Annotated in this window: 53 protein-coding genes (2 of these 53 running past the window's edge); 21 read left to right on the top strand and 32 right to left on the bottom strand. The window is 68.8% G+C overall.

Annotated elements, in window-relative coordinates:
* Positions 1–300, bottom strand: partial view of a GTP pyrophosphokinase family protein gene (locus QMA07_RS08375; RefSeq protein ID WP_290161120.1) — the 5' portion only. 399 nt of this gene lie to the left of the window's left edge; only the first 300 of its 699 coding nucleotides appear in the window; it begins with the start codon at positions 298–300; the stop codon falls past the left edge of the window.
* Between QMA07_RS08375 and QMA07_RS08380 the strand changes: the two genes are divergently transcribed.
* Complete coding sequence (locus tag QMA07_RS08380; protein WP_290161121.1) at positions 299–508, top strand: hypothetical protein; 210 nt, start codon at positions 299–301, stop codon at positions 506–508. The genes QMA07_RS08375 and QMA07_RS08380 overlap by 2 nt on opposite strands.
* Here the strand turns inward: QMA07_RS08380 and QMA07_RS08385 are convergent.
* Complete coding sequence (locus QMA07_RS08385) at positions 499–1,569, bottom strand: VanZ family protein (protein ID WP_290161122.1); 1,071 nt, start codon at positions 1,567–1,569, stop codon at positions 499–501. The genes QMA07_RS08380 and QMA07_RS08385 overlap by 10 nt on opposite strands.
* 101 nt (positions 1,570–1,670) lie before the next feature.
* Between QMA07_RS08385 and QMA07_RS08390 the strand changes: the two genes are divergently transcribed.
* Positions 1,671–3,758 carry an APC family permease gene (locus tag QMA07_RS08390; RefSeq protein ID WP_290161123.1) on the top strand — a complete coding sequence of 696 codons (2,088 nt, stop codon included), beginning with the start codon at positions 1,671–1,673 and terminating at the stop codon, positions 3,756–3,758.
* Positions 3,759–3,946: 188 nt separating this feature from the next.
* On the opposite strand, the gene QMA07_RS08395 is transcribed toward QMA07_RS08390, so the two are convergent.
* A complete protein-coding gene (locus tag QMA07_RS08395; RefSeq protein WP_290161124.1) occupies positions 3,947–5,353 on the bottom strand; it encodes a PLP-dependent aminotransferase family protein in 1,407 nt (468 codons plus the stop codon).
* On the opposite strand from QMA07_RS08395, the gene QMA07_RS08400 reads away from it, so the two are divergent.
* From QMA07_RS08400 to QMA07_RS08410, 3 genes are read left to right on the top strand one after another with little or no spacing between them, the layout of a single operon-like run.
* A complete protein-coding gene (locus tag QMA07_RS08400) occupies positions 5,352–6,287 on the top strand; it encodes a DMT family transporter (protein ID WP_290161125.1) in 936 nt (311 codons plus the stop codon). The two genes, QMA07_RS08395 and QMA07_RS08400, sit on opposite strands and share 2 nt — an antisense overlap.
* A 13-nt stretch (positions 6,288–6,300) precedes the next feature.
* The gene (locus QMA07_RS08405) at positions 6,301–6,912 is read left to right on the top strand and encodes an FMN-binding negative transcriptional regulator (protein WP_290161126.1); all 612 of its coding nucleotides are present in this window, start codon (positions 6,301–6,303) and stop codon (positions 6,910–6,912) included.
* Positions 6,913–6,921: 9 nt separating this feature from the next.
* Positions 6,922–7,527 carry a GNAT family protein gene (locus QMA07_RS08410; protein ID WP_290161127.1) on the top strand — a complete coding sequence of 202 codons (606 nt, stop codon included), beginning with the start codon at positions 6,922–6,924 and terminating at the stop codon, positions 7,525–7,527.
* On the opposite strand, the gene QMA07_RS08415 is transcribed toward QMA07_RS08410, so the two are convergent.
* The 5 genes from QMA07_RS08415 to QMA07_RS08435 all read right to left on the bottom strand — a co-directional run bounded on the left by QMA07_RS08415 (position 7,514) and on the right by QMA07_RS08435 (position 12,104).
* Positions 7,514–8,215, bottom strand: coding sequence for a GntR family transcriptional regulator (locus QMA07_RS08415; RefSeq protein WP_290161128.1), 702 nt, complete (start codon positions 8,213–8,215; stop codon positions 7,514–7,516). The two genes, QMA07_RS08410 and QMA07_RS08415, sit on opposite strands and share 14 nt — an antisense overlap.
* 1 nt (position 8,216) lies before the next feature.
* Positions 8,217–8,948, bottom strand: a complete 732-nt coding sequence (locus QMA07_RS08420) for a GntR family transcriptional regulator (RefSeq protein WP_290161129.1) — start codon at positions 8,946–8,948, stop codon at positions 8,217–8,219.
* 214 nt (positions 8,949–9,162) lie between these two features.
* Positions 9,163–10,341: an SLC13 family permease gene (locus QMA07_RS08425; protein WP_290161130.1), complete on the bottom strand. Its 1,179-nt coding sequence runs from the start codon at positions 10,339–10,341 to the stop codon at positions 9,163–9,165.
* Positions 10,342–10,374: 33 nt separating this feature from the next.
* Positions 10,375–10,731 (bottom strand): YciI family protein, encoded by a 357-nt coding sequence (locus QMA07_RS08430; protein WP_290161131.1) that lies wholly within the window; start codon positions 10,729–10,731, stop codon positions 10,375–10,377.
* Positions 10,728–12,104: a sigma-70 family RNA polymerase sigma factor gene (locus QMA07_RS08435; protein ID WP_356762552.1), complete on the bottom strand. Its 1,377-nt coding sequence runs from the start codon at positions 12,102–12,104 to the stop codon at positions 10,728–10,730. The genes QMA07_RS08430 and QMA07_RS08435 overlap by 4 nt, the downstream gene beginning before the upstream one ends.
* A 477-nt stretch (positions 12,105–12,581) precedes the next feature.
* On the opposite strand from QMA07_RS08435, the gene QMA07_RS08440 reads away from it, so the two are divergent.
* The 6 genes from QMA07_RS08440 to QMA07_RS08465 are packed head-to-tail and all read left to right on the top strand — an operon-like array spanning position 12,582 to position 20,326.
* The gene (locus tag QMA07_RS08440; protein ID WP_056276367.1) at positions 12,582–12,671 is read left to right on the top strand and encodes a potassium-transporting ATPase subunit F; all 90 of its coding nucleotides are present in this window, start codon (positions 12,582–12,584) and stop codon (positions 12,669–12,671) included.
* Positions 12,671–14,356: a potassium-transporting ATPase subunit KdpA gene (gene kdpA / locus QMA07_RS08445; protein ID WP_290161132.1), complete on the top strand. Its 1,686-nt coding sequence runs from the start codon at positions 12,671–12,673 to the stop codon at positions 14,354–14,356. The genes QMA07_RS08440 and kdpA overlap by 1 nt, the downstream gene beginning before the upstream one ends.
* A gap of 1 nt (position 14,357) precedes the next feature.
* On the top strand, positions 14,358–16,496 hold the full coding sequence (gene kdpB, locus QMA07_RS08450; RefSeq protein WP_290161133.1) for a potassium-transporting ATPase subunit KdpB: 2,139 nt from the start codon (positions 14,358–14,360) through the stop codon (positions 16,494–16,496).
* 25 nt (positions 16,497–16,521) lie between these two features.
* The gene (kdpC, locus tag QMA07_RS08455; protein ID WP_290161134.1) at positions 16,522–17,121 is read left to right on the top strand and encodes a potassium-transporting ATPase subunit KdpC; all 600 of its coding nucleotides are present in this window, start codon (positions 16,522–16,524) and stop codon (positions 17,119–17,121) included.
* Between the two features lie 14 nt (positions 17,122–17,135).
* Positions 17,136–19,658: an ATP-binding protein gene (locus QMA07_RS08460; RefSeq protein WP_290161178.1), complete on the top strand. Its 2,523-nt coding sequence runs from the start codon at positions 17,136–17,138 to the stop codon at positions 19,656–19,658.
* A complete protein-coding gene (locus QMA07_RS08465; RefSeq protein WP_290161135.1) occupies positions 19,655–20,326 on the top strand; it encodes a response regulator in 672 nt (223 codons plus the stop codon). Before QMA07_RS08460 ends, QMA07_RS08465 begins: the two co-directional genes overlap by 4 nt.
* Positions 20,327–20,332: 6 nt before the next feature.
* Here the strand turns inward: QMA07_RS08465 and QMA07_RS08470 are convergent, their stop codons facing one another.
* From QMA07_RS08470 to QMA07_RS08480, 3 genes are all read right to left on the bottom strand, one after another.
* Positions 20,333–20,605 carry a DUF1905 domain-containing protein gene (locus QMA07_RS08470; protein WP_290161136.1) on the bottom strand — a complete coding sequence of 91 codons (273 nt, stop codon included), beginning with the start codon at positions 20,603–20,605 and terminating at the stop codon, positions 20,333–20,335.
* 31 nt (positions 20,606–20,636) lie between these two features.
* On the bottom strand, positions 20,637–21,431 hold the full coding sequence (locus QMA07_RS08475; RefSeq protein ID WP_290161137.1) for a tryptophan-rich sensory protein: 795 nt from the start codon (positions 21,429–21,431) through the stop codon (positions 20,637–20,639).
* A 100-nt stretch (positions 21,432–21,531) separates the two neighbouring features.
* Positions 21,532–22,095, bottom strand: coding sequence for a TetR/AcrR family transcriptional regulator (locus QMA07_RS08480; protein ID WP_290161138.1), 564 nt, complete (start codon positions 22,093–22,095; stop codon positions 21,532–21,534).
* 96 nt (positions 22,096–22,191) lie between these two features.
* Between QMA07_RS08480 and QMA07_RS08485 the strand changes: the two genes are divergently transcribed.
* The gene (locus QMA07_RS08485) at positions 22,192–23,034 is read left to right on the top strand and encodes an alpha/beta hydrolase (RefSeq protein ID WP_290161139.1); all 843 of its coding nucleotides are present in this window, start codon (positions 22,192–22,194) and stop codon (positions 23,032–23,034) included.
* Positions 23,035–23,096: 62 nt separating this feature from the next.
* Here QMA07_RS08485 and QMA07_RS08490 read toward each other — a convergent pair whose 3' ends face one another.
* The 5 genes from QMA07_RS08490 to QMA07_RS08510 form a co-directional block, all read right to left on the bottom strand.
* Complete coding sequence (locus QMA07_RS08490; protein WP_290161140.1) at positions 23,097–25,865, bottom strand: glycosyl hydrolase 53 family protein; 2,769 nt, start codon at positions 25,863–25,865, stop codon at positions 23,097–23,099.
* Positions 25,866–25,894: 29 nt separating this feature from the next.
* On the bottom strand, positions 25,895–26,806 hold the full coding sequence (locus QMA07_RS08495; RefSeq protein WP_140035885.1) for an ABC transporter permease subunit: 912 nt from the start codon (positions 26,804–26,806) through the stop codon (positions 25,895–25,897).
* Positions 26,806–28,428, bottom strand: a complete 1,623-nt coding sequence (locus QMA07_RS08500) for an ABC transporter permease subunit (RefSeq protein WP_290161141.1) — start codon at positions 28,426–28,428, stop codon at positions 26,806–26,808. The genes QMA07_RS08495 and QMA07_RS08500 overlap by 1 nt, the downstream gene beginning before the upstream one ends.
* A 64-nt stretch (positions 28,429–28,492) precedes the next feature.
* Positions 28,493–29,719, bottom strand: coding sequence for an extracellular solute-binding protein (locus QMA07_RS08505; RefSeq protein WP_290161142.1), 1,227 nt, complete (start codon positions 29,717–29,719; stop codon positions 28,493–28,495).
* A gap of 96 nt (positions 29,720–29,815) precedes the next feature.
* Positions 29,816–31,822, bottom strand: coding sequence for a beta-galactosidase (locus tag QMA07_RS08510; protein WP_290161143.1), 2,007 nt, complete (start codon positions 31,820–31,822; stop codon positions 29,816–29,818).
* Positions 31,823–32,036: 214 nt separating this feature from the next.
* On the opposite strand from QMA07_RS08510, the gene QMA07_RS08515 reads away from it, so the two are divergent.
* Entirely contained in the window at positions 32,037–33,044 is a 1,008-nt protein-coding gene (locus QMA07_RS08515; RefSeq protein ID WP_290161144.1) for a LacI family DNA-binding transcriptional regulator, read from the top strand.
* A gap of 65 nt (positions 33,045–33,109) precedes the next feature.
* A complete protein-coding gene (locus QMA07_RS08520; protein WP_290161145.1) occupies positions 33,110–33,520 on the top strand; it encodes a hypothetical protein in 411 nt (136 codons plus the stop codon).
* Between the two features lie 52 nt (positions 33,521–33,572).
* Here QMA07_RS08520 and QMA07_RS08525 read toward each other — a convergent pair whose 3' ends face one another.
* The gene (locus tag QMA07_RS08525; RefSeq protein WP_290161146.1) at positions 33,573–34,394 is read right to left on the bottom strand and encodes an SDR family NAD(P)-dependent oxidoreductase; all 822 of its coding nucleotides are present in this window, start codon (positions 34,392–34,394) and stop codon (positions 33,573–33,575) included.
* Positions 34,395–34,453: 59 nt separating this feature from the next.
* Here QMA07_RS08525 and QMA07_RS08530 point away from each other — a divergent pair, with 59 nt between their 5' ends.
* Positions 34,454–35,002 (top strand): TetR/AcrR family transcriptional regulator, encoded by a 549-nt coding sequence (locus QMA07_RS08530; protein WP_290161147.1) that lies wholly within the window; start codon positions 34,454–34,456, stop codon positions 35,000–35,002.
* A 21-nt stretch (positions 35,003–35,023) separates the two neighbouring features.
* Here QMA07_RS08530 and QMA07_RS08535 read toward each other — a convergent pair whose 3' ends face one another.
* The 9 genes from QMA07_RS08535 to QMA07_RS08575 form a co-directional block, all read right to left on the bottom strand.
* Positions 35,024–35,980, bottom strand: coding sequence for a siderophore-interacting protein (locus QMA07_RS08535; RefSeq protein WP_290161148.1), 957 nt, complete (start codon positions 35,978–35,980; stop codon positions 35,024–35,026).
* A complete protein-coding gene (locus tag QMA07_RS08540) occupies positions 35,970–36,770 on the bottom strand; it encodes an ABC transporter ATP-binding protein (protein WP_290161149.1) in 801 nt (266 codons plus the stop codon). The genes QMA07_RS08535 and QMA07_RS08540 overlap by 11 nt, the downstream gene beginning before the upstream one ends.
* Positions 36,767–37,840: an iron chelate uptake ABC transporter family permease subunit gene (locus tag QMA07_RS08545; RefSeq protein ID WP_290161179.1), complete on the bottom strand. Its 1,074-nt coding sequence runs from the start codon at positions 37,838–37,840 to the stop codon at positions 36,767–36,769. The genes QMA07_RS08540 and QMA07_RS08545 overlap by 4 nt, the downstream gene beginning before the upstream one ends.
* Before the next feature lie 5 nt (positions 37,841–37,845).
* On the bottom strand, positions 37,846–38,868 hold the full coding sequence (locus QMA07_RS08550) for an iron ABC transporter permease (RefSeq protein WP_290161180.1): 1,023 nt from the start codon (positions 38,866–38,868) through the stop codon (positions 37,846–37,848).
* A gap of 53 nt (positions 38,869–38,921) precedes the next feature.
* Positions 38,922–39,956 carry an iron-siderophore ABC transporter substrate-binding protein gene (locus QMA07_RS08555; RefSeq protein WP_290161150.1) on the bottom strand — a complete coding sequence of 345 codons (1,035 nt, stop codon included), beginning with the start codon at positions 39,954–39,956 and terminating at the stop codon, positions 38,922–38,924.
* Between the two features lie 380 nt (positions 39,957–40,336).
* Positions 40,337–40,540, bottom strand: coding sequence for a cold-shock protein (locus QMA07_RS08560; protein WP_042538190.1), 204 nt, complete (start codon positions 40,538–40,540; stop codon positions 40,337–40,339).
* Positions 40,541–40,617: 77 nt separating this feature from the next.
* Positions 40,618–43,503 (bottom strand): AAA family ATPase, encoded by a 2,886-nt coding sequence (locus QMA07_RS08565; RefSeq protein WP_290161151.1) that lies wholly within the window; start codon positions 43,501–43,503, stop codon positions 40,618–40,620.
* A 68-nt stretch (positions 43,504–43,571) separates the two neighbouring features.
* Positions 43,572–43,937 (bottom strand): hypothetical protein, encoded by a 366-nt coding sequence (locus QMA07_RS08570; RefSeq protein WP_290161152.1) that lies wholly within the window; start codon positions 43,935–43,937, stop codon positions 43,572–43,574.
* 183 nt (positions 43,938–44,120) lie between these two features.
* On the bottom strand, positions 44,121–44,576 hold the full coding sequence (locus tag QMA07_RS08575) for an SRPBCC family protein (protein WP_290161153.1): 456 nt from the start codon (positions 44,574–44,576) through the stop codon (positions 44,121–44,123).
* 121 nt (positions 44,577–44,697) lie between these two features.
* On the opposite strand from QMA07_RS08575, the gene QMA07_RS08580 reads away from it, so the two are divergent.
* Complete coding sequence (locus tag QMA07_RS08580) at positions 44,698–45,732, top strand: FUSC family protein (protein WP_290161154.1); 1,035 nt, start codon at positions 44,698–44,700, stop codon at positions 45,730–45,732.
* Between the two features lie 111 nt (positions 45,733–45,843).
* Here QMA07_RS08580 and QMA07_RS08585 read toward each other — a convergent pair whose 3' ends face one another.
* The gene (locus tag QMA07_RS08585) at positions 45,844–46,032 is read right to left on the bottom strand and encodes a hypothetical protein (RefSeq protein WP_290161155.1); all 189 of its coding nucleotides are present in this window, start codon (positions 46,030–46,032) and stop codon (positions 45,844–45,846) included.
* Positions 46,033–46,136: 104 nt separating this feature from the next.
* Between QMA07_RS08585 and QMA07_RS08590 the strand changes: the two genes are divergently transcribed.
* The 3 genes from QMA07_RS08590 (at position 46,137) to QMA07_RS08600 (ending at position 50,196) form a co-directional block, all read left to right on the top strand.
* Entirely contained in the window at positions 46,137–46,805 is a 669-nt protein-coding gene (locus tag QMA07_RS08590; RefSeq protein WP_290161156.1) for a DNA alkylation repair protein, read from the top strand.
* A gap of 34 nt (positions 46,806–46,839) precedes the next feature.
* Positions 46,840–47,553, top strand: a complete 714-nt coding sequence (deoD, locus tag QMA07_RS08595) for a purine-nucleoside phosphorylase (protein ID WP_290161157.1) — start codon at positions 46,840–46,842, stop codon at positions 47,551–47,553.
* 129 nt (positions 47,554–47,682) lie between these two features.
* Entirely contained in the window at positions 47,683–50,196 is a 2,514-nt protein-coding gene (locus QMA07_RS08600) for a DEAD/DEAH box helicase (RefSeq protein WP_290161158.1), read from the top strand.
* Here QMA07_RS08600 and QMA07_RS08605 read toward each other — a convergent pair.
* From QMA07_RS08605 to QMA07_RS08620, 4 genes are read right to left on the bottom strand one after another with little or no spacing between them, the layout of a single operon-like run.
* Entirely contained in the window at positions 50,168–51,259 is a 1,092-nt protein-coding gene (locus QMA07_RS08605) for an acyltransferase family protein (RefSeq protein ID WP_290161159.1), read from the bottom strand. The genes QMA07_RS08600 and QMA07_RS08605 overlap by 29 nt on opposite strands.
* Positions 51,256–52,212 carry a D-alanine--D-alanine ligase gene (locus QMA07_RS08610; RefSeq protein WP_290161160.1) on the bottom strand — a complete coding sequence of 319 codons (957 nt, stop codon included), beginning with the start codon at positions 52,210–52,212 and terminating at the stop codon, positions 51,256–51,258. Before QMA07_RS08610 ends, QMA07_RS08605 begins: the two co-directional genes overlap by 4 nt.
* Positions 52,209–53,345: an alanine racemase gene (alr, locus tag QMA07_RS08615; protein ID WP_290161161.1), complete on the bottom strand. Its 1,137-nt coding sequence runs from the start codon at positions 53,343–53,345 to the stop codon at positions 52,209–52,211. The genes QMA07_RS08610 and alr overlap by 4 nt, the downstream gene beginning before the upstream one ends.
* Complete coding sequence (locus QMA07_RS08620; protein ID WP_290161162.1) at positions 53,342–53,950, bottom strand: M15 family metallopeptidase; 609 nt, start codon at positions 53,948–53,950, stop codon at positions 53,342–53,344. Before QMA07_RS08620 ends, alr begins: the two co-directional genes overlap by 4 nt.
* A 102-nt stretch (positions 53,951–54,052) precedes the next feature.
* Between QMA07_RS08620 and QMA07_RS08625 the strand changes: the two genes are divergently transcribed.
* Entirely contained in the window at positions 54,053–54,724 is a 672-nt protein-coding gene (locus tag QMA07_RS08625) for a response regulator transcription factor (protein ID WP_290161163.1), read from the top strand.
* A 28-nt stretch (positions 54,725–54,752) separates the two neighbouring features.
* On the top strand, positions 54,753–55,916 hold the full coding sequence (locus tag QMA07_RS08630) for a HAMP domain-containing sensor histidine kinase (RefSeq protein WP_290161181.1): 1,164 nt from the start codon (positions 54,753–54,755) through the stop codon (positions 55,914–55,916).
* A 144-nt stretch (positions 55,917–56,060) separates the two neighbouring features.
* Here QMA07_RS08630 and QMA07_RS08635 read toward each other — a convergent pair whose 3' ends face one another.
* On the bottom strand, positions 56,061–56,636 hold the 3' portion of the coding sequence (locus QMA07_RS08635) for an NAD(P)H-dependent oxidoreductase (protein ID WP_290161164.1). Its footprint extends 78 nt past the window's final position; only the last 576 of its 654 coding nucleotides appear in the window; its start codon lies beyond the right edge, outside the window; its stop codon occupies positions 56,061–56,063.

A 56,636-nucleotide genomic window follows, 5' to 3' on the forward strand; every position in this document is an offset into this window, starting at 1 on the left:
GCTGCAGGTGACCCGCACGCCGGCGATGTCGGTGATCTCCGAGCGGATGCGCTCGAAGTCCGGCTCGGCGATGCCCTTCCGGGCGATCTTCTCGACGATGCTGTCGGGAGTCTTCAACCGGCTCTTGACGTGCTCGATCGGGTTGTAGGCGTGATGATGCGTGAACTCGTCGCGCAGGATGCCGATCTTCGTCTCGACCTCCCGCATGCCGAACTCGTATTCGCGCAGGAAGCGCTGGAACTCGTCGCGGAGCTCCCGAGTCTGCTGGATCGCGTCATCGGTGACCTGGAGGGACGTCATGCCTTCGACGTTATCCGTCCGTGATCGGAAGTGGCTGTGCATCGTCGATGGAGTCGAGAACCTTGACGATGTCGGAGTCGTGATCGAGGGGCGCACGAAGTATCCGGCCGAGCGCGACTACGTGAACCTCTGGATCGTGCGATTGGATGCGGAGGGTCGGGCGACGGCCTTCACCGAGTGGTACATGCCCCGCCCCCATCAGGACTGACGGAGACCGGCATCCGCCCTGGCATCGACGAGGTGCTGACCCGACAGGACGCCAGGAAGCCCGCGTCCGAGCCGGGTGGTGAACAGCATCACGATCGCGACGAGGACCAGGAGCGATGAGGCCGCACCGAAGAGACCGCCCAGCAGGGCGAGCGCGCTGAGACCGCCGATCCCGCCTGCCCATCGCAGGATGCGCGCGAGAGGCAGCGGCAGGCGCGACCCGGTGTATCGAAGCTGCACCGCGATGTCGCCGATCGATCGTCCGCCCACCAGGATCAGAATCAGGAACAGGGCGGAGGGGACGACCGTGCCCACCGTCGATGCGAGGGAGCCGTCGATCACCGCAGCCCGATCCACGACGACGAACTCCAGCCAGACCTGCACGGTCACGCCGGCACCGGTGCTCAGGAAGCCGTAGGCAAGCGCGTCGCACACCATGGCGAGCGCTCGGCGCCCGCGGGTGACGGGGCGTGGAAGGTCGGCGTCGGCGCTCGTCTTCGAACCGCGGCGTGACCTCGGGACCACGAGCGCCAGCACGCATCCGAGGACAGCACCGAGGGTGTTGGTCATGAGGTCGCCGACATCGAAGAAGCGATACGCGCACGGGTAGAGGCCCCAGACGCCGGTGAGCTGCGTCGTCTCGACGAGTAAGGACAGACCGAGCCCCGAGACGAGAGCGACGGCGATCCCCCGCCCCGCGAGCACGCGGACGAACACACCGAGCGGGAGGAACAGCAGCACGTTGAATGCGAGCTGGAGCAGAGCGGGATGCCGCAGCGGGTTGCCCGGCGCAGCGAACGCCTTCTGCACGTCGCGCACGACGGACATCGGGTCGGTGATCGCTCCGACGCAGCGGATGGCGTCGGGGTCGGGCAGCGGCAGCAGCGTGTAGGTCCAGATCGCCCAGAAGTAGATGAGGGCGGACAGCCACAGCAGCGTGCGGCCGAGACCGAGGCGGCCACGGCGGCGGTAGCTGATCGCGACGAAGGGCACGAAGAGCAGGATGCCGAAGGCCACTCCTATAGCGATCGCGATGAACCCGAGCAGCACCTGATCTTCCACAGTGTGCCACTGTATCCGGGGCCGTGAGGATTCCGTTAGGGACGCACGAGCGCCCGTAGGGATTCCGTGAGGAACCCGTGAGGGAGGCGATCGAGAGCGTAGTGTCGCCCGACGTGTCAGAAGAAACCCGCGGCAACACAGACGCTCCTCCTCGCGTGAAGCGCATCCTGATCGGCGACCCGCTGACGAGCGCGCAGGTCGACGATCAGCTGCTGCCGAAGAAGATGGCGCTGCCGATCTTCGCGTCGGATGCGCTGAGCTCGGTCGCCTATGCACCGCAGGAGCTCGTGATGATCCTGCTCATCGGCGGACTGACCTTCCTGTCGTTCACGCCGATCGTCGCGGTGGCCGTCGTGGTGCTGCTGATCGTCGTGGTGCTCAGCTACCGCCAGCTCATCAAGGCCTACCCGTCAGGCGGCGGCGACTACGAGGTCGCCTCGAAGAACCTCGGCGAGATCCCCGGGGTCATCGTCGCCGCCGCACTGCTGGTCGACTACGTGCTGACGGTCGCCGTGTCGGTGGCATCCGGTGTCGACAACATCATCTCGGCCGTGCCGGGGCTCGACCCCGCGCGGGTCGAGCTCGCGGTCGGATTCGTGATCCTCATCATCATCGTGAACCTGCGTGGAGTGCGCGAGGCGTCGCTCGTGTTCGCGATCCCGACGTACGTGTTCATCGGGTCGGTCGGCTTCATGATCGTGACGGGGCTCTTCCGCACGTTCCTCGGCGATGCGCCGGTGGCGTCGAGCGCCGAGTTCGCCGTGCACTCAGAGGACCTCGGCCAGGCCGCGGTCATCCTCCTCATCCTGCGCGCGTTCTCGAGCGGATGCTCGGCCCTCACCGGCGTCGAGGCGGTGTCGAACGGCGTGCCCGCCTTCCGCACGCCGAAGGTGCGCAACGCGCAGACCACGCTCGTGCTGATGGGCTCGATCGCCGCCTGCCTGTTCGCGGGTCTCACCGCGCTCGCGCTGATCACCGGCGTCCACTACGCCGAGAACCCGTGCGACCTGATCGGGTTCGACTGCTCGAACCCGCAGCCGAGCCTGATGGCGCAGATCGCCTCGGCGACGTTCGGCGGCGGCAGCATCCTGTTCTTCATCATCCAGGCCGCGACCGCGTGCGTGCTGCTGCTCGCGGCGAACACGGCGTTCAACGGGTTCCCTCTGCTCGGCTCGGTGCTCGCCCGTGACGGCTATGCGCCCAAGTCGCTGAACACCCGCGGTGACCGCCTGGTGTTCTCGAACGGCATGATCGTGCTCGGCATCGCGGCGATCGCCGTGCTCGTGATCTTCCAGGCGAAGCTCACCACGCTGATCCAGCTGTACATCATCGGTGTCTTCGTGTCGTTCTCGCTCGGGCAGATCGGCATGGTGCGTCATTGGAGGCGCATCCTGCGCGGACCGGCCGAGAAGACGCCAGGATCGGGAATCGACGGCGCCTCGGCATCCGATCGCCGCTCGGCCCGGATCGGGCTGATCATCAACTCGGTGGGCGCCGCGATGACCGTCGCCGTGCTGCTGATCGTGACGATCACGAAGTTCACGCACGGCGCGTACCTCGTGTTCTTCGCGATCCCGGTGCTGGCGTTCCTGATGATGGGCGTGAAGCGGTACTACCGCGACGTCGAGCACGAGATCGCGATAGACGACACGACGAAGTTCGGCGCGACGGGCGACCTGGCGATCGTGCTCGTCAACCGCCTGCAGAAGCCCGTCATCAAGGCCATCGACTATGCGATCGCCGCCAAGCACGGCAAGACGCTGGCCGTGCACGTCGCCGTGGCATCCGACGATGCCGCGCAGCTGCAGAAGGAATGGGCCGACCATCTCGTGCCGATCCCCCTGGTGATCGTCGAGTCGCCGTTCCGGTCGTTCGCGCAGCCGGTGACGCAGTTCATCACGCAGTACCGCGAGAAGCACGGGTCATCCGTGGTCACGGTCTACCTGCCGCAGTACATCGTGGGGCACTGGTGGGAGACGTTCCTGCACAACCGGCGCTCGCGTCGCCTGGCGAACCAGCTGATGCTCGTGCACGGAGTGTCGATCACCCTCGTGCCATGGCTGCTCGACTCGTCGGAGCTCATCTACGGCCGGCGCTCACGGCCGCTGCCGGGGCAGGAGCGCGCAGGGCGCCCGGTCGTCGTGAGCGGGCGTCGCGCGCACCGACCCGAGGGCCCGCCCGAGGACTGAGGCTGGATCGCCCGCCCTTCCGACGAGACCCCCCTTTTCGCCCGAGACCCACCTTTTCGCACGAGACCCACCTTTTCGCACGAGACCCACGCGCACGCGGTGGGTCTCGTGCAGCGATGTCGGCCTCGACGAGGCGGGGCTTCGACGAGGCGGCTGCTCGACGAGGTGGCTGCTCGATGGGGCCGCCGTCAGGATGCCGCCAGCACGCCGCCGAGGATCTCTGCCGCCTCACCGAACCTCGACGGGTCGGCGTGGGCGTAGTTGAGGCGCACATAGGAGCCGGAAGGCTCGGCCGGGAACCACTCCGCCCCGGGCGAGATGACGAGTCCGCGGGACTCGCACTCCCGGACGACCGCATCGACGTCGGTTCCGTCGGGAAGACGTGCCCACAGGTTGAGACCGCCGGCGGGAACCACGTCGACGGCCGCGGTCGGAGCGTGCTCGGCGAGGCTCGAGAGCAGCAGATCACGTCGCACCCTCAGCTGGTCGCGGAACCCACGCAGGTGGCTCTTCCATGCGGGCTGGGTCACGACGTCGAGCGCGGCCGCCTGCAGCACCCCGCTCACGTACATCGACTCGGCTGCACGGTCGGCGAGGATGCGCTCGCGCGCCGGCCCCCGGGCGATCACCGCGGCGATCCGCAGCGCCGGTGACACGCTCTTGGTCAGCGAACGGAGATAGACGACATGGCCGTCGTCGTCGCGCGCGGCGATCGGCGAGGGATCGCCGTCGATCGCCAGGTCGTGCGCCCAGTCGTCTTCGATCAGGAAGGCCCCGTGTCGGCGCACGCTCTCGAGAACCGCGAGGCCCGTCGCCGCGGGCCACCGGACACCGGACGGGTTCGCGAACGTCGGCTGCGCATAGAACGCGCGAGCCCCGGTCTCGACGAAGGCGCGCTCGACGGCCTCCGGATCGGGGCCGTGCGGACCCGAGGGGATCGGCACCAGGGCGACCCCTGCCTGCTCGGCGGCGAGCAACGCGCCCCAGTAGGTGGGCGACTCGATCAGCAACGGCTGACCTGCGCCGACCACGGCTCGGAAGATCGAGCTCAGGCCGCTCTGACTGCCTGCGATCACGAGGGCGTCCCTGGCGGATGCCGGTGCGACGTCTGCCGGAGCGGATGCGGCGAGCTCGGCGGCGAACCATGCCTGCAGTTCGGGCAGCCCGGCGGCCGGCGAGCGCGTGAGCGCCGAGACGGTGCGTGCCGCACGGGTGATCGCCTGGCGGACGAGCCGTTCAGGAAGCAGCTCGACGGCGGGGTACCCCGAGTGCATGCCGATCGCATCGGGGGCGACGGTGCGCTGCGTCGAGGTGAGGCCGGCGAGTCGGGCGGGAGGCGCGCCGAGGGCGGATGTCTGCCAGCCGTAGTCCGCGGCGCGGGGCGGTCGCTGCGCCCGCACGAACGTTCCCGCCCCCGGTCTCGACTCGACCAGGCCGAGTCGCGCGAGACGCCCCATCGCCTTCTGCACGGTGACGGGACTCGCCCCGTACTCGGAGACGAGGGCCCGATTCGACGGCACGCGGGCGCCCGGCGGGGCCGATGCGATCCACCGACGGAGTCCGGCCACGATCCGGTCACTGCTATCCTGACTCATGAAAGAAAAGAGTAGCGTTATCGCACACGCTCCGGCACCGCTATTCTCGCGCGCCGGACTCTGGTGGGGTCTCCTCGGCGTCACCGCCTTCTCGTTCACCCTCCCGTTCACCCGCGTCGCGGTCGGCGGCCTCTCGCCCCTGTTCATCGGATCCGGTCGCGCGGTCGTCGCAGCAGCACTTGCCGCCCTGGCGCTGGCGGTGACGCGCCAGCATCCGCCCACCAGGGCGCAGTGGTGGCGACTCGCGATCGTCGCCGCGGGCGTGGTCGCGGGATTCCCCCTGCTGACGTCGTTCGCGATGACCGCTGCACCCGCGAGCCACGGCGCGGTCGTGATCGGCCTGCTGCCGGCCGCGACCGCCGTGATGGTGGTGCTGCGCACTAGCGAGCGACCCGGACGGGCTTTCTGGTGGTTCGCTGCCCTGGGTGCCGCCGCGGCCGTCGTCTTCGCGTCGATGCAGAACGGCGGCCTCGGTGAACTCCACTGGGCAGATCTGCTGCTGTTCGGGGCGGTGCTCGCTGCGGCCATCGGCTACGCCGAGGGCGGGCTGCTCGCGCGGGAGATCGGATCGTGGCAGACCGTGTCGTGGGCGCTGGTGCTCGCGGCACCGCTGATGCTCGTGCTGACTCTGGCATCGGCGCTCGCCGACCCGCCCACCGCATCGCCGGTGCAGTGGCTCGCCTTCGCCTACCTCGCCGTGGTCAGCATGTTCCTCGGGTTCTTCGCCTGGTATCGCGGGCTCGCGATCGGGCCCATGGCCCACGTCAGCCAGATCCAGCTGGTTCAGCCCGTGATGAGCATCGCCTGGGCCGCGCTGCTTCTTCACGAGCAGATCGGCTGGCCCACCGCACTCGGCGGCATAGCCGTCATCCTGTGCGCCGCGCTCGCGGTGCGCACCCGACTGAACCGTCCCCGAACCGCCACAACCCCCTGAAAGAGGATCTCTCATGCGCCACACACCCCGCTACCTGATGACCGACCCACTCGAGGTGAAGCGCCTCATCCGCGGCAACCCGTGGGCCACGTTCGTGTCGCCCGCGAGCACCGGACTGGTCGCGTCGCACTATCCCGCGTTGCTGATCGAAGACGAGCACGAGATCGTGATCGCGAGTCACTTCGGCCGCCCCGACGAGCAGCTGCACGAGCTGGGCGACCACGAGATCCTCGTGATCATCCAGGGCCCCCACGACTACGTGTCGCCCAGCCTCTACGCGCCGGGCGAGCTGGTGCCGACCTGGAACCACGTCACCGCCCACCTCTACGGCACACCCGAGATCCTCGGCGAGGAGGAGAACTACGCCATGCTCGCGCTACTGACCGACCACTTCGAGAGCGGAACGCCGCATGGCCGCAGCCTGTCGGAGGATGAGGCCGGCACGCGCCGAGCGGCGAAGGGCACTGTGGGTCTGAGAATGCGCGTCGACCGCTTCGATGCGCGCGCCAAGCTGAGCCAGAACAAGTCTCCCGAGGTGCGAGACAACATCACCGGGCGGTTCGACGAGACGAACGCGGCGCTCGCAGCCGAGATGCGGCGCGTATCCGGCGACTCGTCTCAATAGGCTGTGTCGATGACAGAATCGCCGCACGCCGACGTCTGGCCCGTCCGCACCGAGCGGCTGCAGATCCGGCCGATGACCGCATCCGACGTCGACGCGATGTGGCAGTGGCGGCGCCTGCCCGAGGTGAACCGCTGGCTCGGGCTGGCTCCTGAGTCGATCGAGGCGTTCCGTGAGCGATACCTCGACCCCGAGCGGCTCGCCTCGATGCACATCGTCGAGCTGCTTCCCGCTGGCGACGATGCGGCACCCGAGCCGATCGGCGACATCATGATCAGGATCGGCGACGGGTGGGCGCAGCTCGAGGTCGCCGACGAGGCGAAGGGCGTCGAGGCCGAGCTCGGCTGGGTGCTCGATCCGGAACACACCGGCCGCGGCTATGCGACCGAGTCGATCCGCGCGGTGATCGACGTCTGCTTCGGGCCCCTGGGGCTGCGCCGGGTGCACGCCGGCTGCTTCGCCGACAACGAGCCGTCATGGCGCCTCATGGAGCGACTCGGCATGCGTCGAGAGGAGTTCAGCCGCAAGACCGCTCTGCACCGGTCGGGCGAGTGGCTCGACGGCCTGAACTACGGCATCCTCGCCGAGGAGTGGACGCCGACGGTCAGAGGTCTGTGACTCCGTCGACCACGAAGGTGTAGAGGTCTCTCACCAGGTCGGTCGCCTCGAGACGGTCGCGGTCGCGCGCCGCGGCGACGAGCGCGTCGACGACCGATCGCAGCATCGCGGGGTTGCGAGGTCGGCTGAGCGAGCGGATGCCGAGCACCAGCGCGGGTCTCTTCGACGCGTGCAGGGTGCTCAGGTATCGATTGCGCGAGAACACCGCGAGCAGATCGAGCAGCTCCCACAGCCCCTCTGCTCCGACGACCTGGTCGTTGTCGTCGGTCTCCCAGAGCTCTCTGACGGTCGCCGCGCATGCGGCGAACTCGGCTATCTGCGCGTCGGTGGCCTGCGCGATGCCGAGGTCGGCCGCCGCGATCGACAGCCCGGAGCACTCGGCGGCGACGGCGACGAACCACGCGGGGGTCGGCGTCACGACGACCGACGCCCTGTTGAGCCGGTGGTCGATCAGGTGCATCGCCTCGAGCGCGCCGAGGGCCGAGCGCACGGTGCCGGCGGCGACGTTGAGGCGCTGCACGAGAGCGGTGACCGACAGGGGGTCGCCGGGGGCGAGTTCGCCCGACTCGATCGAGTGCGCGAGAGAGTCGACGACGGCATCCGCTCTCGAAGTGAAGAGAGGCAGTGGCTGCTCGACCCCTCCCAGCAGTCGCGTGGAGTTCAGCTTGTCGATCCGCCGGTCGGGCATGTCATTCCCCGGGTGATCGGCCGATGCGTGTCGGATCGCCGGAGGCGGACGCTGCGAGCGCCGCCGCCGCTCGGAGCGGCTCGATCGTCGATCTCAGGAACAGAGGTTCGATGACCTCGCGCACCCCGACGCCATCTCGTCGCTCGAGCAGCGCGCGCAGCTGTTCGAGACCCGTGCGCATGAAGTCGACGAGCTCAGGGGCGACCGGCTGCGCGGGCACGGTTCTGGTCAGATGCAGAACGAGTTGCCCGTCGAGGATGTCGATCATCGTCTGGTTGTGGGCGCTCAGCACGATCTCACCCCACAGCGCGTACCAGAGGCCGAGCCCTTCGCGGGTGGAGGCTCCGGCGAGGCCGGCGGCGAGCAGTCCGTCGATGCGCGCCTGCAGCGACGCGACCTGCTCGTCGGTGTAGGTCGGCACGGCTGTGACCGCGCAGTAGCCGATCAACGCGACGGCGGTCTCGACCCGCTCGGCCTGGGCGGCGAGATCGACCGGGGCGACGCGAGTGAACCGGTTGGTGCTGACCTCGATGAGCCCGAGGTCGGCGAGGCGGTTCAGCGCCTCGCGGATGGGCGTGCGGGAGACGCCGTATTCGGCCTGCAGATCCTGGTCGCGGATCTCTTCGAGGGGCTGCATGCGGCCCGAGATGATCTCTTCGGCGAGCGTGGCGAAGACCTGGTCGCGGATCAGCTGCCGCGGCCGAATCGGCAGAGATGCGCTGATGTCGCCCACGGGCACACTTTATGCCGGTGTCGGGCCCTCGCACCATACATCAGGCACTGAAGTTTCACCGGATCCGACGATATATGCGTAGCGTGGAGGCGTAGGGCAGCGACCCTCACCCGGCAGACACTCCCCATGTCAAGCCGCGGACCTCCCCCCAGATCCCGTGACGCGAGTCGCTGCCCTTTTCCCTGCCCTGGGGCCGGAATCACGATGCACGGTCTCAGCCGGCCATGACCGCCAGCACGAGCGTCGCGACGAGCACCGTCGGCACCGCGACGATCGCGCCCCAGAGCATCAGACTGCCCCAGCGGATCTCGACGCCCAGCGACACCACCCTGTGGTGCCAGAGCAGCGTGGCGAGCGATGCCCACGGTGTGATCAGCGGGCCGAGGTTCACTCCGATCAGCAGCGCCATGAGCGCGACCGGATCGCCGGCGGTGGGTTCGAGGATCAGATAGGCGGGCAGGTTGTTCACGCCGTTCGCGGCGAGCGCGCCCGCTGCAGAGAGACGCAGCAGCTCTGCGGGCGCGTGCCCGCTGGTCGCGAGGACCGACAGGAAGTCCAGGATGCCGTTCGCGTGGGCGGTCTCGACCACGACGAACAGGGCCGCCGCCAGGCCGATCGCCTGCCACGGCACGAGCGAGAGGCGCAGCACATGACCACGCCGGATGCCGAACACGACGATGAGCACGAGCGCCGCGACCGTCGCAGGGATCCAGACGTCATGGGTCAGTGCGAGCAGCGGCATCAGGAGCAGCAGGATGCCGGAGGCCGCCCAGAAGAGCACCCGGTCGGACGGGTCACCGCCTGTCGGAGTGCGATAACCGCCGAAGAGCGTTCGCCGGTGTCGCAGTGTGAGGATCACGACGGGCACGAGCACCCCGACGAGCGTCGGCGCCCAGCTCAGCGCGAGGAACGCGAGAGGGTCGTCACCGATCGACCGCGCCGCGAGCAGGTTGGTGAGGTTCGACACGGGCAGGGCGAGGGATGCCGTGTTCGCCAGCCACACCGTGACGAGGGCGAACGGCAGCGGAGGGATGCCGACGCTCTGCGCGAGCACGACCACGACCGGCGTCACGATCACCGCCGTGGTGTCGAGCGACAGGAACACCGTGCTGATGACGGCCAGCACCACGACGGACAGCCAGAGCAGGATGACCCGCCCGTGACCCCAGCGGGCGAGGCGCTGCGCGACGACGTCGAACACCGCGGCATCTCGGGCAAGCTCCGCGACGATCGTGATCGCGATGACGAACCCGAGCACCGGGGCGATGCGGGCACCGAGCGCCCCGGCATCCGCGGGTGGGAGCACCCCCGTGACGATGCAGACGAGTGCCACGGCGCTGAGCACCAGGACGATGATCGTCCCTGCTCCCAGCCGCCGTCGCGTCGCACTCACTCGCTGAGTGTAGATCCGGTCAGCCCGCGACGCTCAGTCCTCCTCCCAGGGGAGCTTCACCACGGGCAGGATGTACACCCGCCCCATCACCGCGCTCGGATGCTTCGCCATGAAGCTCGCAGCCTCGTCCATCGACTCGGCTGTGACGATGTCGTAGCCCGCGAACCACTCCTTGAACTCGGGGAACGGGCCGTCGGTGACGAGCACCTTGCCGTCTCGCACCGCCACGGACTTCGCCTCTTCGGGGCCGGCCACGGGTGCGCCGTCGCCCAGTCGTCCGGCCGCATCGCCCTCTTGCGCCCACTCACCGAGCAGACGCTGGTCGGCATCGCGCGGCATCGTCTCGCCGGTCGGGTCGGTCATATGGATCACGAGGTACTTGTTGCTCATCTGCTCTCTCCATTCGGTGTGTGCCCGAGCGCGTCTCGGCGCCGGGTCAGGTGTGCGATCTCGGCGTCGTTGCTCGCCAACGAGATCGCTCGGTCGTAGGCGTCCACGGCATCCGCTGGTCTGCCCGCTGCGCGCAGCAGCTCGGCCCGCGTCACATGCAAGCCGTGAAAGTCCGCCAGTTCATCGCGCAGCGACTCGACGATGACCATCGCCTGCTGCGGTGAGTCCCGCTCGGCGATCGCCACAGCTCTGCCGAGAGTGACGACCGGACTCGGGTCGACGCGCTCCAGCTGCTCGTAGAGCTCGACGATGCGTTGCCAGTCGGTGTGCTCCGCATCCACTGCGGCCGCGTGCACCGCGTTGATCTGGGCGAGCAGCGTGTAGCGACCCGGCGCCGAGCCGCGCAGTCGGTCGAGAAGTGACAGGCCTTCGTCGATCAGCTCACGATTCCACAGCCCGCGGTCCTGCTCATCGAGCCGCACCAGCTCGCCGTCAGCCGTGATCCGGGCCGGAGAGCGCGCCTCGCTGAGCAGCATCAGTGCCAGGATCCCCGCGACCTCTGCGTCGTCGGGCAGCAGCTCTCTCACGAGTCTGGTGAGCCGGATCGCCTCGGTGGTCAGCTCGGTGCGGATCGCCGGCGTCTCTGAGCCGGATGCGAAGTAGCCCTCGTTGAACACGAGATAGAGCACTGCCAGCACCCCGTCGATGCGCACGCGCAGATCTTCAGGCGCGGGCACCTGATAGGGGATCTGCGCGGTCTTGATCTTCGACTTCGCCCGCGTGATGCGCTGCCGCACAGCGGATTCCTGCATCAGGAAGGCTCGCGCGATCTCCTCGACCGTGAGGCCGGCGACCACGCGCAGAGTCAGAGCGACGCGCCCTTCGAGCGACAGCGCCGGATGGCAGCACGTGAAGAGCAGGCGCAGCCGATCATCGTCGATGGCGCCGGTCGGCTCGGGAGGTTCGGGATCGTGCAGCATCAGTGCCTCCCGCTGCTTCGCGTCGCGCGACGACTCCCGACGCAGCCGATCGATGGCCTTGCGATAGGCGGTGGTGGTGATCCATCCGCCCGGATTCGGTGGCACGCCCTCGGCCGGCCAGCGCTCGACAGCGGAGGCGAACGCCTCGGCCGCCATCTCTTCGGCGAGCCCGAGATCACCGCAGCGCCGAGTCAGCCCGGCGACGATCCGCGCCCACTCCTCGCGATAGACCTGGGCGACGCGCGCATCGACATCACCGGTTCGCGCCCGCCCGGCATCCGACGTCATCGCGTCATCCCGCACCGCGACCCCTGGATGGCGTCCCCTCGCGTCATGCGTGTTCTCTCCATCCGTTCGGACGAGCGGCACCTGCAGCGAACCGACCGTCACCACGATCATTCCCCTTCGAGGGGTCGACGAGAAGACCCGCCCGCCCAGACGCGGCGAGCGCGAGCCCACAGCGACGGCCGCCTGGTCAAGCGGGGATGCTCGAGCGCGACGCGGCGCCGCTCGATGGTCTGCTCTGCCTCCTCGGCCTCCAGCCGGTAGAGAACACTCGCCATCATCGGATCGTTGTACACGTCGTCACCGCGCCTCTCGTCTGCGAGACCACCCGAAGCGGTCGCCTCCTACCTGCGCCACGAACGACGACGGCGGGATGCGACAACGAGGCGCGAAAAAGTCCGCACGACCTCGGAGCGTGAGCAACGCGCATGCATCCCGCACGCCCCCGTAGGCAAAGCGTGAGGATCGCGATATTCCGGTCTGCACGGGAGTTGTATCGAGTCTCGTGCTCGACATCATCTACATCGCGCTGACTCTCGCGCTGTTCGCCCTCGTCTCTCTGGTCGCGAAGGGGGTGGAGCGACTGTGATCGTCTTCGAGATCATCGCCGCCGCCCTCGCCGTGGCCGCCGTCGTCTACCTCGTGGTGGCTCTCGTCGCTCCGGAGAAGTTCTGATGGGCGCCGGTTCCGAACTCTGGTTCGGCATCCTGCAGGCCGCCGTGCTCATCGTCGCCCTCGTGCTGCTCTACCGCCCCGTGGGCGACTACATGGCCCACGTATTCAGCACACCTCGTGACCTGAAGGCCGAGCGGGGCATCTTCCGCCTGATCGGCGTCGACCCGGCATCCGAGCAGACCTGGCGGGCGTACGCACGCAGTGTCCTCGCGTTCTCGGTCGTCGGCCTGCTGCTGGTCTACGGGCTGCAGCGTCTGCAGGGCTTCCTGCCCGAGTCGCTCGGTCTCCCCGCGGTGCCTGAGGGGCTCGCGTTCAACACCGCCGCGTCTTTCGTGGCGAACACCAACTGGCAGTCGTATTCGCCCGAGCAGACCCTGGGCTACACCGTGCAGCTCGCGAGCCTCACGGTGCAGAACTTCGTCTCGGCCGCCGTCGGCCTGGCCGTCGCGGTCGCTCTGATCCGCGGCCTCTCGCGCCGCGGCTCGACCACGATCGGCAACTTCTGGGTCGACCTGATCCGCGGACTCGGACGCATCCTGCTGCCGATCGCTCTGATCGCCGCCATCGCGCTGATCGCGGGCGGCGTGGTGCAGAACTTCGCCGGCTTCACCGATGTGACCACTGTCTCCGGGGGCACGCAGACCATCCCCGGTGGGCCGGTCGCCTCACAGGAGGCCATCAAGCTGCTCGGCACCAACGGCGGCGGGTTCTACAACGCCAACTCGGCGCATCCGTTCGAGAACCCGACGGGGTGGACCAGCCTGCTGCAGATCCTGCTGATCCTCGTGATCCCGTTCTCGCTCCCGCGCACCTTCGGCCGCATGATCGGCGACAACCGCCAGGGCTACGCGATCGCCGCCGTGATGGGCACGATCTTCCTGATCTCGACCTTCGCGCTCTCGGCCCTCGAGCTCGCCGGCCGCGGTTCGGCACCCGAACTCGCGGGCGCCGCCATGGAGGGCAAAGAGGTGCGCTTCGGCATCCTCGGATCCACGCTCTTCGGCAGCGCCAGCACCCTCACTTCGACCGGCGCCGTCAACTCGATGCACGACTCGTACACGGCGCTCGGCGGCATGATGCCGATGCTCAACATGATGCTCGGCGAGGTCGCCCCCGGCGGCGTCGGCTCTGGTCTGTACGGCATGCTCGTGCTCGCGATCATCGCGGTGTTCGTCGGCGGACTGCTCGTCGGCCGCACCCCCGAGTACCTCGGCAAGCGCATCGGCCCGAAAGAGATCAAGCTCGCGAGCCTCTACATCCTCGTGACGCCCACCCTCGTGCTGATCGGCACGGCACTGAGCTTCGCGATCCCCGGCATCCGTGCGGATGTCGAGGCGACCAGCATCCTGAATCCCGGCGTGCACGGCATGAGCGAGGTGCTCTACGCCTTCACCTCGGCATCGAACAACAACGGCTCCGCCTTCGCCGGCCTCACCGCGAACACCCCGTGGTTCAACACCGCACTGGGCATCGCGATGCTGCTCGGGCGGTTCCTGCCGATCGTGCTCGTGCTGGCCCTCGCCGGATCCTTCGCCGCGCAGCAGCGCGTGCCGGAGAACACCGGAACCCTGCCGACGCACCGACCGCAGTTCGTCGGCCTGCTCACCGCCGTCACGGTCATCATCACGGCACTCACCTACTTCCCCGTGCTCGCACTGGGACCCCTCGCTGAAGGACTCGTCTGACATGACCATCATCACCACACCATCGGAGCAGCAGGATGCTGCGGCATCCACCCCCGCCGAACCTCCCCGCGCGTTCGGCTGGGCTCAGCTGACCCAGGCTCTGCCGGGCGCGCTGCGCAAGCTCAACCCCGCGTCCCTCGTGCGCAATCCTGTGATGCTGCTCGTCTGGGTAGGCGCCGCGTTCACGACCGTGCTCGCGATCGCCGAGCCGTTCCTGGGTGGGCCGGCCGACTCGGGCGGAACCCCGGTGCCCGCGCCGTTCACCTGGGGCATCGCGATCTGGCTGTGGCTGACCGTGCTGTTCGCCAACGTCGCAGAGTCCGTGGCCGAAGGCCGCGGCAAGGCGCAGGCCGCGAGCCTGCGCAAGACCCGCACCAGCACGATGGCGCGCAAGGTCGTCCGCTACGACGCCGGCGCGGATGCCACGGCAGAGCGCTCCGAGACGGTCGACGTCTCGTCTGTCGAGCTGCAGCGCGACGACATCGTGATCGTCACGGCGGGCGAGCTGATCCCCGGCGACGGTGACATCATCGCCGGCATCGCCACCGTCGACGAGTCGGCCATCACGGGCGAGAGCGCCCCGGTCGTCCGCGAATCCGGCGGCGACCGCAGCGCCGTCACCGGTGGCACCCGTGTGCTCTCGGACCGCATCGTCGTGCGCATCACCTCGAAGCCCGGCGAGACGTTCGTCGACCGCATGATCGCGCTCGTCGAGGGCGCCAGTCGCCAGCGGACGCCCAACGAGATCGCGCTCAACATCCTGCTCGCGAGCCTGTCGATCGTGTTCGTCGTCGTGGTGCTGGCGCTCAACCCGATCGCGTCGTACGCGGCCTCGCCCGTCAGCATCCCGGTACTCATCGCCCTGCTCGTCTGCCTGATCCCCACCACGATCGGCGCCCTGCTCTCGGCCATCGGCATCGCCGGCATGGACCGTCTCGTGCAGCGCAACGTACTCGCGATGTCGGGCCGTGCCGTCGAGGCCGCGGGTGACGTGACGACCCTGCTGCTCGACAAGACCGGAACCATCACCTACGGCAACCGCCGCGCTCACGAGGTGCTGCCGCTCGCAGGGGTCGACGCAGACGAACTGCTGCGCGTCGCCGCGCTGTCGTCGCTCGCCGACCCCACACCCGAAGGCGCGTCGATCGTCGAGTTGGCGGCCGCCCACGGCATCCGGATCGACAAGCCGGCGGATGCCGTGGTCGTGCCCTTCACCGCACAGACCCGCATGTCGGGTCTCGACCTCGCGGACGGCACGCAGATCCGCAAGGGCGCCGGCTCGGCGGTGAGCGCATGGATGGGGCTCGACACGGATGCTGAGCTGACCGACCTCACCGACCGCGTCGCGTCGAGCGGCGGCACCCCCTTGGTCGTCGCCGTGAAGCCTGCCGAGGGCGCCGGCGAAGTGCTCGGCGTCGTGCACCTCAAGGACATCGTGAAGGACGGCCTGCGCGAGCGGTTCGAAGAGCTGCGCAGCATGGGCATCCGTACGGTCATGATCACGGGCGACAACCCGCTGACCGCCGCCGCGATCGCGAAGGAGGCCGGGGTCGACGACTTCCTCGCCGAGGCGACTCCGGAGCAGAAGCTCGAGCTGATCAAGCGCGAGCAGGAGGGCGGCCGACTCGTCGCCATGACCGGCGACGGCACGAACGACGCCCCGGCGCTCGCCCAGGCCGACGTCGGCGTCGCGATGAACACCGGCACGTCGGCCGCGAAGGAGGCCGGCAACATGGTCGACCTCGATTCGGATCCGACCAAGCTCATCGACATCGTGCGCATCGGCAAGCAGCTGCTCATCACCCGAGGAGCCCTCACGACGTTCTCGCTCGCGAACGACATCGCCAAGTACTTCGCCATCATCCCGGCGATGTTCATGGGCGTCTTCCCCGGGCTCGCGGCGCTCAACATCATGCAGCTGCACTCGCCGGCATCCGCCGTCACCAGCGCAATCATCTTCAACGCGATCGTGATCGTCTTCCTGATTCCGCTCGCTCTTCGCGGCGTGAAGTACCGGCCGGCGAGCGCCTCGCAGATCCTGCAGCGCAACCTGCTCGTCTACGGCCTCGGCGGAGTGATCGCGCCGTTCATCGGCATCAAGCTGATCGACCTCGTCATCACCCTCATCCCCGGCTTCTGACGATTCAGACCCTGAAAGGCATCCCATGTCCTCCACCCGCACCACGGCCCGCACCGCCGGCGTCGCCATCCGCGCGATGCTCGTACTCACCCTCATACTCGGCGTCGGGTACACGCTCGTCGTCACCGGCATCGGGCAGCTGCTGCTTCCGTGGCAGGCGAACGGCTCGCCGCTCGCCGACGACAAGGGCAGCTCGCTGATCGGTCAGTCCTTCACGGATGCCGACGGCGCGGCGCTTCCCGAGTACTTCCAGTCGCGACCCTCTGCCGCGGGTGACGGCTACGACGGAACCAGCTCGGGCGGCAGCAACCTCGGGCCGGAGAACGCCGATCTCGTCGCGTCGATCGCCGAGCGCCAGGCGGCCATCGCCGAGCGCGAGGGTGTGAGCGTCAGCGATGTGCCGGCCGACGCGGTGACGGCATCCGGCTCGGGCCTCGACCCGCACATCAGCATCGCCTACGCCCTGCTGCAGGTGCCGCGGGTGGCCGCCGAGCGCGGTCTGCCCGAGCAGCAGGTGCACGACCTGGTGGAGTCTAGGATTCAAGGGCGGGATCTGGGATTCCTCGGCGAAGAACGCATCAACGTCGCCGAACTCAATCTCGCGCTCGATGAGCAGGAGGGCTGATGACGCCAGAGCGGATGCCGCGGCGCGGCCGACTCCGCGTGCTGCTCGGCGCCGCGCCCGGTGTCGGCAAGACCTACGAGATGCTCGTCGAAGGTCGCCGACTGCTCGATGAGGGCCGCGACATCGTGATCGCGATCGTCGAGACGCATGAGCGCGCAGCGACGGCGGCGCAGACCATCGGCATCCCCGAGGTTCCCCGTCGCACCGATCTGCATCGAGGCGTGCCGCTGAGCGAGATGGACCTGGAGGCGGTGCTCGCGCGTCGCCCCGAGATCGCCCTCGTCGACGAGCTCGCCCACACCAACACCCCCGGTTCACGGAACACGAAGCGCTGGCAGGACGTCGACGCGCTGCTCGATGCCGGCATCGACGTCGTCACCACGGTGAACGTGCAGCACATCGAATCGCTGAACGCGGTGGTCGAGAAGATCACCGGGATCGCGCAGCAGGAGACGATCCCGGATGCCGTGGTGCGCGCCGCCGACGAGATCGAGGTCGTCGACCTCGCCCCGCAGTCGCTGCGTGACCGACTGTCGGCAGGTCTCGTGTATCCGGCCGAGCGCATCGATGCCGCGCTGTCGAACTACTTCCGCCTCGGCAACCTCACCGCGCTGCGCGAGCTCGCACTGCTGTGGCTCGCCGACGAGGTCGACAGCGCGTTGCGCAGCTATCGCGCCGACCATGGCATCGAGGGCACCTGGCAAGCGCGGGAGCGCGTGGTCGTCGCCCTCACCGGCGGCCCCGAGGGCGAGACCCTGCTGCGCCGAGGCGCCAGGATCGCCGCCCGCTCGGCCGGCGGGGAACTGCTCGCCGTGCACATCGCCGCGCAAGACGGCCTCCGAGACGAGACCCCCGGCGCCTTGGCCGCTCAGCGCTCGCTGGTCGAGTCTCTCGGCGGCAGCTTCCACCAGATCATCGGCGACGACATCCCCGGCACACTCGTCGAGTTCGCGCACGGGGCCGATGCCACGCAGCTCGTCATCGGCGTCAGCCGACGCGGACGACTTGCGGCTGCTCTGACCGGTCCGGGCATCGGATCGGAGGTCATCCGCCGCTCCGGCGACATCGACGTGCACATCGTGACGCACGCAGCCGCGGGCGGACGCGCCGCACTCCCCCGCATCACCGGCGGAGCCCTCGGCTGGCGTCGTCAGCTGCTCGGCTTCGTGATCGCGCTCGTCATCGGACCGCTCCTCTCCTGGGCGATGTTCGCCTACCGCAGCCCGGAGTCGATCACGGTCGAGGTGCTGGCGTTCCAGCTGCTCGTGGTGGTCGTCGCCCTGGTGGGCGGTCTTCGACCTGCCGTCTTCGCAGCCGTCCTGTCGGGCATCACGCTGGACTTCCTGTTCGTCTCGCCGATCTTCACCATCACGATCGCGCATCCGCTGCACGTGCTCGCCCTCGCGCTGTACGTCGTGATCGCCGTTCTCGTCAGCATCATCGTCGACCAGGCCGCCCGGCGAGCCCGCACCGCCCAGCGCGCCGCCGCCGAGGCCGAGCTGCTGGCCGCCGTCGCCGGCAATGTGCTCCGCGGAGACAACGCCGTGCTCGCCATGGTCAGCCGCACTCGTGAGGCGTTCGGCCTCACCGGCGTGCGCTTGCTCACCGCCGACGGCGAGGTGCTGGCGAGCGACGGCGAACCGGTGCCCGACGGCAGAGCCACCTCGATTCCCGTCGGGGCAGGCGGGTCGGCACCCGCCGTGCTCGAACTGCACGGAGAACCGCTCGACACCCCCGCCCGGCGTCTGCTCGACGCGATCGTCGCCCAACTCGCCGCCGCGATCGAGCATACCGATCTGCGCGCCACCGCCCGCGAGGTCGCTGCTCTCGCCGAGACCGACCAGGTGCGCAGCGCCCTGCTCTCGGCGGTCAGCCACGACCTGCGTCGCCCCCTCGCCTCGGCCGTCGCGGCGATCGGTGGACTCCGCGGGGCGCACGGCCTGTCGGCATCCGATCGTGAAGAGCTGCTCGCCACGGCGGATGAGAGCCTCGCCACCCTGTCGTCGCTCGTGACCGATCTGCTCGATGTCAGCCGCGTGCAGGCCGGCGTTCTCGCCGTCTCGAACATGCGACTCGACGTCGCGGGTCCCGTGCTCGCGGCCGTCGACGAACTCGCTCTCGGTCCCGACGACGTGGAGCTGGCGTTGGATGCCGACCTGCCGGCCGTGGCGGCCGATCCGGTACTGCTGCAGCGGGTGCTCGTGAACGTCATCGCGAACGCGCACCGGCACGCTCCGACCGACAGTCGCGTGATCGTGTCGACGAGCACCATCGGCGACCACGCCGAGATCCGCATCGTCGACCGGGGCAAGGGTGTGCCGGCCGAGAATCACGACCGCATCTTCCAGCCGTTCCAGCGTCTCGGCGACACCGACAACACCGCCGGCCTCGGCCTCGGCCTCGCGCTGTCGCGCGGGTTCACCGAGGGCATGGGCGGTACCCTGACACCCGAGGACACCCCGGGTGGTGGACTCACCATGGTCATCTCACTGCCGCTGGCAGGAGAACACGATCTCACGCAGGAGGAGACGGAGTGAAGCTCCTCATCGCCGATGACGACCCGCAGATGGTGCGGGCGTTGCGCATCACCCTCGCCGCCCACGGCTACGAGGTGGTCGTGGCCGCCGACGGTGCCGCAGCCGTCGCCGCCGCCGCGCAGACGCACCCCGACATCATCATGCTCGACCTCGGCATGCCGCGGCTCGACGGCATCGAGGTGATCCAGGCGCTGCGCGGGTGGACGGCCGTGCCGATCATCGTCGTCTCGGGTCGCACCGGGTCGGCCGACAAGGTCGAGGCGCTGGATGCCGGAGCCGACGACTTCGTCACCAAGCCGTTCCAGGTCGACGAGCTGCTCGCGCGGCTGCGGGCGCTGTCGCGTCGATCGGTGCCAGCCGGCGGCGAGTCGACCGTCGGATTCGGTGACGTCGTGGTCGACCTCGCGACGAAGACGGTGACGCGAGCGGGTTCCCGGGTGCACCTCACCCCCACCGAATGGCGCATGCTCGAGCATCTCGCCCGGCATCCCGGTGCCCTGGTGACCCGGCAGGATCTGCTGAAGGAGATCTGGGGCAGCGAGCAGGTCTCCGACTCGGGCTACCTGCGGCTCTACATGTCGCAGCTGCGCAAGAAGCTCGAGGCCGAGCCCAGCGCCCCCGCGCATCTGCTCACCGAGTCGGGGATGGGCTACCGGCTCGTGCTCTGAGCCGGTCTAGCGGCGGGTGATCGTGACCTCGACGGTGTCGCCGATGTCCTTGCCCAGCGACTTCCGCACCTTCGCGTTCAGCGACACCATGTGTGCACCCGTACCGGTCACCATCGCGCCGACGTTCTCGAGCTTCACATCGTCTATCAGCGCGTCGACCCTGACCGTCTTGCCCGTGCCGAAGAACTCGGCGGAGCCGGGTATCTCGACGCAACTCCACGTCTCGCCCTTGACCTCGACACCGATCGTCGTGTGAAAGCTCAGCTGATCTGCACTCATGGGAACAGGCTATTCGGGACCGAGCGCTGCGTCAGAGGGCGACGTCGGCGCGCGGGCGGCGCAGCACTCCCCAGACACCCGCGGCGACGAGGGCGACCGCGACGATGATCGCGGCGATCGCGGTGACGGTGCTCTCGGGCTCGCCGGTGAGGCGTCCGACCGCCAGCCAGCCGAGACCCCACGCAGTCGCGAGGGCCGGGGCGATGCGCCGGGTGACGAGGGCACTCGCCACGCCGATCACGAGCACGACCGCGAGCACGGCGACCGCCCAGATCTCGGCCTGGTCTGCCCACGCTGCCGGGGCGATCTGTGTGAACCAGGCCGTCGTGTTGGCCACGGTCGCGATCGTGACCCAGCCGAAGTGCAGGCCGTTCGCTCCATCGACCACGATGCGCTCGGGCCAGGTGCGGGCTCGGCTGCGGCCGAGGATCACGATGACCCGGGCGAGGGTGGCGAGCAGCAGCGCGATCACGAGCACCGTCAGCGGAAGCGACAGGAACTGCGCCGTCACGAGCCAGAGGCCGTTCAGGATCATCGACGCGGCGATCCATCCGCCGACCGCTCGCTGTCGTTCGTCCGCGCGCTGCGCCGGAAGCGCCTGCCACACCGTGTAGGCGATCAGACCGAGGTAGATCAGCGACCAGATCGAGAAGGCGGGGCCGGCCGGGGCGAGATACGACCCCTGGGCCGACAGCGCCCCGTCCTGCAGTGCGCTCACCGAGGTTCCCCCGAAGGCGCCGGATCCGACAGCCGCGGCTATCAGCATGAAGGTCGCCGAAGCGATGATGATCGTCTGGCGACCGATGTCCTGCATCCGGGATTCCATGCTCGCACCATACGCGCGCGAGGGCGGGAACGCACGAGCCTTGACACCGGCACCCGAAAACGCTAGCCAGGCTAGCTAAATCCACCGGGCGGCACTGAGATCAGGCAGCGACCGCCGCGTCGATCAGCACCTCGGCTGCATTGCGCGCCTGCACGGCCACCTGCGGATCCGCGGCGATGGCCGCGGTGCTCTGCGCACCCTCGGCCAGGATCGACAGCTGCGCGGCGAGGGCTGCCGGCGCCCCCGCCTCGACCACGAGCCCCGCCATGTACTCCTGGAACGACGCCTTGTGGTCGCGCACGATCTTCGCCACCTCGGGGTTGGTGCCGCCGAGCTCGCCGAATGCGTTGATGAAGGCGCAGCCACGGAAGTCGTCGGTGCAGAACCAGTCCTCGAGATACCCGTAGACGGCCAGCAGTCGGTCGCGCGGGTCCGCCCCGGCTTCCGCCACCGCCCCCGTCAGACCGGACTCCCACTCCCCGTGCTTGCGGGCGAGGACCGCCGTGACGATGTCGGTCTTCGACGGGAACAGCGCATAGAGGCGCCGCAGCGACACCCCGGCGGCGGCCCTCAGCTCGTCCATGCCGACAGCCGCGTACCCCTTGCGGTAGTAGAGCTCGTCCGCAGCCGCAAGGATCTGTTCACGCACCGTTTGCTCCGTCATGTTCTCAGTGTACTTGACGTGAGAACGAGCGTTCTCTACAGTGGACGACATCAGCCGAGAACGACCGTTCTCACCAGACCGAAAAGGATCAGGATCATGGGTTACATCACCGTCGGAAACGAGAACAGCACCCCGATCGAGCTCTACTACGAAGACCAGGGATCGGGCCAGCCCGTCGTCCTGATCCACGGGTACCCGCTGAACGGACACAGCTGGGAGCGCCAGACCCGCGAGCTGCTCGCGCAGGGCTACCGCGTCATCACCTACGACCGCCGCGGATTCGGCCAGTCGTCGAAGGTCGGCACCGGATACGACTACGACACGTTCGCCGCCGACCTCGACACGGTGCTCGAGACCCTCGACCTGCGCGACGTCGTGCTCGTCGGCTTCTCGATGGGCACGGGCGAGCTCGCCCGCTACGTCGCGAAGTACGGCCACGACCGGGTCACCAAGCTCGCGTTCCTCGCCTCGCTCGAGCCTTTCCTCGTGCAGCGTGACGACAACCCCGAGGGCGTGCCTCAGGACGTCTTCGACGGCATCGAGGCTGCAGCCAAGGGCGACCGCTACGCCTGGTTTACCGACTTCTACAACAACTTCTACAACCTCGACGAGAACCTCGGCAGCCGCATCAGCCAGCAGGTCGTCGACGCCAACTGGAACCTCTCGGTCACCAGCGCTCCGGTCGCGGCCTACGCCGTGGTCTCGTCATGGATCGAGGACTTCCGTGCCGATGTCGACGCCGTGCGCGATGCGGGCAAGCCCACGCTGATCCTGCACGGCACGAAGGACAACATCCTTCCGATCGACGCCACCGCCCGCCGGTTCCACCAGGCAGTGCCGGCCGCGACGTACGTCGAGGTCGAGGGCGCCCCGCACGGTCTGCTCTGGACCCACGCCGACGAGGTCAACGCCGCGCTGAAGGACTTCCTCAGCAAGTAGTCCGTGAACGGCCCGAGAGCCCGGCATCCGCCGCAGGATGTCGGGCTCTCGGGCGTGTGACGTCAGCGCTTCACCGTCACCGTGAGCGTCTTGCTCTGGGTGCTCCCGGCGGCGTTCACGAACTCGACGCGGTAGGTGTGCTTGCCCACCGCGCGGCCGGCGACCGGCACCGTCACCCGCTGCGCGGCGGGGCTGTTCGCGACCATGTCGCCCTCGGAGATCAGCACGCCGTCCTCGTACAGGCGGTACGAGGACGCATTGGTACCCCACCACATGTCGGCGGTGAGAGTGTATGAGCCGTCGCCGTCCCAGTTGTCGGCCGAGAGCACGGGAGTGCCGGGCGCCGCATCCTGCACCTTCACGGTCACGGGCTTCACCGCCGTCACCCCGCGCGAATTGACCAGTTCTCCGGTGTAGGCGTAGCTGCCGTTCTTCTTGCCCGTCACGGCGACCTGCGCGGTCTGCGCCGCGGTCCCACCGAAGGTGAGCGGCACGGTCTTGATCAGCACACCGTTCTCGAACACTCGCAGCTTCGTGGCGTTCTGCCCCCACCACAGGTTCATGGTGAGCGTGAAGTCGCCGTCGAGCAGCCCCGTATCGTGGCCGTTGTCATGCGACAGCACTCCCCGAGCCGGGGCGGTCGTCGCCGCATCCTGAAGCAGGAGCGCGTCGACTGCGGCAGCCAGTGCATCCAGCGCCCCCGTGACCGCCGACGCACTCGGACTCGCGGCAGCCAGCACGATGTCGGCGCGAGCGATCGCACCGGGCAACGCGACCGTCGACGACTCGACATAGGCTTCGAGGTCGAGCGCCGCGGCCGCATCGCGCCGCTCTCGCAGCTGCGAGGTGTCGGCACCGGGCACCGGTTCGCGCACGAGTTCGAGATCGTCGATCGTCCCCCACGCCCCCGCCGGAAGCGCCGCGGAGATCCGCACCACAGCCGTGCCGTCAGCCCCCACGTGCAACGGCTCCGTCGTCGGCGTCGACCACACCCGCCAGCCGTCGAACGCGAAGGCCGCAGCACCAGCAGCCGCAGACGGCGCCGAGAGCGACAGCGATGCCCGCCCGTCGGCGCCCTCCCCGTCGCCCTGCAGTGACGCCCGCGCGACGTACGACCCTGCGGGCAGTCCGCTCACGGTCTGCGACAGGTCGAAGGAGTAGCCGGATGCCGAATAGAAGTGCGCCGAATGAGTGCCGCTGCGAGGGTCGTCCCACGCACGCAGAGTGAGCCCGGTTCCGTTCACGCTCCACATGCTCGTGTCGGGGTCTTCGAAGCCGGGGTTGCGCAGATGGTTGCGCGCCGAGATCGTGACCGTGGCCGATGCCGCGAGGCCCGCATCCGTCACACCCGAGATCGTGTACTCGCCGATGCCCTCGATGAACCCCACGGCCGAAGACCACGTGACCGCCTGCTGCTCCGACGAGCCGTCGTTGTAGAGCACGGACACCTCGCCCGGCAGCTCGACGTCATCGCCCTCGGTCAACTGCAGCGTCACCGGCTGCACAGATTCGACAGAGCGCGGGGCCTGGGCCCCGGTGCGCACGTACGAGAAGATGTTCAGCGCGTCGGATGCGGTGCCGTCGAAACCGAACAGCGCCTGGTTCTCCCACGCCGATCCACCGAACCACTGGCCCGCATCATGGGGCTCGTACTCACCGGCGAAGCTCGACGCCCAGCCCGACCCGTCGCGCTCCCACAGCACCTTGTTCTGCTCGAGCTCGGCGGGCGGCCCGACCGGCAGCCACGCGGGCTCCCAGTAGTAGACGCCGATGCCGGCTTCGCCCACGTCGGCGACCGCCTGCACGACCGCACGCACCGCATCGGCCTGACCCTGCACGCTCACGGGGTACTGCGTCGCCTCGGACGGCAGGTCGACCACGTTGCCGTGGCCGTCTCCGTCGTCGAGCGTGAACGCCCATGAGGTCTCGGCGACCATGACCTTCTTGCCGTAGGTCGTGGCGACGTGCGAGAGCACCGATGTGAGGTTCTCGGGAGTGCCGTGCCAGAACGGGTAGTACGACGAGGCGAACACGTCGTAGTCGACCCCGCGGCGATCGAGCTGTGCGGCGACGTCGGCATAGAAGCCGGCCCGCTCGGGGTTCGTGAAGTGCACGGCCACGAGAGTGTCGGGCGCCTCCGCGCGCACTGCGGCGGAGCCGGCCGAGAACACCTTCGCCATGTCGTCCCAGCCGCGCACCCCGGCCACTCCGCCGTTGGTCTCGTTGCCCACCTGCACCATGCGCAGGTCGACTCCGGCATCCACCAGCCGTCGCACGGCATCACGGGTGAAGGCGCCGACCTCGGCGGCGACCTGATCGGCCGTCATGCCCTCCCACGCCTTGGGCACCTGCTGCTTGGCGGGGTCGGCCCAGAAGTCGGAGTAGTGGAAGTCGACGAGCACGCCGAGCCCGGCATCCGTCGCCCGCTGTGAGATCTCGATCGCGCGGGCCACGTCGACGTCGCCGCCGCCGTAGCCGTTGCCGTTCGCGTCGTACGGGTCGTTCCACACGCGCACTCGCACGTCGGTGACCCCGGCGTCGGTGAGGATCTCGAACAGGTCGCCCGGTGCGCCGTCGGCGTCGCGGAAGACGACCCCTGACGCCTCGAGCGACAGCACCGACGACACGTCGACGCCGCCGATGAAGTCAGCGGGCAGGTTCTCGACACGAGGGACGGTGATGGTGGCGTCCACCGGCTCGACGGATGCGACGGCCGCGGGCACGGATGCCGCGGACGACGCGGCCGACGCCGGAACCGAGACGCCGATCAGGGCGACGGCGGTGACCGTTGCCAGGGCGGTGGAGAGAAGGGAACGCGTGCGACGGTGCATGACGGCCTTTCGAGCGGTGGAAGAGAGGATCAGCCCTTGACGGATCCCTGGGTGAGCCCGCCGACGATGTACTTCTGCAGCGAGAAGAACAGCGCGAGCACGGGCACGGCGGCGACGACGACACCGGCGGCGAACAGGCCCCAGCGCGAGGTCAGCTGGTTCGAGACCCACTGGTACATGCCGACGGCGAGGGTCCAGTTGTCCTCGGACGTGAGGATGATCTTCGACAGGATGAAGTCACCGAACGCGGCGAGGAACGCGAGCAGCGCGACGACCGCGAGGATCGGCACGACCAGCGGCATGATGAGCCGCCAGAAGATCTGCGCGTGGCTGGCGCCGTCGATCTTCGCGGACTCGTCGATCTCGACGGGGATCGTGTTGAAGAACCCGTACATCAGGAAGGTGTTCGCACCGAGCGCCCCACCGAGGTAGACGCAGATCAGCGCGATCTTCGAGTTGATGCCGAGTGCGGGCACGACGTCGCCGATGGTCTGCAGCATCAGGAAGATCGCGATGAAGGCGAGCGCCTGCGGGAACATCTGCAGCACGAGCAGCGTCGTGAGGCTCGCGCGCCGCCCGCTGAAGCGGAACCGAGAGAACGCGTAGGCGCCGCAGGCGCCCATGAGCACCGAGCCGACCGCGGTCACGCCGCCGATCAGCAGGGTGTTGCCGAACCACACCCAGTAGCGGGATTCACCGAGGGCGATGTAGTTCGCCGGGTCGAACGCACTGAACAGGGCGCTGGATGCCGCAAGGCTGCCGTTCGGGTTGAGCGATGCCGACAGCACGTAGACGAGCGGGAACGCGGCGAAGAACAGCACGCCGGCGGCCAGGATGTACTTCCAGCCGACCTCGCTCCACCACCGACGCCGCCGGGCGCCTGCGCGCGCGGCATCCGCTTCTTTCGATGAACCGGTCACGATGACTCTGGTCTCACTCATCACTGGTACTCCTCGAGCTTGCGGGTCTGTCGGAAGCTCAGCGCTGAGATGAGACCGACCACGATGAAGGCGATGATCGACAGCGCGCTCGCGAGGCCGTAGTCGGCCGCACCACCGGAGACGCCGGAGACGTCGTAGATGGCCGAGACGAGGATGTCGGTCGAGCCCAGTGCGTACGGAGCGCCGGCGATGGCCGGCCCGCCGTTGTTGAAGGTGTAGATCACGGTGAAGTTGTTGAACGCCACCGCGAACGAGGCGATCAGCAGGGGTGCGGTCGACACGAGCAGCAGCGGCAGCACGATCGCCCGGAAGCGCTGCAGCTTGTTGGCACCGTCGATCTCGGCGGCCTCGAGCGTCTCGCCCGGCAGCGACTGCAGCGCGCCCGTGCACACGAGGAACCAGTAGGGATAGCTGAGCCATACGTTCACGAAGATCACCGCGGCTCGGGTCAGCCACGGATCGCCGAGCCAGTTGATCTGCGAGCCGAAGAAGAACAGGTCGTTGATCACGCCGAACTCGGCGTTGAACATGCCGCGGAACAGCAGTGCGGCCATGAACGCGGGGAAGGCATAGGGAAGGATGAACAGCGCCCGCAGGAACCGACGCCCCTTGACGCGGGGGTCGTTGTAGACGATCGCGAGGCCGAGTCCGACGGCGAAGCTGAGCACGACCGACAGGATCGCGAAGGCGAAGGTCCATACCGTGACGCTCAGCAGGGTGCCGGCGAGGTTCGCGTCGGTGAACAGCTTCACGAAGTTGGCGAAGCCGACGTTCACCGACCAGCCGGTCGGCAGCGCCGTGCCGTCCTCGGCCACGAAAGCACCGAGATCCGTGGCCGTGTAGACCGTGCCCGACTGCGTGTCGGTGATCGTCTGCGCCTCGGCATCCCACACCAGCGTGGGTTCGTAGACCGAGCCGGTGGATCCTTCGCGGGTGCGGATCGACCCGTCGTTCGGGTCGTCCGAGACCGGGACCCTGAGGTCCTTGATCGTCGCTCCGAGCGTGGGATCGGTCAGCACGGCCGCCCTCGGGACGACCTCCCAGCCGGGGACCTCGCTCGGGGTGCCGGTGGTGCCGATCTCGGCGTCGGATGCCGTGGTCAGCGGTTCGGTCGCGGATCCGACCTGCACGTCGCCGTCGTCATCGACGATCGCGAAGCCGAGCTCGCCGCCGCGCTGCACGATCGAGAGCGGGTAGTCCGACGAGCCCTCGATGCGGCGCTCGCCCTGGATCAGCGCGGCCTCGACGGCCTGCTCCTGTGTGCCGACGTGACCGGTGCCGTAGTTCGTGAAGGCGATGTACGCCGTGTAGCCGAAGATGAAGACCTGGAAGACGAGCAGGAAGATCAGCCCGGGCAGCAGATACTTGAGCGGCAGCGCCTTGCGGGTGAAGTACACCCAGTCGGCGATGATCACCAGCAGCACGACCACGCCGAGAACGATCCACGACTCGGCGCTCCAGGCCGAGATCGCGGTCATGATGCCGAAGGCGTTGACCAACGCCATCAGCGCGAGCTTGATGAGGAAGCCCCAGCCGAGGCCGCGGAAGCGGCGGGCGTGGGATTCGCGCGAGGGCTTCACCACGGGGGTGGGGGCCTCGGCCGGAGGTGCCTGGATCGTCATGTGTGCGTCCTGTCTGAGGATCGCGAGACGGGGAGGGTTTCGGGCCCCTCCCCGTCCGGCGGGGTCAACCGGCGAGAGTCGTCTCGAGGTCGGCGACCATGGTGTTCCAGGTCGACACGGGGTCGGCGCCGTTGATGATCTGCGCCTGCGCGGCGTTCCACAGATCCCAGACCGATCCCATCTCGGGGATCGACGGCATCGGGACGCCGGACTGCGCCGATGCCACGAATCCGGCCGTGATCGGGTCGGACGAGACCTCCTCGGCGAGAGTCGACCACGCGGGGATGCGGGGGTCGGCCTCGTAGAGCGCACGCTGCGCGTCTTCGGTGCCGAGGTAGTTCACCAGGAACTCCTGGGCGAGAAGGGCGTTCTTGCTCTTGCTCGAGAGGTAGAAGCCCTGCACGCCGACGAACGGGGCAGCGGCCTCGCCACCCGCCGAGGGGATCGGGTTCACGGCGACGTCGATGCCCTCGAATGCGCTGATGGCCCACGGGCCCTGGATCGTGTACGGCGCCTTGCCCGACGCGAACAGCTCGTTGTTGATGTCGTAGTCGATCGTGGTCGAGATGTAGCCGGTGCCGTTCGAGCCGTTGGCGCCCAGCCAGCTGGCGAACGCCTCACCGGGCGCTCCGCCCATGCCGACCTCGCTGGTGTACGAGCCGGTGTCGTCCTGCACGAAGACGGGGGCCCCGAACGAGGTCTGCAGTCCGTACATCGTGTAACCGTCGCCGGTCTCGCCGCCGGTGTTGATGACGAACGGACGCTCGGTGCCTGCCGCGACGCCCTTGGCGATCATGTCGTCCCAGGTGGCCGGCGCCTCCGCGCCGACGAGGTCGACGTTCTGCACGAGGGCGATGGTCTCGAGCGAGTAGGGCATCGCATACAGCTGACCGTCGTACGTCATGGCGTCGAGGGCGACCTGCTCGAACTCCGACGCCTTGTCGCCGAGGTCGATCGTGTCGACGACACCGGCCGCGACCAGCGCGCCCAGCCAGTCGTGGGCGCCGACGGTGATGTCGGGGCCCTCACCGGTCGGGACCTGCGCGATGAAGTCGTTGCGGAGGTCTTCGAAGTTCTTCTGCACGAGGGTGACCGTGGCTCCGGTCTCCTCTTCGAAGGCCTCGGCGGCGGCGGTGATCGCGGCTTCGCGCTCCGCATCCGTCCAGATGACGAGTTCAGCTCCGTCGCCGGATGCGGCGTCGTCGCCGCCTTCAGGTGCGCCGGCGGAGCAGCCCGCGAGGACCACGGCCGCGGCCAGAGCGAGTGCGCCGACTCCGATGTGCTTGCGCATGCGTTTTCCTATCTGTCGTGGCCGACGATGCGCTGCGCGTCATCGCGACCGGGTGAGGGGTGGTGCAGGGTGATGCGGGTGGTGCGGGTCGTGCTGTCAGTGGGAGGTGCGGATGACGGCGACGCCGCCCGCCGCGATGGTCACGGCGCCCGAGATCTCGGCACCGGTGAGGAGCTCGACGCCTGCGGCCTCGAGCTCGACGTCGTCATCACGGTGGTTCACGGCGATGCGGTAGACCGCGTCTGCGCCGTGACGGGTGATGACCTCGAGGCCTTCGGCGACACCCGACGGTGTGACGTCGGCATCGGCGTAGACCTCGTGCAGGAGTGCGCGCATGCCCGCGGCATCCAGACGCGTGCCGACGTACCAGCCGGTGCCCGCGCCGTGGCGGTGGCGCGTGATGGCGGGTTCGCCCTCGCCGGGGCCGCCCGAGAAGTTGGCGACGACCTCGGCTCCTTCGAGCGCGATGTCCTCCTGCCAGACGTCGGCGACGATGCCCTCGTGGTCGACCCAGTCGAGACCGTGGGTCTCACCCTCGCGCAGTGGCAGGAACTCCTCGACCGTGAGGCCGAGCGCCTCGCGCAGCGGGGCGACGAAGCCTCCCGCATGCACGGCGTCGTTCTCGTCGACGATGGCCGAGAAGAACGACACGAGCAGCGTGCCGCCCTCCTCGACGTACGAGGTGAGGTTCGCCGCATCCGCGGTGCTCAGCATGTACTGCGCGGGGGCGACGACCAGGCGGTAGCCCGAGAGGTCCTGCCCGGGCAGGGCGAAGTCGACCGTGATGCCGTCTCGCCAGAGCTGCTCGTAGAAGCGGCGCACCTGGGCGGCGTGCGTGACGTCTTCGGAGGGTCGCCACTCGAGGTCCTGTGCCCAGAACGACTCGAAGTCCCAGAGGATCGCGACGTCGGCCGTCACCGTGGAGCCCTGCACCTCGTCGAGGCGGCCGAGCGCGGCACCGAGATCGACGACCTCGCGGAAGACCCGCGACTCGGTGCCGGCGTGCGGCAGCATCGCGGAGTGGAACTTCTCGGCGCCCGAACGCCCTGCGCGCCACTGGAAGAACAGGATGCCGTCGGCCCCGCGTCCGAGGTGCGTGAAGGAGTTGCGCTTCATCTCGCCGCGACGCTTGGCGATGTTGCGGGGCTGCCAGTTGACGGCCGAGGTCGAGTGCTCCATCAGGATCCACGGCTTGCCGCCGCCGACCGAGCGGCTGAGGTCGGCGGCGATCGCCAGCCCGATGTGCGCGTCCTCGTCGGCGGCCCACAGGTAGTGGTCGTCCGAGACGATGTCGACCTCGCGACCCCACGCCCACAGGTCGGTGGTCCAGCTCTGGTTCGCCATGAAGTTCGTCGTGACCGGCTGCGTGGCGTGCGCGCGGATCGCGTCGCGCTCGGCGATGAAGCACGCGCGCAGCTGGTGATCCGTGAAGCGCGCGAAGTCGAGGCGCTGTGCGGGGTTCACGACGCTCGGGGCGATGGCCGGGGCACCGACGTGCTCCCATGCCGAGTAGTGCTGACCCCAGAAGGCGGTGCCCCACGCGCTGTTCAGCGCGTCGAGCGACCCGTACTTCTCCTGGAGCCAGAGCCTGAAGGCGGCGACCGCGTCGGGCGAGTAGTCCTCGCCGACCGGAACGCCGTACTCGTTGTGCACGTGCCAGAGCACGACGGCCGGATGCTGCGCATAGCGCGCCGCGAGAGCATCCGCGATCCGCACGATCGCCTCGCGGTAGGCCGGCGATGAGTGCGAGGCCATGCCGCGGGAGCCGAAGCCCATCGTGCGACCCTCGCGGTCGATCACGTGAGCGTCGGGGTGGTTCGCGAAGAACCACGCCGGCGGGGATGCCGTGGGGGTGCCGAGGTCGACCTTGATGCCGTTCTCGTGCAGCAGGTCGAGCAGCTCGTCGAGCCAGGCGAAGTCGAACTCGCCCTCGGCGACCTCGATGAGCGCCCACGAGAAGATGCCTACGCTGACCAGGTTGACCCCGGCATCGCGCATCAGGATGACGTCTTCGCGCCACGTCTCGGGCGACCACTGCTCGGGGTTGTAGTCGCCGCCATAGGCGATTCCACCCAGATCGGGCCAGGCGTGGGGGGAGGTCATCGGCACTCCATCGGGTCGGTGCGGTCGTGGTGCGGTCCCGGCGTGCTGTCGCTCATTCGACTGGGACCGGTCTCAGTCTGACTCAGGGGACTGACTGGGACCGGTCTCAGTTCTACCCCAGATCCATCACCGATCACAACCGCCGTTACCGAACTGAGACCGGTCCCAGTTCGGACTACCGCTGGACGGGATGCTGTGGGTAGAGTCACAGGCGATGAGTGATGTCAGCGCGAAGCGCAAGCCGACGATCCGCCAGATCGCGGCGCAGGCGGGGGTGTCCCGCAGCACGGTCTCGCGCGTGATCAACGGCGGGCACTGGGTCTCCCCCGATGCCAGACTGGCCGTCGAAGAGGCGATCCTCGCCACCGGCTACACCGCCAACCATCATGCGCGCAGTCTCGCGACGGGCCGCGCCGGTTCGCTCGCCTTCCTTCTCACCGAACCGCAGCAGCTGCTGTTCGACGACCCGACCTTCGCGCTGCTGCTGCGCGGCGCCGCCGAAGCGCTGGCCCAGCGGGCGATGACACTCGTGCTGCTGGTGGCCGGCACTCCCGCCGAGCGCGAGAGCGTCGCTCAGTTCCTCAGCGCCGGTCACGTCGACGGCGTCATGCTGATCTCGTCGCATGAGTCCGACCCGCTGCTCGATCAGCTGATCGAGGTCGGCATCCCGACCGTCTGCTGCGGCCTGCCGCTCGGTCACGAGCGCGAGCTCTCGACGATCTCGGTCGACGAGGTCGCCTCGGCCCGCACGATGGCCGCGCACCTCGTGGCGCAGGGCCACCGCCGCATCGGCATGATCACGGGTCCCGACGACACCCCCGGCGGTCGCTACCGCCTGGTGGGCTTCCGCGAAGAGCTCGGCGAGCTGTTCGACGAGACCCTGGTCGAGGTGGGCGACTACTCGTTCGAGTCAGGGCAGGCGGCCATGACCCGGATGCTCGAGCACGACGTCGACGCGGTCTTCGCCGCATCCGACCGGATGGCCGCGGGCGCGATCGCCGCCGCCCGCCGAGGCGGACGCCGCGTGCCCGAGGACATCGCGATCGCCGGGTTCGACGACTCGGGCCTCGCCGCGACCCACGAGCCGCCGATCACGACCATGCGTCAGCCCTGGGATCAGATCAGTGCGAAGATGGTCGCCGTGCTGCTCGAGGTCATCGCCGGAGCATCCCCCCGCTCCGTCATCCTCGACACCGAGCTCGTGGTGCGCGAGAGCGCGTAAACGCTCGAGCCGATCGCGAGCGCGTAGCTCTCGCGCCCGCACTCAGCATGCGACAGGATGGGGCGATGCGCCATCGTTCATCGCTCGTCGCTTGCGTGTTCGCTCTCCTCGTGGCCACGACCATGACGGGGTGCAGCTTCTCGTCTTCCTCCCTGTCGGTTCTCGAGACCGACCGGGCGGCCGAAGATGAACTGCCACCGCTCGAGGCCGATGCCTACGAGTCAGTCGACACCTCGACGAGTCGCTTCATCGGAGAGTACGAGGGCGTGTCGCTCTGGGTCGCGCAGGGCACGGAATCACCGGCCTGCCTGGCAGCCGTCACGGAAGACGGCGATGCCGGACCCGACTGGATCCTCAGCTGCGGCGGACTGCCGATTCGGATGAGCGGGGTCGGCCACACCTTCGAGCTCCGGCCCGACGGAGCACCCGCGCCCGAGGACATGACCCGCGTCTCGGAGAACGTCTTCGTCGACTAGCTGACCGAGAGGCTCGGCCAGGTCGGTTGTTTCGCGCGCCTGCGGCAGCGCATCAAGCGGTCGGGAAGCGCGGATCGAGCGCGTAGTCCTTCTGGCGCAGATCGAGAGCCGCTGCGACCTGGGCTGGCGCGTCGTCGCCGACGAGCACGCGAAGGCGAGGGTCGTCCACTGCAGCGACTCGGGCGAGGATCGCCGCCGCGGCATCCTCCGGTGTCGTGCCGGTTCCCGACTCGCCCGCAGGCCAGGGCACCTCAGCGGTGCCGAACAGCTCGATTCGCTGCTCGTCGTAGGCATCCAGTGGCGAGCTGAACCGCATGCTCGAGCCCGCCCACTCGGTGTCGAGCGCGCCCGGCTCGATCAGGGAGACGCGGATGCCGAATCGTTCGACCTCCGCCGCCATCGCCTCGCTGAATGCTTCGAGGCCCCATTTGGTGGAGTTGTAGAGGCCGAGCATCGGCATCGTCCCGGCGGCTCCCACCGTCGAGATCTGCACGATGTGGCCGCTGCCCTGACTGCGCATGATCGGGATGACGGCTTGGCTCAGCCACAGGGGGCCGAGCAGATTCGTGTCGACGATCGCGCGGGCATCCTCCTCGGACGCCTCTTCGACGGCCCCGATCACGCCGTAGCCGGCGTTATTCACGAGCACGTCGATGCTGCCGAGCACCCCGGCAGCGTGCTCTACGGCTTCGTGTGCCGCCGCGCGGTCACGCACGTCGAGCTGCATCACGGTCAGCCGCTCGTGGTCGGGCAGCGTGTGGTCACCTCTGACGGTCGCCACCACCCTGTGTCCGGCGTCGAAGGCGGCGAGGGTGAGGGCTCGCCCCAGTCCTCGATTGCCGCCGGTGATCATCCATGTCTGCGGTGAGGTCATGCCGAGATCGTACTGCGAACTGGACGCACCGTCTCGTTTGCTCAGGTATCGTGGTCAGCATGGCCCGTGAACGAACCCGCACCAAGGTGCACGCGGCTGCGCTGTCCCTGGCAGGCGAGCGCGCGGTGGGAGCGATCACGATGGAAGGGATCGCAGCGCGAGCGCAGGTGAGCAAACAGACCCTCTACCGGTCTTGGTCGTCGACGGGTGAGATCCTCTTCGATGCGCTCCTGGCCCGCAGCCTCGATGAGCACGGCAGAGTCACTGTGCCGAACTCGGGCGATCTGACTGGCGACCTCACCGCGTTGGCGACCGGCATGATCGACGAGCTGACCGACCCGACCCAGGAGCGGTTGCTGAGAGCCGTCACCGCCGACCTGCAATCCGACGACGAGCTCGCCGCCCAGTTCCGCGAGCTGTTGCTCGAGCCGCAGCTGACTGGGATCTCCGCCCGGCTGCGGCAGTCAGGCGCGCGGGATCCTGAGGACATCGCGGAGCTGTTCGTCGGGCCGATCTTCCACCGCTGGCTGCTGCGCAGCAGGCCGTTCGACGCGGAATGGGTGTCCGCGCACGTGGAGCGCGTCCTGAGGAGCGTCGGCGCGGGGTGATCTGCGCCGGGAAAAGACTCCTCAGCCGCGCATGGCGACGCCCCGACGCCAGTAGCCCATGAAGGCGACCTGCGAGCGATCGACGCCGAGATCCTTGACGAGGTGCCGGCGCAGCGTCGTGACGACGCCGCTCTCACCGGCGATCCAGAAGTAGCGCTCGGCGGGGGCATCCGCCGCGGCGATCTCCTCGCCGAGACCCGAGTAGTCGGGCGTCTCCCAGAGCAGGTCCTCGGACTCGATGTCCGTCACGTCGATCTCGTCGGCGGCATCCGCATCGCCGAGGTACTCGAGCACGGCGGGGATGAGACGCACGCCGTGAGGCTCGCCCGCATCGCGGGGCAGCCAGTGCACCTCGACTCCCGCGGGAGCGTCGATGCGCAGGACGTCGGCGGGCGACGGCACCTCGATGAAGGCACAGCCTCGGAGGCCGCTCGGGGCGTCCTCGAGGATGCGGGCTATCGCGGGAGCCGCGGTCTCGTCACCGGCGAGAAGGACCGATGCGGCGGTGCCCGGTTCGTATTCGGCTCCGCCGTGGGCCGCCGCTGCGACCCCTCGACGCGGTCCGACGATGAAGAGCTCCTTGCCGACGGCGGCCGCATCCGCCCACCTCGACGCGGGGCCCGTGAGCCCCGGGGCCAGGTGCAGCACGAAATCGACATCGAGCTCGGTGCCGGCATCCGTCACCCGCAGGTCGCGCACCGAATAGGTGCGCATGGACCCGCGTTCCTCCTCGGGAACGGCGAGGAACGAGCCCCACCAGTCGTCGGTCTCGCGGTCGAGATCGGGAAGCATGCCGGATGCCGGTGGGAACACGATCTTGATCCGAGAGTCGAAGGTGTCGCCCGGCGTGCCGAACTCGACCAGATCGTCGCCGCCGAAGGTGGCGCGCACGAAGTTCGGCGACACCCGTTCGACCGCGCGCACCTCGGCGCGGGCGAGCACGTAGGTGGGGCGTTCGGTCGTCGTCTCAGCGGACATGATGCCTTCCGATCGGGGTGACCATCGGCTTTCCCGAGACCGGGTCGATGGTGATCTGGTTCGCGAGGCCGAAGACCTCTTCGACGAGCTGTGCGGTCACGACGTCCTGCGGAGCGCCGGTGGCGTGCACCCTGCCCTCCTTCATCGCGACGAGCTCGTCGGCATAGCGGGCGGCCAGGTTGAGGTCGTGCAGCACCATGACGATCGTGGTGCCGCGCGAGACGCTCAGGTCGGTGAGCAGGTCGAGCACCTCGACCTGGTGCGCGACGTCGAGGAACGTGGTCGGCTCGTCGAGCAGCAGGATGTCGGTCTCCTGCGCGAGCGCCATCGCGATCCACACGCGCTGACGCTGGCCACCCGAGAGCTCGTCGACGCTGCGGTCGGCGAGGTCGGTGGTGCCGGTCGCCTCGAGGGCATCCGCCACGATCTCGTAGTCGTGGGCGCTCCAGCGCGCCAGCATCTTCTGGTGCGGATGCCGCCCGCGACCGACCAGGTCGGCGACGGCGATGCCTTCGGGCGCGACCGGAGACTGCGGCAGCAGGCCGAGGATGCGCGCGACCTCCTTGGTGGGGCGCGCATGCACCGACTTGCCGTCGAGCACGATCTGACCGGCGGTCGGCGACAGCAGGCGCGCGAGCGAGCGCAGCAGCGTCGACTTGCCGCATCCGTTCGCGCCGACGATCGTCGTGATCTTGCCCGGGGCGATAGCGAGGTCGAGGCCGTCGATGATCGTGCGGTCGCCGTAGGCGAGGGTGACGGACTCGGCCGTCAGGGTGTGCGACTCGGTCACAGGGAGCCTCCCGAGCGGTTGGTGCGGATGAGCAGGAAGATGAGGTACGGAGCACCGAGCACACCGGTGATCACGCCGACCGGGTAGCGCTCGCCGAACGCGAACTGGCCGATGAGGTCGCCGCCGAGCACGAGCACGGCACCCACGAACGCGCTCGGAAGCAGCAGGTTCGCGCCGGGGCCGGTGATGCGGGCGGCGATCGGACCGGCCATGAACGCGACGAAGGCGATGGGGCCGCACGCCGCGGTCGCGAAGGCGAGCAGTGCCACGGCGCCCAGGATGAACAGCAGGCGGGTGGTGTTGACCCGCACGCCGAGACCGGATGCCGAGTCGTCGCCGAGCTGCATCGCGCCGAGTGCCCGACCCTGCGAGAGCAGCAGCGGCATCAGCACGGCCGCAGCGATCGCGAGAGGCATCACGCGCTCCCACGAGGCGTTGTTGAGGCTGCCGGTGAGCCACTGCATCGCGGTCTGGATGTCCCAGTTCGCCGCCCTCGACAGCATGTACGAGATGATGCTCTGCAGCATCGCCGCGATGCCGATGCCGATCAGGATCAGGCGAGTGCCCGCGAACCCGTTCTTGATCGACAGCAGGTAGATGGCTCCTGCCGTGACGATCGCGCCGCCCAGCGCGAGCACCGAGACGACCGGACCGCTGAGCGACAGCACGATGATGCCGAACACGGCTGCGGCGCCGGCGCCGTTCGAGATGCCGATGATGTCGGGCGAGGCGAGCGGATTGCGCAGCAGCGTCTGGAACGAGACGCCCGCGATGCCGAAAGCGAACCCGGCGAGGATCGCGAGCACCGCACGGGGCAGGCGCAGTTCGCCGACCGTGAACGAGGCACCGGGAACCGTCTCGCCGAGGATCACACGGATCACCTCGTCGAGCGGATAGAACGTGTTGCCGATCATCAGGGCGACGGTGAACAGCACCACGAGCATCGCGCCGAGCACGATCGTGGCGACGGCGTGACGGCGGTGGCGCGAACGACGGCCGGCGATGATCGCCGCGACGGAGTCGCCGGTGCGCTCGGACGCCGCAGGAGTCTGGGCGGCAGCGCGGTCGATGGTGCTCACAGCTCACGCACCTTCTGACGGCGGACGATCCAGATGAAGAACGGGGCGCCGATGATGGCGGTGATGATGCCGACCTGGATCTCCTCCGACGTCGGCGAGATCACGCGGCCGACGATGTCGCTCGCGAGCAGCAGCGCCGCTCCGGCCACGGCCGAGAACGGCAGCAGCCAGCGGTGGTCGGTGCCGATCAGCATCCGGCACACGTGCGGAATGACGAGACCGACGAAGCCGATCGGCCCTGCGATGGCGGTGGCCGCACCGGCGAGGATCACGGCGCCGAGTGCCGACATGAGGCGCGTGCGGAACACGTGCTCGCCGAGCCCCTTGGCCATGTCATCGCCGAGGGCGAGGGAGTTCATGCCGCGGGCGCTGATGACGCAGATCAGCGCTCCGAGTGCGAGCACCGGTGCCGTGATCGCGATGCGCGGCCACTCAGCACCGCCGACGCCGCCGATCTGCCACGACTGGAAAGCCTGCAGCAGGTCGACGCGGGGCAGCATGATGGCGCTGATCAGCGACGCGAAGGCGGCCGACGTGGCCGCACCCGCGAGGGCGAGCTTGAGAGGTGTGGCGCCGCCGCGGCCGAGCGAGCCGACCGTGTAGACGAAGGTGGCGGCCACGGCGGCGCCGATGATCGCGAGGGCCATCTGGCTGTAGGCGTCGGTGAGGCCGATGAATGCGAGTCCGATGACCACGGCGAGCGAGGCGCCGTTCGAGACGCCGAGGATGCCGGGATCGGCGATCGGGTTGCGGGTGACCGCCTGCATCGTCGCGCCGGAGAGGGCGAGAGCCGCACCGACGAGGATCGCGAGCACGGTGCGCGGAAGGCGCTTGATGATCGCGGCCTGGGCGAGCGTGTCGTCCTGCCCGCTGAGCGCGGCGAAGATGTCGTCGATGCTCACGGCGCGCACACCGAAGCAGATCGACAGGATGCAGAGCACGAGCAGCACTCCGAGGCCGACGAGCAGCCAGAGCGAGCGCGCCCATGCCGGACGCCGCAGATCTGCGGCGCCCGGCATGGGCATGGTGACAGCGGTCACGGGAATTCAGTGCGCGAGGGTGACGCAGAAGGTCACTTCGCGGCGAGCGGTGCCGCCAGCAGGCCGAGGTAGTCGGAGAGACCCCACGGGATGGACAGCGGCGACGGGTTCGCCGACGCGGCGATCGGAGTGGCATCCGGGAGGATCGCGATGCGGCCCTCGGCGATGGCCGGGATCTTCGACAGCAGCGGGTCTGCCTGCAGGGTCGCGATGAGCGAGTCGTCTCCGTAGGTCACGAAGACGTCGACGTCGGCGAACCTGTCGGCCTCCTCAGAGCTCACGGTCAGGTAGAACTGGTCGCTGTCGGCGTTCTCCTCGACGACGGACGGCAGCGGAAGGCCCAGGTCGTCGTGCAGGTACCCGGGGCGCGTGTCGATCGCGGTGTAGTAGCCCACCTGGCTCAGGTCGCTCGGGTCGATGTAGGCGAACAGGACCTTCTTGTCCTTGATGGCGCTGTTCTCCTCGAGAGCGGCCTCGGCGTCGGCGTGCAGGTCTTCGATCAGGGCCTCGCCCTCGGCCTCGAGACCGAGCGCCTTCGAGTTCATCTCGATCATCTCGTCGACCGGGGTGCCCCACGCGACCTCGGGGTATGCGACGACCGGAGCGATCTTCGAGAGGGTGTCGTACTCCTCCTGCGTCAGGCCGGAGTACGAGGCGAGGATCACGTCGGGCTGGGTGTCGGCGACGGCCTCGTAGTCGATGCCGTCGGCCTCGTCGAACAGCACGGGCTCCTCGCCACCGAGCTCGTCGAGCTTCTCTTCGACCCAGGGCAGGATGCCGTTGTCGTCGTCGTCGCCCCAGCTCGCCTTGCTCATGCCGACCGGCACGATGCCGAGAGCCAGCGGCACCTCGTGGTTCGCCCAGGCGACCGTCGCGACGCGCTCGGGCTTCTCCTCGATCGTCGTCTCGCCGTAGACGTGCTCGATCGTTACGGGGAAGGCGCTGTCGTCAGCGGGGTTTCCGCCGGCGGAATCGGAGTTCGAGTCGCTCGACGACGTCGCGCAGGCCGTGAGGCCGAGGGCGAGGGCGGCGGCGACACCGGCGGCGAGAAGACGAGAGGTGCGCACAGGCATTCCCTTCGGGTTGGGTTGAGGGGGTGCGGCGCGGAGGGGCGCCAGGGCTTTGGTAAGCCTGGCCTAATCTAACAGAAAGTTAGGCAAGCCTCATCTCGGGTCAGGACGTCGTGCGGTATCCGGGGCCTGATCCATTCCGCGCGTGGGGGTCAAAAACGCATCCCCCGGGCCCGATTCGGATGCGGAACTGACCCCGCACCGGCGTTCGGATGCGGAACTGACCCCGCACCGGCGTCCGGATGCGGAACTGACCCCGCACGGACGCCGGAGCCGCGCGGGGTGCGTTCCGGTCATGCCCAACCGAGACCCCCGGGCATGCAGAAAGCCGGCCGGATCCGTGAGGATCCGACCGGCTTCAGGAAGTCTGCTCGCGCTCAGAGAGCGCGGATGTTCGCAGCCTGCATGCCCTTGGGGCCACGCTCAGCGTCGAATTCGACCTTCTGGTTCTCACGGAGCTCCTTGAAACCGGAGCCGGTGATTGCCGAGTAGTGGGCGAAAAGGTCGTCCGTGCCGTCATCGGGAGCGATGAAGCCGAAGCCCTTTTCAGCGTTGAACCATTTCACAGTGCCAGTGGCCATGTGTTTTCTACTTTCTGTTTTCAAACGGCCGCTTGCGCGGCCTGCGCCGTGACGGAACGTCCGACATACGCGCAAGCTCAACGTACCACGGCATCCTGCCGTGAAACCCCGAAGTTCTGATTCTTGTGAAGAACCGCCGCCTCGGTGCGCGTGCTGACACCGAGTTTTCGCAGCACAGCCGACACATGAACGCTCACCGTCTTGACGCTGATGAAGAGCCGCTCACCGATCTGACGGTTGCTCAGCCCCTCGGCGATCAGATCGAGCACCTGCCGCTCGCGTGCCGTGAGGGGGTCGGCATCAGCCGCGGCACTGGCGATTCCGGATGCTGCGGAAAGGCCGGCCGCCGCGGAGAACGCGCGCACCATGCGCAGGAGCGGAACGTGGCCGAGCCGCTCGGCCTCCTGCAGAGCATGGCTGAGGACGACGCCCGCGTCGGCCCGCTCTCCTGCCTCGACCAGCAGCCGCGCGAGGGCGAGCCGCGTCGTCACACGGAAGGTCACCGGCACGTCGTCTGAATCCGCCACGTCGACGGCGGCCCGCAGCGCCGGAACCGAAGGCGACAGCAGCGCATCGAGAATCGACCACCACGCATCGTCGAGCAGCTGCTCCGGCTGAGCGAGCCACGCGGCCCGGACCTCGTCACTCGCCCCACCGACGTCGACGCCCGCCGCCCGGAGCTCGGCGATCAACCACCCCGCCTCGAGAAGAAGCCTCCTCTGGTGCAGGAAGACCGGCCCGTCATCGGCGAGCATCGCGCGGATCTCGTCGAGCGCGCCTGCGAGGTCTCCGCGCCCCTCGGCGACGGCGACGCGCATCATCACCTCGTCGTACCAGATCTGCCGCTCGACCCGACCGGTCTCCTCGAACGAGGGGTGCCACTCGCGCAGGATCTCGGCGGCCTCGTCGTGTCGCCCTCGCCATGAGAGCACGCGCACGCGGGTCATCGTGGAGTACATGTGAGAGATGCGCAGCGTCCGCTGAGCACGTTCACGGGCCAGCAGCCCCTCGACGCGCTCGATCTCGCCCATCTCGAGCAGTGGCACCGCCATGTTCTGCGCCATGATCGCACCTGTCGTGCGCTCGACGCCGAACGCTCGCGCTCTGGCGAGGCCGTCTTCGGCGACCGCGACGGCGTCGCGATAGCGCCCGAGCAGTCCGAGCAGGTCGGAGTAGTTGACTCGGTATCGCATCTCGGGGCTCGCACCGCGTGCCAGACGGAGCGCGACCGCATACTCCCGGTGCCCGGCCTCGAGATCACCGAGGTGAGCCTGAGCACCGCCGCGCACGTTCGCGGCGATCGATGCCTCGTCCTCGGCACCTGCCCGCACGGCGCGCTCACCCGCCTCGGTCGCCAGGGCGATCGCCTCATCGAGCCGTCCGGCGATCATGTAGCGACTCGCAAGCTGGTTGAGCACCGAAGCGCGCAGTCGATCGTTATCGACCTGCCGCTCGAGGATCTCCAGCGACTGCTGCAGCAGCTCGATCGGCCCTGATCGACCGAGATGCATCATGTAATAGGCCTTGTCGCGCAGCAGCCGAGCGTGCATCCGCGGGTCGACGGCGTCGGGGTCGACCTCGTCGAGCGCGAGATTGACCACAGCGAGCGCCCGCTCGCCGTCACCGGCATTGCGCAGCACCGACCCCAGCGTTCGGAGCAGCTCGATGCGGTCGAGGGCGACCACGCTCTCGGCATCAGGAACCTGGATCCACAGATCGAGGGCGAGCTCTCCGAAGCGGGCTGCGCTCGCGAAGGCGAACCGCGACTTGGCGTCGAACATCGCGGCGACGGCTGCGGCGAGCGCTCGTCGGTCGTCTTGCGCGAGCTGCCAGTGATAGGCGAGCGCGGCAGAGTCGGCGGTGTCGGAGCCGTCGCAGTTCTCCTCCAGCGCCTCGGCATACGCTCGGTGCAGCCGCGCCCTCTCGCCCGGAAGCAGATCGTCGTGCACGGCCTCGCGCAGCAGCGCGTGGCGGAATCGGTAGTCGTCGTCGGCCACGACCAGGATGCCGCTGAGCGTCGCCTCGCGGATCGCCTCATCGAGGCGCACTTCGGGCAGCCCCGCGAGTTGGGTGACCAGCGGATGGGTCAGCGGCCGCTCGGCCCCCGACACCACCTGCACCACTCGTCTCGCGTCGTCACCGAGGCGGTCGAAACGGGCCAGGAGCAGATCGCGCAGGCTGCCGGGAAGGGGGCCCGAAGAGCAGCCCGCGAGCTCTTCGACGAAGAAGGGGACTCCTTCGGCGCGGTCCTGGATGCGCTCGAGCGCCGCGTCGCTGAGGGGCTGCCCGGTGATCGATTCGGCGAGCTGGCGAACCGCCGAGATCTCGAGCCGCTCGACAGTGACCCGCTCGAGCAGGCGCGCACGAGTGGCTTCGCCGATGAACCGGCTGACCGCGTCTCCGCGGCGGACATCGTCGGAGCGGCAGGTGAGGAGCAGAAGGATGCGCCCGTGGGTCAGCGTGCGGAGCAGGAAGGAGAGCAGCGCGAGGGTCGATTCGTCTGCCCAGTGCAGGTCTTCGACGACGAGCACCTGCGGCGCGTGCTCGGCTGCGGCCTCGATGAGGGCGGCGATGGCATCGCGCAGCCTGTCGGGGCTGCTCTGCGAACGCTCGGTGGGATTGAGCTCGGGCAGCAGCATGCCCAGAGCCTCGACGCCGACGCCGAGCTCTTCGCGCACGCGATCTGCGCCCATGCGGGTGACGATCGAGCGAAGGATGCCGGTGATCGGCCCGAACGGTGTGCGCGACGCTCCGAGATCGAGGCACCACCCGACATGCACATCGGCTCGGTTGACCACCTCGGCGCCGAACTCGCGCAGCAGCCGGGACTTGCCTATGCCCGCCTCGCCCTCGACGAGCGCCGCGAGAGGAACCCCCTCGACGACTCGGTCGAAGAGCCCGTGCAGGACCGCGATCTCAGCCTCTCGGCCGACCATCGCAGCGCTCGCGGCGGAGAGTGACATGGCACCATCGTCCCACTCCCCTCCGACATCCGGGCGGGGTGACGCGGGCGGTGCCGGGGATGCCGGACTCACCGAGCCGGCGCCGGCTCGCGGCAGAAGGCGGCCAGACTGTCGGCTGGTGCAGCGGGTGCCGTCTCGGCGGGCGCAGCGGGCCGCGAGGCTCGCGGCGCGACCGTCGTGGCGGTACGCGCGGTGCCCGCGCCGGCATCCGGCGCGACGTCCGCGGCAGCATGCGCGACAGCATCCGGCGCATTCGACTGCCGACGGGTGATTGTGCGCAGCATCCGCTGTCCTAACCGTCCAATCGGACCGGGCGTCCGTGGGACGATCTGGTCGGCGTGGTCGGCGAGGAAACGACGGCACTCAGCCGCCTGCTCCAGACGCTCGTTCTCGAACTCGGCGACCTTCTCGGCGAAGTAGGGGTGCTCGTACATGACATCTCCTCGGTTGGGATGTCCCCACACTCCGCTCTGAGGTGCCCCGTCGACATCGGGAGGATGCCCTATCTTCGGGGTCGCGAGCGCCCTAGACGATTGCAGGCCGGCAGCGAGCAGGCAGCGAAAGAGGCCCGGGCGGTGATGGGGGCACCACCGCCCGGGCCTCGGCTCAGGGGTCGATCAGGCGTCGACGTCGCCGCGCCAGGCACCGGTCTCGGCGCCGCGCTTCTCGATGAACTCCTTGAAGTTCTTGAGGTCCTTCTTCACCGCGTGCGAGCCGGCGCCCACCAGCGAGCCGACCTTCTCGAGAAGTCCCTCGGGCTCCCAGTCGATCTGCACCGTCACGCGAGTGGTGAGCTCCTCGAGCTTGTGAAAGGTCACCACACCCGCGTGCTCGGTGTCGCCGCCGACGCTCTTCCACGCGACGCGCTCGTCGGGGTGCTGCTCGGTGATCTCGGCGTCGAACTCACGCGTCGCACCGCCGACGTTCACGGTCCAGCGGTTGTGCGTGTCGTCGATCTGGACGATCGACTCGACCTCGTCGAGGAAGTGGGGGAAGCTCTCGAACTGCGTCCACTGGTTGTAAGCGATGTCGACCGGAACGTGTACGTCGATGGTCTCGATGATCTGCGCCATGTGATGCTCCTCACTTTTCGTCGTTCGTGTGATCCCATTCAGCTGCATGCGCCTGGGATGCGCGACGGGGTTGACATCGAGGGCGCCACGACCGAGCATGCGCACGAGTAGCGTTGAGTGCATGCGCATCCATGCCGCGATTCGCGCCTCGAAGCGCTCGCCCCTGCTGCAGGTGGTGAAGTCCGCCGCGGCGACGATCGCGGCCTGGCTGCTCGCGGGATGGGTCGTGCCAGGACAGCTGCCCGTCTTCGCCGCGATCGCCGCCCTGCTCGTCGTGCAGCCGAGCGTCAACCAGTCGCTGTCGAAGGCGCTCGAGCGCAGCATCGGCGTGATCGTCGGCGTGCTCATCGCCGTGGCACTCGGCCTGCTGCTGGGTTCGCCGAGCTGGATCGTGCTGCTCGCGATCGTCGTGGCGATGCTCGTCGCGTGGGTGTTCAAGGCGACCCCCGGCACCGGCAACCAGGTCGCGATCTCGGCGATGCTCGTGCTGGCGCTCGGTTCGACGCCCGATTACGCGATCGCGCGCATCTTCGAGACCCTGATCGGCGTCGCGATCGGCATCGTCGTGAACGCACTCATCGTGCCGCCGGTTCTTGTCGCTCCTGCCCGCCGCGACCTCGGACTGCTCGGCAGCGAGCTCGCGGCGAGCCTCGACCGGCTGGCCGAGGCGCTGCCCGAACCGCAGACGCCGGCCCGATTGCAGGAGCTCATGCTCGAGGTGCGGCTGCTGCGTCCGATGAAAGAGGCCGCGGAGGCGTCCATCGCGGCGGGCGAAGAGTCGCTCACCCTCAACCCTCGCCGCTCGACACATCGAGATGAGCTGCGCGAGATGCGCGCCCTGCTCGATCGACTGTCACCCATCGTCACGCAGACGATCGGCATGACCCGCGCGTACTTCGACCACTACGACGATTCGATCGGTGAGGAACCGGCGGTCACGGCGATCGCGGAGCAGCTGCAGCGGGCGGGCCACGACGTGCGGCTGGCCGTGCAGATCGCCGAAGTGTCACCCGAGCTCGAGACGCTGACCTCGGCGATCCCCGCACTCACCGCGCCGCTCGTGATCAGGCCGCCGTCGTCGACGCACTGGATCCTGATCGGCTCGCTGATGGAAGACCTCCGCCGCATCCGCGGCGAGCTCGTCGACGAGGAGTGATCGCCGGTTCGCGTTCACAACTCAGGACAGCCGTCGGCCGGCGAGGCCTTTCGGACCGATCACGGCGCGAATCGCGCGATTGACCCTGAGTTATGAACCGGCGATCGGGTGTCAGTCCTGTTCGGGGTCGTCGGCGAGCACGTCGCCGTCGTCGTCTGAGGCCGGGCCCGAGGGGACGGACGTCGTCGGCTCGCCCTTGTTGCCTTCGCTGCCGAGGTTGTCGTTCTCCTCGGGTCCGGCTGACTGCTCGGTGCTGATGTCGTTGCGGTCGGTACTGATGTCGTCGCTGTCGCGGGTCATGCGCGTTCCTCTCGTCGGCGTTCGGTCTGCGTGCACGCGAGGTTAGAGCCCGACGCTCACGGAAGCCCGGGCCTTGACAAGCGCCGGAGGCCTACCCTGGTCTCATGCCCGACATGACCGTGCCCGAAGCCCTCGCCGAGCTGGCCGCGCTCGAGGATCCGAAGATGCGCGCCGCCAACGAGAAGCGCGGCGACGACCATGGCATGAATCTCAGCCGGCTGCGCACAGTGGCCAAGCGCATCAAGACCGACCAGCCCCTCGCCACGGAGCTGTGGGCGACCGGCGAGACCTCCGCCCGTCTGCTCGCTCTCCTCATCTGCAAGCCACGCGAGTTCACCGCCGATGAGCTCGACGCGATGCTGCGCCAGACGCAGGCTCCCAAGGTCAACGACTGGTTCGTCAACTACGTCGCCAAGAAGACCCCTCTCGCCGAAGAGCTGAGGCTGCGGTGGTTCGACGACTCAGACCCCACGGTCGCCGCCGCGGCGTGGTCGCTCACGACCCTGCGGGTGGGCAAGGGTGCCGAGGGCCTCGACCTCGAGCATCTGCTCGACCTGATCGAGCGCGACCTGGTGGAGGCGCCGAAGCGCCTCCAGTGGGCGATGAACGAGACACTCGCGAACATCGGCATCTTCCACCCCGAGCTCCGGGCCAGGGCGATGGAGATCGGCGAGCGCCTGCAGGTGCTCGCCGACTACCCCACCGCCCCCGGCTGCACCTCGCCGTTCGCCCCGATCTGGATCGGCGAGATCGTGCGGCGCAGGGAGGGCTGAGCTTGCTCATCGGTTGGCCTCGTACGCTGAGTGCATGAGCACGCACATCGCCGCACAGCCCGGTCAGATCGCCCCCGTCGTCCTGTTCCCGGGCGACCCGCTGCGCGCGAAGTGGATCGCCGAGACCTTCCTCGACGACGCCGAGCTGTACTCCGAGACCAGAGGGATGCTGGGCTACACAGGCACCTGGCAGGGCCACCGCGTCTCGGTGCAGGGGTCGGGCATGGGCCAGCCGTCGATGGCGATCTATGCGAGCGAGCTGTTCGAGGAGTACGACGTACAGACGATCGTGCGGGTCGGGTCGTGCGGTGCGCTGACCGAGAAGCTGAAGGTGCGCGACATCATCATCGCGAACGGCGCCTGCACGGATTCGGGCATCAACCGGGTGCGCTTCCACGGGCTCGACTACGCACCCGTCGCGGACTTCGGCCTGCTGCGCGCCGCGGTCGAGGCGAGCGAGTCCGAGCAGCTCGACTCCGCGGTGCACGTCGGTCTGCTGTTCTCGAGCGACCAGTTCTACAGCACACGCCCCGAGCTGACCGAGCCGTTCGTGCAGCACGGCGCACTCGGCGTCGAGATGGAGGCGGCGGGCCTCTATACCCTCGCGGCGTTCCACGGCCGGCGCGCCCTGGCCATCTGCACGGTGTCGGACCACATCGTCACGGGCGAGCAGACCACCGCCCAGGAGCGCGAGCAGACGTTCGGCGACATGATCCGCATCGCACTGCGCGCGGCGACCTCGGTCTGAGGCGTTCACAATTCAGCATGAGCGGCGGCTGATCGCTCTGTTCGGGCCGGTACCGACCGCGACCGACGGTTCCATGCTGAATACCGGACGGGATTCGCCGGGGACTCGAGATGGGATGATCGACAGACCATGCCTGCGATCCTCGACCACACCACGCTGACAGACGGATCCGATGCGGATGCCGTCTACACGGCGTTCGTCGAGTGGGCGGAGTCGACCGGCATCAGCCTGTATCCCGCACAGGACGAGGCGGTCATCGAGATCGTCTCGGGCAACAACCTGATCCTGTCGACGCCCACCGGCACCGGCAAGTCGCTCGTCGCGGTCGGCGCGCACTTCGCCGCACTCGTCGAGGGTCGTCGCTCGTTCTACACGGCACCGATCAAGGCGCTGGTCAGCGAGAAGTTCTTCAGCCTCGTCGACGTGTTCGGCGCCTCGAACGTCGGCATGATCACCGGCGACTCCTCGGTCAACCCCGATGCGCCGATCATCTGCTGCACCGCTGAGATCCTCGCGAACCTCGCGCTTCGGCAGGGCACGGATGCCGCGGTGCACCAGGTCGTCATGGACGAATTCCACTTCTACGCCGATCCCGACCGCGGGTGGGCGTGGCAGGTACCGCTGCTCGAGCTGCCGCAGGCGCAGTTCATCCTGATGTCGGCCACGCTCGGCGATGTCTCGCAGCTGTCGAGCGACCTGACTCGCAGGACCGGCCGCGACACGGCATCCGTCACGGGTGTCGAGCGTCCCGTGCCTCTGCACTACTTCTACGAGACCACGCCGATCCACGAGACGATCGACGACCTGCTCGGCACCGGCCAGGCCCCGATCTACGTCGTGCACTTCTCGCAGGCCGCGGCGATGGAGCGGGCGCAGGCGCTGTCGAGCACCAAGGTCGCCACGCGTGAGCAGCGCGACGAGATCGCGGCGCTGATCGGCGGATTCCGGTTCACCACGGCCTTCGGCAAGACCCTCTCGCGGTTCCTGCGCGCGGGCATCGGAGTTCACCATGCCGGAATGCTGCCGAAGTACCGGCGCCTGGTCGAGCAGCTGGCCCAACGCGGACTGCTGCGCGTGATCTGCGGCACCGACACTCTCGGCGTCGGCATCAACGTGCCCATCCGCACGGTGCTGCTCACGGCTCTGACCAAGTTCGACGGCACGCGGATGCGGCAGCTGAGCGCCCGCGAGTTCCACCAGATCGCGGGGCGCGCGGGCCGCGCCGGCTTCGACACCGCCGGCACCGTGGTCGCGCAGGCTCCCGAGCACGAGAGCGACAACATCGCCGCGATCAAGAAGGCCGGCGACGACCCGAAGAAGAAGCGCAAGATCATCCGCAAGAAGGCCCCCGACGGGTTCGTGTCATGGGGCGAGCCGTCGTTCCGCAAGCTCATCGACGCCGAGCCCGAGACACTGACCTCGCACATGCAGATCACGAGCGCGATGATGCTCAATGTGATCGGCCGCGGCGGCGACGTGTTCGGCAACATGCGGGCCCTCGTCTACGACAACCACGAGCCTCGCAAGAGACAGCGCGAGCTCGCGCTGCGCGCGATCGGGATCTATCGCACGCTGCTCGAATCCGGCGTCGTCGAGCAGACGGATGACGGTGAGATCCGCCTCACGGTCGATCTGCAGCCGAACTTCGCCCTGAATCAGCCGCTGTCGCCGTTCGCCCTCGCTGCGTTCGAGCTGCTCGACCGCGATCCGGCTGCGGGCACGGGAACAGGCTCCTACGCACTCGACATGATCTCGATCGTCGAGTCGACGCTCGACGATCCGCGGGCCATCCTCGGGCAGCAGGAGTTCCTCGCGCGCGGAGAGGCCGTCGCCGCCATGAAGCGCGAGGGCATCGAGTACGACGAGCGCATGGAGCTGCTCGAGGAGATCACCTACCCGAAGCCCCTCGATGAGCTGCTCACGGCCGCGTTCGAGACCTTCAGCGCCGCGCAGCCGTGGATCCGCGACTTCGAACTGCATCCGAAGTCCGTCGTGCGCGACATGTACGAGCGAGCCATGTCGTTCGGGGAATATGTCGCGTACTACAAGATCGCGCGCTCCGAGGGCGTCGTGCTGCGCTACCTCTCCGATGCCTACCGGGCGGCCTCGCAGACGATTCCCGAAGAGGCCAAGGACGAGGATCTCCGCGACCTCATCGAGTGGCTCGGCGAACTCGTGCGCCAGGTCGACTCGAGCCTGCTCGACGAGTGGGAGGAGCTGGTCAACGGCGTGCTGCACGGACCGGACGACGAGCCCATCGTGCCGCCGGCTCCGAAGCGCCTGACGTCGAACACGCGCGCTTTCCGCACCCTCGTGCGCAACGAGCTGTTCCGACGGGTGCAGCTCGCGGCCCGCGAAGACGTCTCGGCGCTCGCAGAGCTCGACCCGTCATTCGGTGCGGATGCCTGGTCCGACGCGCTCGACGGCTACTTCGCCGACCACGACGAGATCCTCACCGGTGCGAACGCCCGCAGTGCACAGCTGCTGCTCATCACCGAGGGCCCCACCGAGTGGATCGTCCGTCAGATCCTCGACGACCCGGCCGGAGACCATGACTGGGGCATCTCTGCCACTGTCGACCTCGCGGCCTCCGACGAGGAGGGCGCCGCCGTGCTCACGGTGACGGGCGTCGACCGGCTCTAGGCCCGGCCATCCGGGTCTGGGCCATCCGGGTCTGGGCCATCCGGGCCTCAGTCAGCCGGTCGATCGGTCGCAGCGGGTCGAAGAGCACCCCGAGCCCCACCCGCACGAGGCCGGCGTGCACCGCGAGACAGATCGCGATCACCACCGCCGTGAGCACGATCGGCCAGACGGCCTCGACCGCCGGCGTCGCGACCCATCCCGCTCCGCGCAGCGCGCCGTCGATCAGGGCGAGCGGGATCATATGGATGACGTAGATCGGCAGCGTGCGCTGCCCCACCCACCGCAGCGGCCGAGCGACGACAGACACGTGTCGATCGGTCATCGCGCACGCCACGACCCCGAACGCCACCGCGACGACCGCGAGCAGCGGCCAGACACCGGGCCATTGACGCATGCCGAGAACCCCGACCGCACCGGCAGTGGCGACATATGCGGTTCCGAGCATGAGCGTGCGCAGCGGAGTGGATGCCACGGCGAACCGTTCGATCAGGGACCGCATCCGCAGCCCCGCGAGGAAGAAGAACAGATTCTGCACGACCTGCCACAGGTTGCCCAGGTCGGGAATCACCCCCGCCGCCACGACCGCAGCGAGCACGAACGCGACCGGCAGCACCAGGGCGGTCGGCACGTGACGCGCCAGGCGCGCGACGAGCAGGTACACCGCGAGGGCGAGCAGATACCAGAGGTTCGTCGGGCTGACCGTGAGCTGCGCGAGCAGCTGCCATCCGTTCTCGGCTCTGGCGGTGTCGAAGTCCGGAGTGAGGGCGAGCACGAACGTCTGGATCACGACCCAGATGACGTAGACCGCAGCGAGCCGCCCGGCCCGCCGCCGCCACGACGTGCCGACGGGCTCATTCACGACACTGCCGGCGAACATCCCCGAGATCAGGAAGAACAGCGGCATCCGCAGCGGCAGCAGCTGTGCGTTGAGCGTCGCCCAGGCTTGTGTGATCGCGCCCGCGCCGTCGACCTCGACCGCGTGCTTGGTCACCACGTGCCAGAGCACCACCAGGATGATGCAGACGCCCTTCGCGACATCGGGCCAGCCGACGCGCGCGCTCACCGCCCCGGGACCTCGGCCGCGCGCACGAGGCGCGAGACCAGATCGACATACGACACGTCGGCCGCCGCGAACATGCGTGGCACCTGGGATGCCGCGGTCAGCCCCGGCATCGTGTTGACCTCGTTCAGCACCGGCCCATCGGCGGTGAGGAAGAAGTCCATCCTCGCGACACCGGCGCATCCCAGAGCGTCGAACATGGTCAGCGCCGCACGCGTGATCGACGTCGTCTCGTCAGCCGAGAGCTGCGCCGGCACCGTGAACTGCGCGCTGCCGTCGTACTTCATCGCGGTGTCGAACAGTCCTGCCGCGTGGATCTCCAGCGGCGGTGCGGCCCAGCGCACTCTTCCGCCTTGTTTGATCACGGCGACGTCGATCTCCCTCCCGTGCACGACCTCCTCGACCAGGATGCGTCGGTCGAACCGCGCGGCTTCGCGCAGCGCGGGCGCGAGTTCCTGCTCCGAACGCACGAGCGAGACTCCGTAGCTCGATCCGGCCGACACCGGCTTCACGACCACGGGTCCCTCGAACTCGGAGTCCCCGCAGTCGGCCGCATCGATCAGACGTCCCCTGGCGGTGCGCAGTCCCGCCGCCTCGGCGACCAGCTTCGTCGCCCACTTGTCCATCCCGATCGCCCCGGCCCGCGGACCCGATCCGACCACTCGGACCCCCGCGAGAGCGCACAGCGCAGCGAGCACGCCGTCTTCCCCCAGGGCTCCATGCACCGCGGGGAATACGACATCAGCTGCAGCCACCAGCGGCATAGCGAGGGTCAGGGATGCAGCGACGGTGGCACCCTCCGTGACGCCCGCAGCCTCCCAGAGACCCTCTCGCGAGATGGTGACCTCGCTCACCTCGTGTCCGCCGGCACGCAGAGCCTCTGCGACCGCCGCTGCCGATGCCAGCGAGACCTCGTGTTCGGCGTTCTGCCCTCCTCCGATGACCAGCACCCTCACGCGATCGCCCTCTCGACTCGAGATCCGATGCCCGTCACGATCGTGTGAGGAATGGTCCCCGCCCACCTCGCCCACTCCTGCACGCTCGGTACCGCGCCCCCCTCGGGTCCGAACACGACGGCGGTCGTGCCCCTGGGCACGACCAGTTCGCCCGTGTCGACGACGATCTGGTCCATCGAGACCCGCCCGACGATCGGGCAGCGGATGCCGTCGATCGCGACGGCCGCGCCCGGCGCGAGTTCCCGCGGGATGCCGTCGGCATACCCGACGCCGATCACGCTCAGGCGACTCGCGCGCTCGGTCACATACGAGCCCCCGTACCCGACGGGAGTCCCCGTCGGCACGATGCTGCTGTGCACGACGGATGCCGTCAGCCGCGCGGCCCCCTGCAGCGACTCGGTCTCCGAGGGGTCGATGCCGACCAGCCCGGCGCCGACGCGCACCATGTCGAAGTGCGTCGCGGGGTCCGTCAGCGCGCCCGAGGTCGCCGCGAGGTGCACGATCAGCGGGCCGAATCCGGCGCGCAGCACGGCATCCCGTGCCTGTCGCATCCGCAGCACGGCAGGAGCGTTGGCCGACGGATCAGCGGCGTCAGCGCAGGGCAGATGACCCATGACCCCGACCACCTCGATGCGGCCTCGACCCGAGCGAGCGACCCGCAGCAGCTCGGCCCAGTCCTCGACCGGCACGCCGCCCCGCGACATCCCCGTGTCCATGTGCAGATGCACGCGCACGCGTGCGCCGGCCAGCGACGACGCATCGGCGATCAGCTGCCGCAGCTCGTCGACGGAGCCGACCGCGATATCGACGCGATCCGCGACGACCTGCATCACGTCGACCCCCGCGGGGTTCAGCCACGCGAGGATCGGCACCTCGATGCCCGCATCGCGCAGGTCGCCGGCATCCCCTGCATCGGTCACGCCCAGCCACTGCGCCCCCGCATCGATCGCCGCGAGAGCGACGGTGACGGCACCGAGACCGTATCCGTCGGCCTTGACGACCGCCATGATGGGGGCGTCGGTCGCCGACCGCATCCGTTCGACGTTCGCCGCGATCGCGTGGGGAAGCGTGTGCAGGGTCGGTGCGTGCAGGCGAGAGAGTGTGAGGCGCGGAGTCGTGAGCGCGGTGGTCATCGCTGGGTCCTCGGGTCGGTGGTCGGGTCGTTGTACATCAGCGGGCACCCGTTCGCCACGGCCGCGGGACGCAGTTCGAAGTGCCAGCGCTCGTTCGCATAGATCTGGCAGAGACCGAACTCGGCGCCGTGCTGCGCCAGCCAGTCCTGCGCGGTGAGCGGGCCGAGGTCGATCGCATCCCCCGACACGTGCTCCGAGTTCTCAGGAGTGGCGACCCAGCGCGCGGCCTCCTCCTCAGACCCGTATTCGACGACGGCATCCTGCCGCAGCACCTGCTGGTACTCGGCCGACCGCCATCCGCTGTTCACATGCATGCTCACGCCGTCGCGTTCGGCGGCGGTGGCGGCGGCACGCACGGCAGCCAGCAGATCGGAGTCGAGATTGGTCACGGCGGGGGTCTCGTCGAACACCGACACGGCGCCCTCATCGCGGATCACCCCGTCGGCCTCGGTGAGAGATGCCGGCGAGACGGTGGGAGGGACGGATGCCGACGCCAGCGGCTGCTGGCCGATCAGCACGACCGAGCCTGTGATGGCCGCGGCGAGCAGAGCGACACCGATGACCGCGGTGAGGCGTCGCTGTCTGAGGGCAGTGCGTGTGTTCATGTCATCAGTCAAGGAGGGGGCCTGTTGCGGCAGCGTATGCGCTTTTGCATACGCTCCCGATATGTCGGGGTGCGTAAGCTCTGAGCACATGGGAGCCGTGTCGTGAGGGTGCTGATCGTCGAAGACGAGCCCTACCTCGCAGAGGCCGTGCGCGACGGATTGCGACTCGAGGCCATCGCCGCCGACATCGCCGGCGACGGAGACACGGCACTCGAGCTGCTCAGCATCAACTCATACGATCTCGCCGTGCTCGACCGAGACATCCCCGGTCCGTCGGGAGACGACGTCGCTCGCTCGATCGTCGCGTCCGGCAGCGGAATCCCGATCCTCATGCTCACCGCGGCCGACCGCCTCGACGACAAGGCGACCGGCTTCGAGATCGGCGCCGACGACTACCTCACCAAGCCGTTCGAGCTGCGCGAGCTCGTGCTGCGCCTGCGCGCCCTCGATCGCCGACGCCAGCGATCTCGACCACCTGTGCTCGAGGTGGCGGGCCTGCGGCTCGATCCGTTCCGCCGTGAGGTGTTCCGCGACGGCCGATACGTCGCCCTCACCCGCAAGCAGTTCGCGGTGCTCGAGGTGCTCGTCGACGCGGCCGGTGGGGTCGTCAGTGCCGAACAGCTGCTCGAGCGGGCGTGGGACGAGAACGCCGATCCGTTCACGAACGCCGTGCGCATCACGGTCTCGTCGCTGCGCAAGAGACTGGGTGAGCCCTGGCTGATCCTCACTGTGCCGGGCGTGGGCTACCGAATCGGGACGGATGCCGATGGCTGACCCGATCCGTCCGAAGCGGCGCCGCGGCATGAGCGCCCGCTGGAAGCTCACCCTGAGCTACGCGGGCGTCGTCGTGGTGTCGGGCATCGGGCTGCTCGCCGCCGTTGCCCTGTACCTGCTGCGCTACGTGCCCGATGTGAACATCGTCAGCGACCTCTTCGTGCCCAACCGCTCCGACCTCATCCGCGCATTCGTCCCGGTCGCGATCGTGATGATGCTGGTGCTGCTCGCTCTGGGGCTGGGCGGCGGCTGGATCATCGCCGGTCGGATGCTGGCTCCCCTCGACCGCATCGGGCGCGCGGCTCAGCTCGCCGCGCAAGGATCGCTCTCTCACCGCGTCGCCCTCGAGGGCCCGCGCGACGAGTTCCGCGATCTGGCCGATGTCTTCGACTCGATGCTCGAACAGCTCGAGGCGCACCTGGCCGAGCAGCAGCGATTCGCCGCCAACGCCTCGCACGAGCTGCGCACCCCGCTGGCGATCTCACAGACCATGCTCGAGGTCGCCCGCAACGACCCCGACCGTGACGTCGATGCGCTGATCGACCGGTTGTACGAGGTGAACGCCCGCGCGATCGAGTTGACCGAGGCGCTGCTGATGCTCAGCCGCGCAGAGCGCCGCACGTTCACTCGCGAGCCGGTCGACCTCTCGCTGCTGGCCGAGGAATCGGCCGAGACGCTGCTACCGCTCGCCGAGCGTCGCGACGTGACGATCGACGTCGGCGGCGACACCGCGGACGTGCTCGGCTCCCCGGCGCTGCTGCAGCAGCTCATCAGCAATCTCGTGCACAACGCCATCGTGCACAACCGTCCCGCCGACGGGACCGTCGTCGTGCGCACGCACGCGCTGCCGCACGCTATGGCGCTCGTGGTCGAGAACACCGGCGACGTGCTGCCGGCCCACCTCGTGGCGACGCTCGCCGAACCGTTCCAGCGGGGCGCCGAACGCGCGCGTGGGGCGGGGAGCGCTCGGAGTGTGGGGAGTGCTCGTGCGGGCGGGAGTGCGCGCGATGACGGGCACGGGCGTGACGGGCGAGCGGATGACGACGATCACGTGGGCGTCGGCCTCGGCCTCGCGATCGTGCAGCGCATCGCGCAGGCGCACGACGGGTCGCTCGTGCTCACGGCTCGTCAGGGTGGCGGGTTGAACGTGACGGTGTGGCTGCCGCATCCGTTCCCCGGCCCGCTCGCCTGACGGGGCATCCCCCAGCCCGGCCCCGCACCGGATGCAGGACCGACGCACGGATGCAGGACCGGAAGCCGTGCTCCGATCCTGCATCCGTGCCTGCGTCCTGCAGACGGGCAGGGGCAAGACGTCGGTTCCGACCGTGCCAGGAGGTCAGGCGACCTCGCCCCGGAGCGCGGCGAGCTCGCGGCCGTAGGTGCGCGCCGACTGCTCGGCGTTCTCCTTGAGCTCACGGGCGGTGTCGGCGAAGGCGTCGAGCGCGGGGTTCACGCCCACGAGCGTGAAGGGCCGCTCGACGATGCGCAGGTCGAGACCCCAGACGTCCTCGAGCACGCGGCGGAGCCATCCGGTCGAGTGGTCCCAGCCCTCCTTTGGGGTTCCCGGCGCGTAGTTGCCGCCGAGCACGGTCACGAGGGTCGCCGGCTTGCCACGAAGCGCGGTGCCCTGCGGGTCGATGCGCGGGTCGGTGTAGGCGAGGTCGAACCACGTCTTGAAGTGCTGCGAGACGCCGTAGTTGTAGAGCGGCACAGCGAACAGCAGCGCGTCCGCGCCGATCAGCTCGTCGGCGAAGGTGGTGGCGAGGGCGCGAGCCTCGTTCTGAGCGGGAGTGCGCTGCGCCTCGTCGACGAAACCGCCGGTCACGGCATCCGCCCAGGCCGTCGCGGGCACGGGGTCGGCGGCGAGGTCCCGGCGAGTGACGGTGGAGTCCGGGTGCGACGCAGTCCACTC

Origin of the sequence: Microbacterium sp. APC 3901, from assembly GCF_030407765.1 — a bacterium.
Taxonomy (GTDB): Bacteria; Actinomycetota; Actinomycetes; order Actinomycetales; family Microbacteriaceae; genus Microbacterium.

Excerpts from the sequence above, each read along its gene's own strand:
- QMA07_RS08380 (WP_290161121.1), top strand. The coding sequence starts at position 299 with ATGCCTTCGACGTTATCCGTCCGTGATCGGAAGTGGCTGTGCATCGTC.
- QMA07_RS08400 (WP_290161125.1), top strand. The coding sequence starts at position 5,352 with ATGAAAGAAAAGAGTAGCGTTATCGCACACGCTCCGGCACCGCTATTC.
- QMA07_RS08395 (WP_290161124.1), bottom strand. The coding sequence starts at position 5,353 with ATGAGTCAGGATAGCAGTGACCGGATCGTGGCCGGACTCCGTCGGTGG.
- QMA07_RS08405 (WP_290161126.1), top strand. The coding sequence starts at position 6,301 with ATGCGCCACACACCCCGCTACCTGATGACCGACCCACTCGAGGTGAAG.
- QMA07_RS08410 (WP_290161127.1), top strand. The coding sequence starts at position 6,922 with ATGACAGAATCGCCGCACGCCGACGTCTGGCCCGTCCGCACCGAGCGG.
- QMA07_RS08415 (WP_290161128.1), bottom strand. The coding sequence starts at position 8,215 with ATGCCCGACCGGCGGATCGACAAGCTGAACTCCACGCGACTGCTGGGA.
- QMA07_RS08430 (WP_290161131.1), bottom strand. The coding sequence starts at position 10,731 with ATGAGCAACAAGTACCTCGTGATCCATATGACCGACCCGACCGGCGAG.
- kdpA (WP_290161132.1), top strand. The coding sequence starts at position 12,671 with ATGGGCGCCGGTTCCGAACTCTGGTTCGGCATCCTGCAGGCCGCCGTG.
- kdpB (WP_290161133.1), top strand. The coding sequence starts at position 14,358 with ATGACCATCATCACCACACCATCGGAGCAGCAGGATGCTGCGGCATCC.
- kdpC (WP_290161134.1), top strand. The coding sequence starts at position 16,522 with ATGTCCTCCACCCGCACCACGGCCCGCACCGCCGGCGTCGCCATCCGC.
- QMA07_RS08460 (WP_290161178.1), top strand. The coding sequence starts at position 17,136 with ATGCCGCGGCGCGGCCGACTCCGCGTGCTGCTCGGCGCCGCGCCCGGT.
- QMA07_RS08470 (WP_290161136.1), bottom strand. The coding sequence starts at position 20,605 with ATGAGTGCAGATCAGCTGAGCTTTCACACGACGATCGGTGTCGAGGTC.
- QMA07_RS08475 (WP_290161137.1), bottom strand. The coding sequence starts at position 21,431 with ATGGAATCCCGGATGCAGGACATCGGTCGCCAGACGATCATCATCGCT.
- QMA07_RS08480 (WP_290161138.1), bottom strand. The coding sequence starts at position 22,095 with ATGACGGAGCAAACGGTGCGTGAACAGATCCTTGCGGCTGCGGACGAG.
- QMA07_RS08485 (WP_290161139.1), top strand. The coding sequence starts at position 22,192 with ATGGGTTACATCACCGTCGGAAACGAGAACAGCACCCCGATCGAGCTC.
- QMA07_RS08490 (WP_290161140.1), bottom strand. The coding sequence starts at position 25,865 with ATGCACCGTCGCACGCGTTCCCTTCTCTCCACCGCCCTGGCAACGGTC.
- QMA07_RS08495 (WP_140035885.1), bottom strand. The coding sequence starts at position 26,806 with ATGAGTGAGACCAGAGTCATCGTGACCGGTTCATCGAAAGAAGCGGAT.
- QMA07_RS08500 (WP_290161141.1), bottom strand. The coding sequence starts at position 28,428 with ATGACGATCCAGGCACCTCCGGCCGAGGCCCCCACCCCCGTGGTGAAG.
- QMA07_RS08505 (WP_290161142.1), bottom strand. The coding sequence starts at position 29,719 with ATGCGCAAGCACATCGGAGTCGGCGCACTCGCTCTGGCCGCGGCCGTG.
- QMA07_RS08510 (WP_290161143.1), bottom strand. The coding sequence starts at position 31,822 with ATGACCTCCCCCCACGCCTGGCCCGATCTGGGTGGAATCGCCTATGGC.
- QMA07_RS08515 (WP_290161144.1), top strand. The coding sequence starts at position 32,037 with ATGAGTGATGTCAGCGCGAAGCGCAAGCCGACGATCCGCCAGATCGCG.
- QMA07_RS08520 (WP_290161145.1), top strand. The coding sequence starts at position 33,110 with ATGCGCCATCGTTCATCGCTCGTCGCTTGCGTGTTCGCTCTCCTCGTG.
- QMA07_RS08525 (WP_290161146.1), bottom strand. The coding sequence starts at position 34,394 with ATGACCTCACCGCAGACATGGATGATCACCGGCGGCAATCGAGGACTG.
- QMA07_RS08530 (WP_290161147.1), top strand. The coding sequence starts at position 34,454 with ATGGCCCGTGAACGAACCCGCACCAAGGTGCACGCGGCTGCGCTGTCC.
- QMA07_RS08535 (WP_290161148.1), bottom strand. The coding sequence starts at position 35,980 with ATGTCCGCTGAGACGACGACCGAACGCCCCACCTACGTGCTCGCCCGC.
- QMA07_RS08550 (WP_290161180.1), bottom strand. The coding sequence starts at position 38,868 with ATGCCGGGCGCCGCAGATCTGCGGCGTCCGGCATGGGCGCGCTCGCTC.
- QMA07_RS08560 (WP_042538190.1), bottom strand. The coding sequence starts at position 40,540 with ATGGCCACTGGCACTGTGAAATGGTTCAACGCTGAAAAGGGCTTCGGC.
- QMA07_RS08565 (WP_290161151.1), bottom strand. The coding sequence starts at position 43,503 with ATGTCACTCTCCGCCGCGAGCGCTGCGATGGTCGGCCGAGAGGCTGAG.
- QMA07_RS08570 (WP_290161152.1), bottom strand. The coding sequence starts at position 43,937 with ATGTACGAGCACCCCTACTTCGCCGAGAAGGTCGCCGAGTTCGAGAAC.
- QMA07_RS08575 (WP_290161153.1), bottom strand. The coding sequence starts at position 44,576 with ATGGCGCAGATCATCGAGACCATCGACGTACACGTTCCGGTCGACATC.
- QMA07_RS08580 (WP_290161154.1), top strand. The coding sequence starts at position 44,698 with ATGCGCATCCATGCCGCGATTCGCGCCTCGAAGCGCTCGCCCCTGCTG.
- QMA07_RS08585 (WP_290161155.1), bottom strand. The coding sequence starts at position 46,032 with ATGACCCGCGACAGCGACGACATCAGTACCGACCGCAACGACATCAGC.
- QMA07_RS08590 (WP_290161156.1), top strand. The coding sequence starts at position 46,137 with ATGCCCGACATGACCGTGCCCGAAGCCCTCGCCGAGCTGGCCGCGCTC.
- deoD (WP_290161157.1), top strand. The coding sequence starts at position 46,840 with ATGAGCACGCACATCGCCGCACAGCCCGGTCAGATCGCCCCCGTCGTC.
- QMA07_RS08600 (WP_290161158.1), top strand. The coding sequence starts at position 47,683 with ATGCCTGCGATCCTCGACCACACCACGCTGACAGACGGATCCGATGCG.
- alr (WP_290161161.1), bottom strand. The coding sequence starts at position 53,345 with ATGACCACCGCGCTCACGACTCCGCGCCTCACACTCTCTCGCCTGCAC.
- QMA07_RS08620 (WP_290161162.1), bottom strand. The coding sequence starts at position 53,950 with ATGAACACACGCACTGCCCTCAGACAGCGACGCCTCACCGCGGTCATC.
- QMA07_RS08630 (WP_290161181.1), top strand. The coding sequence starts at position 54,753 with ATGAGCGCCCGCTGGAAGCTCACCCTGAGCTACGCGGGCGTCGTCGTG.